The sequence below is a fragment of the Candidatus Pantoea communis genome (assembly GCF_011752685.1).
GTDB classification, from domain to species: Bacteria; Pseudomonadota; Gammaproteobacteria; order Enterobacterales; family Enterobacteriaceae; genus Pantoea; species Pantoea communis.
In genome coordinates this window covers 1-56,680 of the sequence record NZ_VWXC01000016.1, presented here as the reverse complement: position 1 = coordinate 56,680, position 56,680 = coordinate 1, and the positions used below count along the sequence as shown (strand labels likewise).

Sequence of the window (56,680 nt, the reverse complement as noted above, 5' to 3'; positions counted from 1 at the left end):
CGAAGCGATTCAGGAGCAGACCGACAAAACCCAGCACGCCAGCCGCATGGTCACCACCATGGATATCACGCTGTCGACGCTGAATGGTCTGCTGATTGTCAGCACTTCTGGCCTGGCATTGTGGCTGTGGAGCCAGTCGCTGATTAGCGTCGGTGCGATTGCGTTGGCCACCGGTCTGGTGATCCGCCTGGTGAACATGTCCGGCTGGATCATGTGGGTGGTGAACGGCATCTTTGAAAATATCGGCATGGTGCAGGATGGATTAAACACCATCGCGCAGCCGCTCAGCGTACAGGATGAGCCGCAGGCGAAAAACCTGCAGGTAACGCAGGGTCAGATCCGCTTTGAAGATGTGCGCTTTGATTACGGCGGCAGCCGCCAGGTGATCAATCGCCTCAACCTGAATATCAAACCGGGCGAAAAAATCGGCCTGATTGGGCCATCCGGCGCGGGTAAATCAACGCTGGTGAATCTGCTGCTGCGGCTGTATGACATCAACGGCGGGCGCATCCTGATTGACGATCACAACATCGCCGAAGTCACGCAGGAGAGCCTGCGCGGCCAGATCGGCATGATCACTCAAGACACGTCGCTGCTGCACCGTTCGATTCGAGAAAACCTGCTGTATGGGCGCCCAAACGCCACCGAAGACGAGCTGCAGGCGGCGATTATCCGCGCCCGCGCCGATGAGTTCATTCCGCTGCTGTCCGATCCACAGGGCCGCACCGGGCTGGATGCACATGTGGGTGAGCGCGGGGTGAAACTCTCCGGCGGCCAGCGCCAGCGTATCGCCATTGCCCGTGTGCTACTGAAAGATGCGCCGATTCTGATCATGGATGAGGCCACTTCCGCCCTCGATTCCGAAGTCGAAGCGGCGATTCAGGAGAGCCTGGAAACGCTGATGCAGGGCAAAACGGTGATTGCCATCGCGCACCGCCTTTCCACTATCGCCAAAATGGACCGACTGGTGGTGCTGGATAAAGGTGAGATTGTTGAGATGGGCAACCACCGCGAACTGCTGGCGCACAACGGGCTTTACGCGCGCCTGTGGCAGCATCAGACCGGTGGCTTTGTCGGCGAAGATTAATCGCCGCGTCGATATGGCAGGGCTTCGCGCGCTTCAATGGCATAGGCGCGGATCCCTGCCCGCTCCTGCACTAAATACTCTTCTACGGCTTCGCGCAATCCCGGATGACACAGGTAGTGCCATGAGTGGGTGATCTGCGGTTCGAAGCCGCGCACCAGTTTGTGCTCGCCTTGCGCTCCCGCATCAAAACGCTGTAATCCCTCGGCAATCGCAAAATCCATGCCCTGATAGAAGCAGGTTTCAAAGTGCAGGCGATCGAACTCCGCCAGGCAGCCCCAGTAACGCCCGTACAGCGAGTTGCCATCCACCAGATAGAAAGCCATGGCCGCCGGATGCCCCTGCAGCGTGGCGATCACCACGCGAATCGATCGCGGCATGCGTTCGGCCAGCAGGCTGAAGAACTGCCGCGTGAGATAAGGACGCTGCCCGCGCACCGCATAGGTGTTGGCGTAGCAGGTGTAGACGAAATCCCACTGATCTTCGCTGAGTTCGTCACCACGATACCAATTGAACTCAAAGCCACTGCTCGCCACCTGTTCGCGCTCTTTACGCAGCTGTTTGCGTTTGCGTGACATCAGCGTGTCGAGGAAATCCTGAAAATCGCGGTAGCCTTTGTTGTGCCAGTGATACTGGATGCCGAGACGCGCCAGCCAGTCGGGCTGCTGCTCCATCACATCGTTGGCAAACGGCGTGGTGAAATTGATATGTGCGCCGCTCAGGCCGTTTTGCAGCAGTTCATCGGGCAACGCTGCGAGCAGCTGGCTGATGGCGGCTTGCTCGCCCAATAAACGCGCACCCGTAACCGGGCTGAACGGAATCGCCCCCAGCCACTTTGGATAGTATGGAATGCCGGCGCGGTGACAGGCATCAGCCCACGCGTGATCAAAGACGTATTCACCTTGCGAATTGCGTTTGCGATAGCCCGGCAGCGCGGCGCTCAGCACGCCCTTTTCACGCCACAACAGGTGATCCGGCTGCCAGCCGTTTTCCGGCCGCACGCTGCCGCTCTCTTCCAGCGTGAGCAGAAAGGCATGGCGTAAAAACGGTTGATCGTCAGGTAACAGCGCATCCCATTCGAGGGCGGAAATCTCCGCCAGCGACGACAGGTGAAGCAAAGACATGCATGGCTCCCGGCCAGCTTAAGGCGAACAGCTAGTTCAACAGGTTTTGTCGCAGGGGAAAAGAGGGGGCGCACTGAATGTGCATCGACCATCTATTGGCATGAATCACGCCGGAGGGGTTTGGATTGGAAAGGACGCTTCCACCGCTTAAGGAAGCGACTCTGTTAGCCGATGAGTTTCAGGTCGTTTTTACGATGTTGCTTCTGGTCGTCATAATAATTTTCGTGTGTACCGAGGCTCAGAAGATAGATTTCCAGTCTCTGATCGACCCAGCTGTAACCCAACAGATATTGCTGCTTGCTCAGGTAAAACTTGTGCACCCAGAGATAGCTCAGGTCGCCCTTTTTGCGTTCACCGATCTCTGGGTTAGCAATAATGCGGTCAATCTCTTGATCAACACCCTCCTGATCCTGTTCCGTCAGGCGGTTAAAAGCCTTCTCAAAACGGCGGGTCTGATAAATCTCAACTTCCTGTCCGGTCTTTTCTGCGCACATATTTTTTGACCTTGCCGTTATCCATTTCTGCTTTAGCCAGTAAGATTTCGTTGATGAAGGAGAACGTCAGATCGGGGTTATCCTCTGCGATGCGACCAATCTTCGCCCAATGCTCAATCTGCTTAGGCACGCTGCGGCTCATGGCTTCTGCATGTGTTTTCACATCTTCAACAAAATCATCGTCTAAGCGGACGCTGGTTGCCATATTTAAACCTCTTATTGTCGTCACCCGATACGTTGTTGTGAGAGTGGTTCCATTGATACGTCATTGCCAGACGTACAACAGAGGTGATTGTGCGACATATTGTCGCATTTGGCAATCAGTGATAGCAGCACGATTTACCGTGCCTCGACAACGAATGTGTATACTCACCTTTTTCGCTGTTCAGGAACCGCCATGGATCGTCTCGATTGTGACCGCATGTTTGTCGCGGTGCTGGAAGTAGGCAGCTTTGCCGGGGCGGCCGAGCGACTGGGCACCAGCAGCGGGCAGGCCTCCAAGCTGGTTTCCCGGCTGGAGCAGGAACTCGGCGTGCAGTTGTTCAAGCGCAGCACGCGTGCACTCTCAGCCACTGAAGTGGGTCGCGCCTATTATGAGCGGGTGAAAACCCTGCTGGATGCTTTCGACACGCTGGATGCCACGGTACGCGAAAATGCCACCACGCCAACGGGCCGCTTAAAAATCAGTGCACCTGGTACCTTTGGTACGGCGGTGCTCGCCAGCGTATTGGTCGCATTTGCGCGTCACTATCCGGTGATTGAACTGGACGTTAACTTCTCCGATCGTGCAGTGAACATTGTCGATGAAGGCTTCGATATGGCGATTCGCATTGGCAAATTAGATGACAGTAGCCTGATTGCACGTCGTTTGGGCGATGTGCCGATTCGCGTAGCGGCTTCGCCGGGCTATCTGCTGCAACAAGGCACGCCGCAGCACTGGCGCGATCTGGCTGCACATCAGTGTATCAGCGACACCAATTTCCGCGATCCCTGGCACTGGCCGTTTGTGACGCCCTGTGGCGACAGCGTTTCCATGCCGATTCGCGGCCGCCTGTGTTTCTCCAATACCGAAGCCTGTTTACAAGCAGCAATCGCCGGATTGGGTATCGCACGTTTACCGGGTTTTATTGCCGCACCAGCGCTACAACGCGGCGAGATCGTCTCGCTACTGGATAACTTCGCCACGCCGCCGATGGGCCTGTTTGCACTCTATCCACCCGCCCGCCATCTGGCGCAGAAAACCCGCTTACTGATTGATTTCCTAGCCGATCATTTCCAGCAACATCCTCCCGGCTGATTCCTTCCAATCTGGAAGCAATGAAAGCCATTTTGCCCGGATTATCACCCAACCAGCAACGCGGTATGCTCACTCCATCACCAGAGAGGAGTCGAGCATATGTTGGTTAACGGTAAGTGGAGCGCAGAGTGGCACCCGGTTCAAGCCACCGATAAACAGGGCGGATTTGTCCGCCAGACGTCCAGTTTTCGCCACTGGATCACCGCAGACGGCTCCAGCGAATTTGCCGCCGAGCCGGACCGCTATCATCTGTATGTGGCACTGATCTGCCCATGGGCTTCACGCACGCTGGTGGCGCGCAGCCTGAAAGGGCTGGAAAACGTCATCAGCGTCTCGGTGGTCGAGCCGCAGCTGGGTGCGCAGGGCTGGCACTTCGGTGACTATCCGGGTGCTGATCGGGACTGGCTCAACAAAGCCGAATACATCCATGAGTTATATACCCGCGCCGATGCTGACTTTACCGGCCGCGCCACGGTGCCGGTACTGTGGGATAAAAAGACACAGACCATAGTGAACAACGAATCTGCTGACATCCTGCGTATGCTGAACAGCGGGTTTGGCGATCTGGCAAACAACAGCCTCGATCTGTATCCAGAAGATCTGCGCGCTGAGATCGACGCGATCAACGCATCGATCTATCCACGTCTCAACAACGGCGTGTATCGTACCGGCTTTGCCACCACGCAGGTGAGCTATCAGCAGGCCTTTAACGATGTGTTCAGCCAACTGGACGAACTGGAACTGCGTCTGAAAGATGGCCGTACTTTCCTGCTGGGCGAGCGCCTGACCGAGGCCGATATTCGGTTGTTCGTGACGCTGGTGCGTTTTGACGTTGCTTATCATGGTCTGTTCAAATGTAACCTGCGCCGCCTGCGCGACTATCCGCTGCTCGATCGCTATCTGAAGAGTATGCTGGCGGTTTCGGGTGTGCGTCAGACAGTGAACATCGACCATATCAAGCAGGGCTACTATTCGATTAAGGCGCTGAACCCGAACGGGATTGTGCCAGTAGGCCCGGATATGGCGGATTACGGACTTTAAGGAGCAGGATGATGGCAAAAGCGTTGGTGATTTTTTTACATGGTGTGGGCAGTAATGGCGACGATCTGGCAGGACTCGGCCAGCATTGGGCCAGCCTGCTGCCGGATGTGGCTTTTGCCTCGCCGAATGCGCCCTATCCGTTTGAACATGCAATGGGCTATCAGTGGTTTAGCCTGACGGGCATTACCCCAGAAAATCGTCCGGCGCGGGTGCGTGAAGCCCGCGCAGCGTTTGATGAGACACTGCAACAGTTGATGGCGCAACACGGCTTGGCGGATGCGTGGGATAAAGTGATTCTGGTAGGCTTTTCTCAGGGCTCGATCATGGCGCTGGATGCACTGGCACAGGGCCGTCATCCGCTGGCGGGCGTGGTGGCGTTTTCCGGACGATTGTCGTTTGACGGTGCATTAACCCCGGCTTCGCACACGCCTGCTTTGCTGATTCACGGTAAAGCGGATGGTGTGATTCCGTATAGCGAGAGTGAGTCAGCAGCACAGCGCCTGCAAGCGGCAGGCGTGACGGTGGAAGCGCGCTTTGAAGCCGCCACCGGTCATACCATTTCTTCACAGGGTGCGATGCAAGCGGCCGCCTTTATCGCCCAGTGCTTGCAGGATTAAGGCCAGTAGCGATTTAACGCTTTCCAGGCTTGTTGCGCAGCCACTTCGGGTGGCTGCGCTTTTAATCCATCGTTAAACACTTCAATGCCGACCGGGCCACGATAGCTGGCGCTTTTCAGCTTATCGACAAAGCGTTCCACTTCGATAATGCCGTCGCCGGGCAACAACCGCTGATGGCGCGCATAATCACTTAGCGCGCCCTTCTCTTGCGGCGGCATCTCCGCCATATCGCACAGTTGCACTTCATAGATACGATCGGCAGGAATGCCATCGAGCTGTGAGGCGTCCCCACCCAAGGCACAGATGTGGAACAGATCGACCACCAGTCCGATATTCGGCTGGTCCAGACGCTGCAATCGTTCCCACGCCAGCGGCAGCGTATTATCAACGCTGCACCACGCCATGGGTTCGTACATGATGCGCATGTTATAGCGCGCGGCTTCCGAGGCCATCCAACGCAGATCTTCATCGATGCGCTCCGCCACGCAATCTTCACGCGTGGTGGCTGGTGCCTGAATGGTGTTGCAACCGATAGACTGCGCAATCTGGATAAACTGCCGCAGCTCTTCACGCTTTTGCAGACGTTCACGATCCGGCGCACCGGTAAAATCACGCAGCACCTGCAAATTGGTAAAGCCAAGATTTAACTGTTGAGCCAGCTGCGCTGTGGCAGCCTCAACATCATCCCGCCAGATTTCGACCTGATCGAAACCGGCGGCACGGGCCGCGCGCAGTTTCTGTTCAGGTTCACCGTTTAACAACACCAGGTTAAGGAATTTGGGGTTACTTCGCATCAACGGGCTCCCTAATCGTCCGGATAAATCGGTGACAGGTTCTGCTTGTCACGCAAACAGAACACCGACCAGTATCTACCTCTTAGGAGTTATTTCAAGCCCGTGATGCGCAGGGCTTTTATCCCAGCAGATTCACCACTGCAAAGCCGGCGAAGGTCATCAGCAGTGAACCAATCACATGCACCATCACGCTCGACATCGCCCAGAGGTATTTACCGGTTTGCAGCAAGCCGACAATTTCCGCTGAAAAGGTAGAGAAGGTGGTTAAACCGCCGCATAAGCCAGTGACAATCAGCAGTTTCCAGAAAGGGTCAATATGCGGATTGCGGACAAAAAACGCCAACGCTGCACCGATGATAAAACCACCGACCAGATTCACCATTAAAGTGCCCGGTGGCAGATTGGGAAATAGCGCGTTGAACCGCAGAGAAATAAGCCAGCGCAGTGAACAGCCCACGGCACCACCGAGCATCACAGCCAGTAACGACTTCAACATACTTTTGGAGCTCCTGAAATGAGTTACGCGCAGGGCCGCGGCAGGACAGAAAACACCTGACACACCGCCGTCTCCCGCGCAGGGATACGAGTGTTGTCAGGCGTCATCAGCCGTCTGTTTCCAGAACGGCGGTTGGGGAAGGTGGCACGCCATCACCTTAGCGGCATGATAATACGCTGGCGTAGCGGGGGTGACAATATCGGTCAACGATTGGCTTACCTTTGCACACGATTATGTTTTAACGTGGAGAACAACATAAGAGAGGAGATCCCGATGCGTACCCTGATTTTTGATACTGATATTGGCGTGGATGATGCCTTTGCGCTGACGTATGCGGCGCGGACGCAGCGGTTGCTGGGGATTACCACGGTGTTTGGCAATGTGGCGGTCGGGCAGGCGGTGAAAAATGCCCGGCTGTTCTGCGAGAAGATGGGGATTGAGGTACCGGTATATCGCGGTTGCTCCCGTCCGTTAGCATTAGCCCCTTCTGCGCCCGCTACGCTGCACGGCCTGGATGGATTAGGGGATGCGTTCGAGAACTCACACAGCGAAGCAGCCCCCAGCGCAGTGCAGTTCATTATTGATAGCGTGCGCGCACAGCCGCATACCATCACGATTGTAGCGATTGGCCCGCTGACCAATATCGCCAGCGCCATCAACCAGGCGCCGGATATCATTCCATTGGTGAAAGAGCTGGTAATAATGGGCGGCGCATTTGGCACCGACGGCCATTCCGGCAACGTCTCGCCGTTTGCCGAATTCAATATCTGGAAAGATCCGCATGCCGCCGATCAAGTGCTGGCCTCGGCGCTGCCGGTGGTGGTATTACCGCTGGATGTGACGCACAAGGTGCTGATTACGGGCGATGAAGTGCGGCAGTTAAATCAGCCTGTACTCAGCGCGATATGCCGTCCGTATCTGGCGTACAGTCTGCAAAAGGAAGGGTTTGATGGCATGGCGCTGCATGACACGCTCACGCTCTCCTGGCTCGCGTTACCACAGGCGTTTGAAGTCACCGAAGCGCCTGTACGCGTGATAACGGAAGGCATCAGCCGTGGTCAGACAGTGAGACGTCTCAGCGCCCTCGCCTCACGTGAAGACCCGTTTGCCGGATTACGCACACAGCGCTTGTGCCTCGGCGTGGATGCCGAAGCGGTCAGGGAACACTTTTTTGCCGCACTGCGGGCATGAGATCGGTGGTCGCTATCAAGGGCGTAATGCTTGCCAGTTAAGCGCCGGGTGATAACGCAGTCTTTTAAAAGGACACTATGGTTGAGGCCAGAGCGCGCCTCTTCCCCTGAACAGCCCCAGCACGCTCTTCAGCTTCAGTGCATACTGTTAAAAACGGCACGATGGCTGAGGCCAGAGCGCCTCTGCTGCTGCAAGGGCTATCCGCAGCGCTGAGGCTTTTACGTTGGGCCAGGAGCCAGGCGCAGGGATGCGACTGGCAGTTCGGGTTGGCCAGGACGGCCTTACCCGAACGGTCCATAGGCACGACGTGGAAGCCGAAGGCACCGCGTCAGCGGCACGAGGACGGTCCGGCAGCAGCAGAGGTGCTCAGGCCCGCATGCGCGCGCAGTGATACGCGAGTACGGCCCGGCAGCAGCAGAGGCGCTCAGGCCCGCATTCGCGCGCAGTGATACGCACCGACTACCTCGAAAAATGAATCACACCTTTAATCAGCTCACGATTGTTGATCACCTCTGACTCAAAGGTCTCCGCCAAAGTAGAAAAGTCATAATGACGATTCAGCATGATATCGGCACGAAGCTGACCCGAAGCCATCAACTCGCCGACTTTTGCGAAATCTTCGTGTGTGGCATTGCGACTGCCCATCAAGGTGGTTTCGCGTTTATGGAACTCGATATCCGGGATCACCAAATCCCCTTTGTGCAGGCCGACAAACACGATGGTGCCGCCATGACGAATCAGCTTCACCGCACCGTTCATCGCCGCCGGGTTGCCGGTCGCGTCAATCACCTTCGCCGCCAGACGTCCACCAAACTCTGCACGTAGCGTGGTGTCGAAATCTTCTGCCATCGGGTTGAGAGTCGCGAGCCCCAGCTTTTCTGCGACATGCGCACGTCGCGGTTCACTGGTATCGGCCACCACCACCTGCGCGCCTGCGGCCGCCGCAATCGCGGCTACACCTAAACCAATCGGTCCGGCACCGACCACCAGCACCTGCTCATCCGCTGCCACCGCCGCACGACGTACCGCATGCGCACTGATCGCAAAAGGCTCGATCAGTGCCGCCGCTTCCGGCGCCACATCATCAACAGCTAACAGGTTGCTGGCGGGTACGCTGAGGAACTCGCAGAAGCCACCATCCTGATGTACGCCAATTACCGAAATATTCTCGCAGCAGTTAGTTTTACCACTCAGACAGGCATCGCACTGCTGGCAGGAAACATAGGGAATCAGCGCCACGCGCTGCCCTACTTTGAAATCCGTTACCCGACAGCCCAGCTCCACCACTTCGCCACACAGCTCATGGCCCAGAACGCGTGGATAGCTAAAGAACGGCTGATTGCCCGCCCAGGCATGAATATCGGTGCCGCAAATCCCGGCGGCAATCGGTTTAATCACAACCTCCTGTTCGGCCGGAGTCGGTTTCTCACGCTGCTGCCACACCATATTGCGCGGCTCGGCAACCACCAGGGTTTTCATTGTTGTCATGGGCTTCTCCTGTGCTGATGTCGCAGTTTTGGCGAAAATCAGCCACCCGCGCCGTTTGCACATGCTGAAGTGTGAGGCAGCGCCCTTTTTTTGGGCTTTGTGTGGTTTTTAATAAATAAAAAACCGGAGAAGCGCATGAGCCGAAGCCTGAATTTACGCCAGAACGTGATCAATCAAATGCTGGAAGGCATCGCTAAACGCCACATCCGCTCTCCGCTGCCACCGCAAGCCGCGCTGGCGGAAATGTTCAATATCAGCCGCACCACCGTGCGCCATACCCTGCAGCATCTGCATGAGCGCGGCGTACTGGATAAAGTTGAAGAAACTTACGTTATCGTGCGCGATCCCAGCGAAGAGGATGGTTTTAGCGCGTTAACGCCGCCGATCGATCAACAAGCGCGTCTGTTTGAACAGGCGTTTTTTAATCTGATTAACCAGCGACAGCTGATGCCCGGCGACAGTTTTAGTGAGTTGCAGCTGGCACAACAGGTCAAGGCCAGTCCGGTTGTGGTGCGCGAGTTCCTGCTGCGGTTTATGCGTTACGACCTGCTGGAACCGGTAAAGCGGGGTCACTGGCGCATGAAAAAGTTTGATCAGCCCTACGCTGAAAATCTGTTCGAACTGCGTGAAATGCTGGAAACACATGCACTTACCCGCTTTCTCAACCTCCCCTCCAGTGATGAGCGCTGGATTCAGGCGCGCGACCTGCTGGATCGCCACCGTGCCATGCGCGACACCATCGCCAGTAACTATCGCCACTTTGCCGCGCTGGATAAAGAGATGCATACGCTGATTCTGTCAGCGGCTAATAATCCGTTCTTCAATCAGTCACTGGAGATCATCTCCATGATTTTTCATTCGCATTATCAATGGGATGAAACAGATTTAAAACAGCGTAACATCGTGGCACTGGAGGAACATATGGCGATTCTGACTGCGCTAATCAGCCGCCGGGACGTCGAAGCTTTGTGCGCGTTGCATAACCATCTTGGCACGGCGATGTCATCGATGATCCGCTGCATTCGCCAGTACAATTAAAAACCGATTAAAAACCACAATTCTTAAGCGCCCGCACGAATCTGAAACATCCTCGCAACATCCCAACCGGTTTACTTCTAGTCTCCAAAGCAATCTGTTGTGGCAGCACCGTTTCGCTGCCGCAGGACCCCAACCCTCGATAACGATAAGACCCCATACCTGGGAGGTTGCAATGGAAAATACATCTGCACGTGGCCGTGACGCCGCGCCAACATCCGCCGTCGATGGACAAGACTTTGTCCCGGCACGCGGCGATGTGGTGCGCTCACCGCGCATTAAGAAGATTCAGGTTACCGCCATGTTGCTGCTGCTGTTTGCGGCCATTATCAACTATCTCGATCGCAGTTCACTGTCGGTGGCCAACATGACCATTCGCGGCGAGCTGGGCTTATCGGCCACCGAGATCGGCGTGTTGCTGTCTGCGTTCTCGCTGGCTTACGGCTTAGCGCAGCTGCCATGTGGTGCACTGCTGGATCGCAAAGGACCGCGCATCATGCTGGCGCTTGGCATGTTTGTCTGGTCACTGTTCCAGGCCGCTGCCGGTCTGGTGCATAACTTCACGCAGTTTGTGCTGGTGCGTATCGGGTTGGGGATTGGTGAAGCGCCGATGAACCCGTGCGGCGTTAAAGTAATTAACGACTGGTTCAACATCAAAGATCGCGGCATGCCGATGGGGATGTTTAACGCCGCGTCGATGATTGGCCTGTCGATTGCGCCACCGATTCTGGCAGCGATGATGCTGGTAATGGGCTGGCGCGGCATGTTCGTCACCATCGGCGTGCTGGGTATGTTCCTCGCCATTGGCTGGTATGTGATGTACCGCAACCGCGACAACAGCCAGCTGAGCGGTGAAGAGATTCACTATCTGCAAGCGGGCAGCGTGGCATCACGCAAAGAGCCGCTGAGCTTTGCCGAGTGGCGCGGTTTGTTCAAGCAGCGCACCATGTGGGGCATGATGATTGGCTTCAGCGGCATCAACTACACCGCGTGGCTCTACATTGCCTGGCTGCCGGGTTATCTGCAATCGACCTATCATCTGGATCTGAAAAGCACCGGGTTGCTGGCGGCGATTCCATTCCTGTTTGGCGCAGCGGGCATGTTGCTGAACGGCTATGTGGTAGATGCCTTGGTGCGTCGTGGAATGGATGCAGTGAAAGTGCGTAAGGTATCGATTGTCAGCGGCATGCTGCTGTCTGCAGCCTTCACCACTTTCGTCACCCGTGCAACAGACACCACCAGTGCAGTGACGCTGATTGGCATGGCGCTGTTCTGCATTCACTTTGCCGGGACATCTTGCTGGGGCTTGATTCACGCTAACGTTACCGCACGTATGACGGCATCGGTGGGCAGCATCCAGAACTTCGCCAGCTTTGTGTTTGCCTCGTTTGCGCCGGTGATCACCGGTTGGGTGCTGGATACCACCAAGTCGTTTAGCCTGGCGCTGATGATTTGTGCAGGCGTCACCGTGGTGGGTGCGCTGGCTTATCTACTGCTGGTGCGTAAACCGATTACGGATGGAGTGTAAGTCGTCAATAGCGCGATAAATCGCATCGCTACGGCAGGGTGCATATCTTTGTAGCGCGATGAATCGCGCCGCTACGGCAGAGCTCATGTTTTTTGTAGCGGCGCAATTTATTGCGCAATCAGTTCGCAGCCGGTTCGTAGCCAGCTCGCCGTCATTTACAGGGTAAAAAACCGCGTTTCACACTGCCGCGCGATTTCCCACAGCTTATTGCGAATCACCTGTTTCAACTGCAAGGTGGATTGCGATAGTGGCTGATCGCGGCGGCTGATCAGCATCACTTCAAACGGCAGCGGTTGTGCCACCGGCAGCAGTTTTAGCTGGTCGGCATAGCGGCAGGCGGTAAACAGATCCACCACGCCCACACCGCCGCCTGCCAGCACCATATCAGCAATCACCGAATAGGTTTTGATCGACAACGACACCGCCGGGTCCAGCCCTTTGTCACGCAACGCACGGTGCAGCACGCGCCCAAGTGGGTCTTGGTTCTGCATCATCAACAGGTTGTTGGCACACAACCACTCCAGCGTGGCGGGTTCGTTATGAGTGTGATGCTGCGGCAGTAGCGCCACCATCGACGATTGAAACAGCGGTTCCGCCAGCAGATCGGCATCGACCTGCTGACCAAACACCAGCGCGAAATCGAGCTGGTTATCCATGATCATCTGACACAGCGTGCTGAAGTGTTCGGTCACTAACTCCACACTCACCGACGCAGCCTGCTGTCGCCAGTTGACCAGTGCGGGCGCTAATACCATCTGACCAAAAGCGTGTGCAGCTCCCACACGCACCGTTTGCCCCTCGCCGCGCCGCAACTGCTCGGTAAGTTGGGTGATGGAGTGTAAACGCCGGTAGAGATCTTCCACTTCGGGCAGTAAACGCCGACCTTCGGCCGTGACCACCATCCCCTGCGCACGCCGTTCAAACAGGGCAAATCCCAACTGCTGCTCGGCGTGCGTTAAGACGCGGCTGACATTTGGCTGCGACACATTGAGCAATCGCGCCGCCGCACTGATGCTGCCGGTCTGCACTATCGCCTGAAAAACCTCAATGTGTCGCAATCGCATAATTACTCGCCCCAGGTCGCTTCAAGCACGCGCAGCCAATTGCCGTGGCAAATTTTTTCCAACAGTTCGCGCGAATAACCACGTGCCGCCAGCGCGTTCACCACCAGTGGGAAACCGGCCACATCTTTCATGTCGCCTGGCATGGTGGCACCATCCAGATCCGAGCCAAAGCCCACGCCATCTTCCCCTACTTTTTCCAGCAGGTATTCCACGTGCTGCACGATGGCATCCACAGTGGTAGACGCATGACGATCGCCATCTTCACGCAGGAACGGCACGGCGAAATTCACGCCGACAAAGCCGTGGGTTTCCTTGATGGCCGCCAGTTGGCGATCGGTGAGATTGCGCGACTGGGCGCTAATCACATGAGCATTGGAGTGGCTGGCCACCAGCGGTGCATCGCTGATCTCGGCCGTATGCCAGAAGCCCTTCTCATCCATGTGCGACAGGTCAACCATGATGCGGCGCTGATTACAGTCACGCACCAGCTGTTTACCCGCTGCGGTTAAGCCGTTGCCGACATCCGGCGATGACGGATACAGGAACGGTACACCCTCACCAAATTGATTCGGGCGGCTCCACAGTGGCCCCAGCGTACGAAGACCGCTGGCATACAGGATATCCAGTAGCTCGCCGTTGGTATCCAGCGCTTCCGCCCCTTCCACGTGCATCACCACCGCCAGCATGCCCCTGGCCATGCAGTCGCGAATATCGCGCACGCTGCGGCAAATTTTCACTTGGCCCTCTGAGGCCTGTTCGATGCGCAGCAGCAACGCCAGCATCGAAAAAGTGGCATCACGCGCAGCGCCAATAATTTCCTGAGGAAAATCTGAGAGGTCTGGCGCACTTCTTGCAATCAGAGGGTGAGACGGCACCCAGGTGGCAAATATCCCACCTACCATATTTCCTTGACGGATACGCGGCAGGTCCATCTGACCGCGTCCAGTGCCCTGCAGGAAGGCCTGCACCGCGTTGGGTTGATGGTGTTGCCAGAGTTTATTGAGCACATCGTTATGACCGTCAAAGACCGGAATGTTGATGATTTCAGACATGTTGTGTCGGTTCCATATTCGGGAGAAAGCGCAAGTTCTGCCTGCTGGCGGGGCAAATTGCACCAAAAAGAGGCAAGGCTTCACGCATGAAACAAATGACTTAATCCCATTATTAATCCTCTCGCACAGCGGGAAAGTCAAGACAAAAAACAGCAAAATAACTAAATTTAATTTTAATAATCAATAACTTGGAGTTGTCATGGTAACCAGAAGACGTTTTCTCGCAGGATGCGCCGCCGTCCCTGCTTTTTCCTATCTGAGTCTCAACACCGCCTTCGCTGATACGCCACCGAGTATGTTCGTGATGGCGATGCAGCTGGACAACATTACCAGCCTTGACCCCCATGAAAGCTTTGAAGCCACCGGCGGCCAGATTTGCGGCAACATGTATCAGCGCCTGGTCACGCCGGACCCGCAGAAAGCCGATAAAGTGATTGGCCAGCTGGCGAAGAGCTGGGATGTGAGCAGCGATAACAGCACCTACACCTTCCATCTCGATCCGGCAGCCAAATTCGCCGATGGCACAGCGCTCACCGCAGAAGATGTCGCCTATTCGATTGAACGTATCGTCAAGCTGGATAAAAGCCCGGCCTTTATCATCAACCAGTTCGGCTTCACTAAAGACAATGTGACGCAGATGGTCACGGCGAAAGATGCGCATACCGTGGAGATGAAACTCGGTGCACCAGCGGCTGAAACCTTCCTGCTGTATTGCCTCTCCGCCACCGTTGGCAGCATCGTGTCGAAGAAGGCCTGTGAAGCCAACCAACAGAACAACGACTTCGGTAATGCGTGGCTGAAACAGCACAGCGCCGGTTCGGGTGCCTTCACCCTGCGTACCTGGAAAGCCAGTGAAACGGTGATCCTGGAACTGAGCCCGCTGTATGCCGACAAGAGCAAAATTAAGCGCGTGATCCTGAAGCACATCACCGACCCGGCCGCTCAGGCGCTGATGGTGAAGAAAGGCGACGTGGATGCGGCCTACGATCTCACTACCGAGCAGTTGTTGCAGGTGAAGAACGACAGCAACGTGTCGCTGATGAATCAGTCGCTGTCAGCCATCATGCTGATGTCGTGCAACACCAACAATGAATACCTGAAAAAGCCGCAGGTGTGGCAAGCTCTGAAGTGGGCGCTGGATTACGACAGCATCCAGAAAAACATCCTGTCGATGAGCTTTATTACCCATCAAAGCTTCCTGCCGAGCGGCTTCCCGGCAGCGCTTGACGACACGCCGTTCCACAAAGATGTGGCGAAAGCTAAGTCGCTGCTGGCGGAAGCGGGTTATCCCGATGGATTTGAGATCACCCTCGATCACTACTCAATGCAGCCGTATCCCGATATCGCTCAGGCGATCCAGACCCAGTTGGGCGCGATTGGCATCAAAGTGTCATTGATTGCCGCCGAAAACCGCCAGGTGTTGACCAAGATGCGTGCGCGTCAGCATCAGTTGGCACTGACCGTGTGGGGCGCGGACTATTTCGATCCGAACTCCAACACCGAAGCCTTCTGCGTGAATACCGACAACAGCGAAAATGCCCGCAGCCGCACGCTGGCATGGCGCTGCAGCTGGTCAGATGAAGAGTTCAACAAACTGACTGAACAGGCACTGCACGAGCCGGATCCGGCGAAACGTATTGCACTCTATCAGCAGATTCAGCAGCTGGGCCGCGAGAAAAGTCCGTTCATCTACATGATGCAGAAAACCAAGAATGTCGCCTGCGGCAAAAACATCTCAGATGTGCACATGACGGTACTGGAGCAGTGGCCATACGATCAGGTGAAAAAAGCCTGATGCCTTTACTGAAGAAAATCGTCAGCACCCTGGGTAGCCTGGTGCTGACGCTGTTTGGTCTTTCTGTACTGACCTTCTTTATCGGCCGGGTGATGCCTACCGATCCGGTGCTGGCGGCGGTGGGCGATAACGCACCGCAGTCCGTGGTGGATCGCGTGCGCCTGGAAATGGGGCTGGATCAGCCCCTCTACATTCAGTTCGGCCACTATCTCAACCAATTACTCCATGGCGATTTGGGTAAATCGATTCTCACCTCAAATCCGGTGACCACCGATATTGCGCGCTTCTTCCCGGCGACCATGGAACTGGCGACTGCCGCGATTATTATCGCCGCGCTGGTCGGTATTCCGCTGGGTGTCTGGGCCGCCGTGCGCCAAAGCACTTGGGTCGATCAGACCATTCGCGTGGTGTGCCTCGCTGGGCACTCACTACCGGTGTTTGTGCTGGCGCTGCTGAGCCTGCTGGTGTTCTACGCCGTGCTCGGCATTGCGCCCGGCCCAGGGCGGCAGGACATCATCTGGCAGGATATGGTGCCGCAGATCACCGGCTTTCTTACCATCGACTCATTGCTCGCCGGTGAAACGGATGCCTTCTGGGATGCGCTGGCACACATGGCGCAGCCGGTCTTGATCCTTGCCTACTTCAGCATGGCCTACATCACACGTATGACGCGCACCTTTATGCTCAATGCCTTGAGCGGTGAATTTGTGATCACTGCGCGTGCGAAAGGGCTGTCATCGCGCCGGGTGATCTGGCGGCATGCCTTTCCGACCGTGGCAGTGCAGCTGGTGACGGTGCTGGCGCTGACCTACGCCGGATTGCTGGAGGGCGCGGTGGTCACCGAAAACGTCTTCTCATGGCCCGGCCTCGGCCAGTATCTCACCACCTCGCTGATGAACGCCGACATGAACCCGGTAGTGGGTGCCACGCTGCTGGTCGGCACCGTATACGTGCTGCTCAATCTGCTGGCTGACCTTCTTTATCGACTTTGGGACCCACGCGTAAAATGATCTTCTTCTCTCGTGACTGGCTGCTGGACGATACGCCAGCCAATCGCCGTCAGGCGGTGTGGGGCCGACGCTATCGTTTGTGGCTCAGCCTGCGCAGCAACCCGCTGGCAATGGCAGGATTAGCGGTCATCGCCGTCATGCTGTTGCTGGCGCTGTTTGCCCCGTGGCTGACGCCGTTTGACCCTGGCACACAGCATCTGGAAAACCGTCTGGCGGCTCCTTCTGTCGCACACTGGCTCGGCACTGATGAACTCGGCCGCGATGTCTGGACGCGCATTATCTATGGCGGACGCACCACGCTTGGCATGGTGATCGCCGTGGTACTGCTCACCGCCCCGCTCGGCCTGCTGATTGGCTGTATCGCGGGCTATGCCGGTGGGATTGTGGATAAGACGCTGATGCGTATCACCGACATCTTCCTCGCCTTCCCGCGTTTGATTCTGGCGCTGGCGTTTGTGGCCGCGCTGAAACCCGGCGTGGAGAGCGCGATTCTGGCGATTGCCTTAACCGCCTGGCCGCCGTACGCGCGTCTGGCGCGTGCCGAAACCATGCAGTTCCGCCACAGCGATTTTATCGCCGCCAGCCGACTTACTGGCGCATCGCCATTACGTATTATCCTGCGCCACATCATGCCACTGTGCGTGCCGAGCCTGATTGTGCGCGTCACGCTGGATATGAGTTCCATCATCATCACCGCCGCCAGCCTTGGCTTCCTGGGGATGGGCGCGCAGCCGCCCTCGCCCGAATGGGGCACCATGATTGCCACCGCGCGCCGCTTCCTGTTCAGCGAATGGTGGGTGCCGCTGATGCCGTGTATCGCCATTTTCCTGACCTCACTGGCGTTTAACTTTCTCGGCGACGGTCTGCGCGACGTGCTGGATCCTAAGGAGCGCTAAATGCTGGTGGAAATTGAAAACCTGCGTATTGCCTTTCGCAGTCGCACAGAAACCTTTGAAGCGGTGCGCGGCGTCAGTTTTAGCGTTGGCCGCGAGAAGTTCGCCATTGTTGGCGAAAGCGGATCGGGCAAGTCGCTGACCGCACGCTGTTTGATGCAATTACTGCCGGGCAATGCGGAGGTGACCGCCGACGTATTGCGTTTTGACGGTATCGATCTGCGCGGCGCCAGTGAAAAAGTGCTGCGTCAGATTCGCGGCAAACGCGTGGGCTTCATCCTGCAGGACCCAAAATATTCACTCAATCCAGTGATGACCATTGGCCAGCAGATCGCCGAAGCCTGGCGCGAGCACAAAGGCGGCAGCCGTAAAGCGGCAATGCTGGCGGCGATTGATCTGCTGGAGCAGGTGAAAATTCGTGATGCTGCCGCCGTGGCTAAACGCTATCCGCATGAAGTTTCCGGCGGGATGGGCCAGCGCGTGATGATTGCCATGATGCTGGCACCGGATCCGGAACTGCTGATCGCCGATGAGCCCACCAGCGCGCTGGATGCCACGGTACAGGCAGAGATCCTCAAGCTGATTGACGATCTGGTTTCCGCGCGCGGGATGGGGTTGATCCTGATCAGCCACGATCTGCCTTTGGTGTCGCACTTTTGCGATCGCGTGGCGGTGATGTACGCCGGGCGCATTGTCGAATTGCTGGACGCCGGGCAGTTACAGCAGGCTCAGCATCCGTATACGCGCGGCTTACTGGCCTGTTTGCCTTCGTTAAAACATCCGCGCGAGCGTTTACCGGTATTACAGCGCGATGCGGCGTGGCGGGAATAGCGCAATGCCCCTCAACGCGGTTGTCCAACTCTACGCCCGCTGGATGCGTACCGTTCAACGAACGCACAGAATTTACAGGCAGCTTCATGATTGAAATTGATAACCTGCGCATCGCCTTTGGTGCGCATCAGGTAGTGAAAGGCGTCAGCTTCGCGGTCGCCAACGGCGAAAGCTTTGGCATGGTCGGCGAAAGTGGTTCGGGCAAATCCACCATTCTGCGCGCCCTCGCCGGACTCAATGCCGATTGGCAAGGCAGCATGAAATTTGGCGGCATGGAACTGGGCGCTAAACGCAGCCGCGCGTTCTATCGCCAGGTGCAGATGGTGTTTCAGGATCCGTTTGGTTCGCTGCATCCGCGTCAAACCATCGACCGCATCCTGCATGAGCCGCTGCTGGTGCATCAGCTCGATCGCGCGGAACAGCGCATCAGCCAGGCGCTGAGCGAGGTCGGCTTACCGGCCGCTGTGCGTTTCCGTTATCCGCATCAGCTTTCGGGCGGTCAGCGTCAGCGCGTGGCGATTGCCCGCGCGTTGATTGCCGAGCCAGAAGTGCTGCTGCTGGATGAGCCCACGTCGGCGCTGGATGTGTCGGTGCAGGCGGAAATCCTGAATTTACTCAGCGATCTACGCACTGAGCGCAAACTCACCTACATTATGGTGACGCATAACCTCGCGGTGGTGACCCATCTATGCCAGCGCATTGGGGTGATGCAGCACGGTGAGATGGTGGAGCAATTGAGCGCGGAGGATTTACGCGCGCGCCGCATCCAGCATCCGCATACCGCTCAACTGTTTGATCTCAGCATGACGCTGGAGGAACCGGCATGACCGCGAACGGGCAACAGTCTGCTGATATCGCACCACTTTTCGATCTCAGCATGACGCTGGAGGAACCAGTATGACCGCGAACTGGCAACAGGCCGCCGAGGTGGCGCAGCAGATAACACAAGGCTGGCAGCAGCCCGGCGCACCGGGTGGTGCGATAGTCCTGTTTGATGCCCATCATATTCACTCAACACACTGCGCCGGTCTGGCCGATCTGGCGCAACAGACCCCCTTCGGCGCCGACAGCGTGGTGCGTTTTGCCTCGATAACCAAGCATCTGTTTGCCGCGCTGGTCACCGGGCCGGGCCGTCGCTACCTGCAACTCAACGATAAGCTGGTGCAGCATCTGCCGCAGCTTACAGGCGCCAACGGCCAGATCACCGTCGGCCAGGCGCTGGACATGAGCAGCGGCTTGCCCGACGTGCGTGAAACCCTGTCGCTGCTCGGCTTGTCGGTGTACAACGCCACCAGCGCTGCTGATCTGCTGGATTTTGTCGCACAGGAAGGCGATCTCAGCTATCCGCCCGGCAGCGAGATTTCATACACCAATACCGGCTACCGCCTGGTGGAAGAGGCGCTGAAAGCCAAAGGTGTGCTGTTCAACGATCTGCTGCAGCAATATATCTGCGAGCCGCTGGATATCAGTTTGGTCGCGCCGGAAACCTGGTTCGATATCGTGCCGGGACTGGTGCCGGGTTACTGGCAAAACGGCGCGCAGTGGCAGCTCTCCAGCGCTGGATTACACCTTTCCGCCTCGGGCAGCGTGACCGGCAGCGTCAATCATCTGACGCGCTGGCTGCAAAGTCTGCTGGCGGACAGCGGACCCGGCGCGGGCGTGCTGCAACGCCTGAGCGCGCCACGCCATCTCAATGACGGCCGTACCAGCGGCTACGGGCTGGGTATCACCAGTTCCACGCTGGGCAGCCAGACGCTGTTCGGTCACGGCGGTTCGCATGCGGGTTATAAAAGCTATTTCCTGCTGCATCCGGAGCTGAAGCTGGGCGTGGCGATTGTTGCCAACCGCGAAGATGTGGCGACCTCAGAAAGTGCACTGCGGGTGATGGCAGCGCTGCTGAATCGCACGCTGCCGGAAAAAGGGCACGACCTGACGCCGGGCTTATACGTGGCAGAAAACGCCGCCGACTGGCTGGAGATTCAGGGTGTGACCGCGACCTGGCTGGGTGCCGGTGAAACGCTGTGGCGCGCCGATCCTCATGGCGATGCAGTGTCGCTTTCCAGCACCTTCCCGATCAAACTGCGCCATGAAGGTGCAGCGATTGTCGGTGAGATTGGTCATGCGCCGCGCCGTTTTGTTCCAGTACAGGCGGACAGCGCCAGCCTTGAGCATCTGCAAGGCCGCTGGTTCGCACATGCCTGGCGCAGCGAAATGGTGATTGAGGGCGATCGCCTGGTAATGGGCATCGGTCCGGCAGCGATTCATGCCAGCTTGCAATCGCTGGGCAACGATCGCGTGCTCGCCACCGCGCAGGATGGACCCTGGGAAAAACGCTTTGTGATAGCGCGCGAAGGTGACTCGCTGCGGCTGCTGCTCAATCGCAGCCGCGTGGTGAGATTTACGCGCTAAGCGGTCGTCTGGTCAATTCAACACATCAGTCAAAGCTGCCATTTTTATAAATGGCAGCCTCTTTTCTTTAAACCACTGTGTGGCGCAGACGACCAATCTTTTCGATCTCGACTTCAATCACATCGCCGGGGAACATAAACAGCGGTGGCGTGCGTTTTTTTCCAACGCCGCCCGGTGAACCGGTGATGATCACATCGCCTGCTGACAGCGGGCTAAACGCTGAAATGTATTCGATGATTTTCGCCACCGGATGCACCATGCTGGCGGTGGTGTCGTTCTGCACTTCACGCTGATTCAGCCAGGTTTTGATCGCCAACTGCTGCGGATCGGGGATCTCATCTGAGGTGGTCATCCATGGACCAAAACCGCCAGTCTGCTGCCAGTTTTTTCCGGCGGTAAACCAGGTGAACTGCATGTCACGTACGGTGGCATCCATAAAGCAGCTGTAACCGGCAACGTGTTGCAGCGCATCGGCCGCTTTAACCTGATAGGCCGGCTTACCGATGATGACGGCCAGTTCGCCTTCGTAATCAAATTCCTGGGTGGTGGCCGGTTTCAACAGCGGCTGCTCATGCCCCGCCAGGGAATCCGCGAAACGGACGAACAGCGTCGGCGCTTCGATAGTCTCGGCAAACTCTTTACGCTTGTCCGCGTAGTTCATGCCGACACAGAACACTTTTCCAGGATTTTCCACTACCGGAAGAAAGCGAATTGCGCTGAACGGGTGATCAGCCGGCAGTGAGCTAAAGGCTTCCAGGTCGCTGACTGCGCCGCGTTGTAACAAAGATTTCAGGTCCGGGCACTCCGCGCCGAGGCGCGAACCGACGTCAATCACGCCTTCTTCCCGCACGATTCCGTAACTTTTTCTTTCCTGGTCAATAAGATAAAAACTGCAGAGCTGCATGACTGCCTCGTTGTTATATATAAATTGCGCGCAGGTTACCAAAAGCCAGCAGGAAATGCGGTACGACCTGCCAATAATGTGCCTAAGCGTTGATACGTGATTGCTGATCTATTGATTGCCATCCATGGCAACCCTGCAAACATCCGTTAGGCGCGCAGTCCTGGCAACCTTGCGAGCATCAGTTTGGTGCGCTGTCATGACAACCCTGCGAGCATCTGTAGGGTGCGCCTTCATGCGCACCAACATTACGACTGCGTACTCGCCAGATAGGAGAATGCACTTAGCAGGCTGATCAATGTGCCCATCTGCTCGGCGCGATAACCCACGGTCACCGCATCAATGCGCGTTACACCGGGAATCAGACTGAACAAATCCGCCAGCACCGGTTTGCTGGCTTGTAACTGCATCTCATAAGGTGCGGTCAAACGCGTGGTACTGACCTGGCGCGCACGCTGTACCGCCGCGGTGGCGGCGGCACGAATGGCGTTTTGTGCGGCTTGCGGGCTAATGGACTCCGCGCAGGTGTGGGAAATCGCGCGTTTCACACAGACGTAATCCACTGACGGATAGTGTTCGGTGATCCAGCCTTGCAGTTGATCATCCCCGCTCACCAGCCAGAGCGGTGTGCCCTGTTCGGCGGCGGCGGCAGCGTAGATGTCGCTTTCGCCCATCACTTTGCCGTTGATATGGATGCGCCAAAAAGCACGGCCGTTAATGGTGTGTGCCAGCACGCCGGGTTCGCCCGCCGCGCTGTGATAGCCGATAAAGAACAGGCCATCGAAGGGCTGCTGCTCAATGCCTTCCACCATCGACAAGCCACGCGGCTTGCCTTGCACCATGCGCGCACGCGGATCGATGTTTTCTGCGCGCAGGTTGGTCATTTGTGCATGGCTGTCGGCCACCACCACTTCGGTGGCTCCGCCGGCAAACGCGCCGTCGATAGCGGCGTTGACCTCCTGCTCCATCAGTCCACGTGCCAGCTGGTATTCCGCATGGCCGGGGGAGCACTGTTCCGGACGCATCACGCCCGCGATACCTTCAATGTCAGCAGAGATGAATATTTTCATAAGTCAGGCAAATTCCGTGCGGGTTGGAACACGGTCGCCATAAATGGCGACCCTACAGGGAACAGTGCGTCACAGGCCGCTTTTAAGCTGACCTCAGACGCTGCTGTAAGAGGCGCCAAATGGCGACACTACGGTTAACTTAACGTCAGAGGCGGCATTCAAGCTGAACACAGGCGCTGCTGTGAGAGGCGCCAAAAAAATGGCGGCCCTACGGTTTGGCCAATTCATCCAGCACCTGCGTCAGTGACGGGCGATGATGGCCGCGAAAACCGGTGACCGCTTCGGCGCTTAATAGCGCATCCAGCACCGCGTGTTCAGTGGCATCAGCGGCGGCGGCAAGCAGCGGTTCCAGTGCCGCATCTTCCGGCGGGTTTGGCTGCGTTTGCGTGGAGAAGGCCACGGCAATATCGCCTGATCCATGTCCCCAATAACTGCCTAAACGGCCTAATCCGGCACCGGCGCGTTTAGCGATACGCTTAAGCTGGCGCGCATCCAGCGGCGCATCGGTGGCCATGATAATGATGATGGAGCCGGCATCGCGCTGCGGTGCCAATTCTGGCAGCAGCGGCCCAATCATGTCACCAAGTCGCACACCATCCAGCGTTAACGCATTCAGTGCCCCAAAGTTAGCCAGCACCAGCACGCCCAACGTCGCATTCAGTGACGGAATTGAACGCGATGCGCTGCCAATCCCGCCTTTCAAACTGAAGCAGCTCATGCCACGTCCGGCACCGACGCTGCCACGGGCGAAATCGGCCTGCGCCGAATCGAGCGCATTCTGCGCCATGGCTTCGGTAACGGCCAGCGCCTGAATGTCATTCAGCCAGCCGTCGTTGCACTCCAGCGCCAGCGGATTGACGGTCGGCAAACTGCGACCCAACTCCGGGTTACGGCTGATGGCGTCACGCACCAGTGTGGTAAACAGCGTGCCGACTGCCAGTGTGTTGCTGAGCAAGATCGGCGTTTGCAGCACGCCCAACTCTTCGATTTGCACCAACCCGACGGGCTTGGCAAAGCCATTAAAGACCGCCGCGCCGCAGGGTAACGGCTTGAGAAACAGGTTATCGCCCGGCGGCACAATCGCCGTCACACCGGTTTGTCTCTCACCGTCTGCCAGCGTGTGATGACCGACGCGCACGCCGGGCACATCGCTGATGCGATTGGTGGCACCACAAGCACTGCGTGGTTGCCCGAGCTGGCGTTCAGTGCGCCAGCGTTGCAGCAGCAGATCGCGCTGCAGTTGTTGAAAATCCATGTTTAGCTCTTCAGTTTGGGATCGAGCGTATCGCGCAGCGCATCACCCAGCAGGTTAAACGCCAGCACAGTAATGAAAATTGCCAGGCCGGGGAACACGCTGACGTGCCATAAACCGCCCATCATCATGCTGCGGCTCATCGCCAGGATATTCCCCCACTCTGGCACATCCGGTTCCGGGCCCAGGCCAATAAAGCTGAGGCCCGCTGCCGTTAGAATACTGGTGCCGATACGCATGGTGAAATAGACAATCACATTGGAGAGCGTGCCGGGCAGAATGTGGCGCAGCAGGATCACGCGATCGGGCGCACCGGCGCAGCGCACCGCTTCGACATACGCAGCCTGTTTGAGCGACAGCGTCGAGGCGCGCACGATGCGGGCAAAGACCGGCACGCTGAACACCGCCACGGCGATAATCACGTTATTCAGTCCCGGACCGAGAATCGCCACCACTGCAATCGCCAGCAGCATGCCGGGAAAGGCAAACAGCACGTCGGAACCGCGCATGATCAGCATGTCAATCCAGCGACCGTAATAGCCCGCCAGCAAGCCGAGCAGCACGCCCACCACCATGCCCAGCGTCACCGACAGCACGCCGACGTAAAGCGAGATGCGTGCACCGTAGATGATGCGGCTCAACAGGTCGCGTCCCAGATCATCAGTACCCATCCAGTGTGCCGCTGAAGGAGGTGATGATAAGGCCATCCAGTCCGGTGCCATCGGGTCCCATGGTGCCAGCCAGGGCGCGAAGATCGCCACAATCACCAGCAGCAGTACAAAGCCGCCGGAGACCAGCGCCAGCGGATTACGCACAAAGGCGTGCAGGAAATCGCGCCACGGCGAGCGGATGGTTTGTGGTGTTGCGGCAGAGAGAGATTCTGTACTCATCACGACTCCTGTCGCAGGCGAATGGCTGGATTGACCACGGCGTACAGCAGATCCACCAGCAGGTTAATCACAATAAATTCAAACACGAACAACATCACCAGCGCCTGAATCACCGGCTGATCTTGCGCTTTGATCGACTCGATCAACAGCCAGCCTAATCCCGGCCAGTTGAAGACGCTCTCCACCACGATCGATCCGCCCAGTAGAAAACCGAACTGCAAGCCGAGCATGGTGATCACCGGGATCAGGGCATTACGCATCACGTGCTTCCACGTCACCAGCCGATTGCGCAGCCCTTTGGCTTTGGCGGTGCGCACGTAATCTTCCTGCGCTACTTCGAGGAAGGCGGAACGAGTGAAGCGTGCCATCACGGCGGCCACCGAGGAACCCAACGTAATGGCGGGTAGAATAATGTCGCTGGCTTTGTTGAAGCCACTCACTGAGAACAGGCCAAACGGCATAGCGACGAACTGGATCAGCAGCAGGCCAAGCCAGAAGGTCGGCATCGAGATGCCACCGACGGCGACGCTCATCAATGTCCAGTCCTGCCATTTACCACGCTTCAGCGCCGCCAGCACACCGAGGAACAGACCGAGAATCACTGACCAGGCGAAGCCCGCCAACGCCAGCCACAGGGTTGGCATAAAGCCTTGCTTGATCACCTGCAGCACCGGCTGTTGCGTGCGGTAAGTGACGCCGAGATCGCCACGCAGCAGCCCACCGATCCAGTTAACGTATTGCTGCGGCAGCGGATCGTTGAGTCCAAGATGCTGGCGCGCGGCTTCGACCGCTTCAATCGGCGCGTCTGGACCGGCGTAAATGCGCGCCGGATCGCCGGGTAGCAGCTTAATAAAGCCGAACACCAGCAGCGAGACCACCAGCAGGACAGGGATCATCTCCAGCAGCCGACGAATGATGTATGCGAACATGCGCTTCCTTTAAATTGGGGACGCCCTCTCCCGTTTGCAGGAGAGGGTTAGGGTGAGGGATTAACGCCCTGCCTTACTTAAATGCCGCCTGGGTGTAGAGGAAGTTGCCATCTGCCAGCATCGATACGCCGGTCAGGTTGCTGCGCTTGCCTACCAGGTTATCTGGCGTGCCGAGGAAGGCGACGGGCGCATCTTTCCACAGCATTTTCTGGGCTTCCGCATAGGCTTCACCGCGCTTAGCCGGATCGGCGGTGGCTAACCCACCAGCAATGGCTTTATCCACTTCCGGATTGCTGAAGTACGAAACGTTATACGAGGTCGGTACCCAGGATTCGGTGGCATACAGCGGGCGCAGCGCCCAGTCCGCATCACCGGTCGAGGTTGACCAGCCGCCGTAATAGAGGTCGAATTCGGCTGCTTTAGGATCCTTAACGCCCCACAGTTTGGCGTTGCGCGTACCGGAATCCATTGGCGTCACTGTGGCGCGAATGCCCACCGTTGCCAGCTGGGCTTTCAGCACCTGCGCCGCGCGCACGCTGGCGGTGGTGTTGGTGGTCCACAGTTTCAGATCCAGACCGTTCGGATAGCCGGCAGCTTTCAACAAGGCTTTGGCTTCATCCGGGGCGTAGTGATAATTCGGTTCGCTCTGTTTCTGGTAGAACTGCACCCCTTCCGGCATCGCGGACGAAGCGGGTTTACCCATGCCAGCAAACGCCACTTTCAGCCACAGATTGCGGTCGATGGCGTAGTTGATCGCCTGACGCACGCGCACATCCGCCAATGGTTTGTGCTGGGTGTTGATCGCCATGTAGTAGAGATAAATACTCGGATCGCGTTGGATCGCTAATTTGCTGTCGCTCTGTACAGTCGCGATCAGATCCGACGGCAGCGGCCAGATCGCATCCACCTGTCCTGATTTCAATGCGGCAACGCGCGTGGCATCTTCCGGACTTGGCGAGAAGGTCACTTTATCCACCTTCGGCCAGCCTTTCTGCCAGTAGCCATCGTACTTCACCAGTGAAACGGCCTTGCCCGGTTGCCAGTCAACAAACTTGAACGGACCGGTGCCAACTGGATGCAGGCGCAGCTGCGCTTCCTCTGGGTATTGTTTGAGGATCGCCGGGCTCCACATCACTGCTGACGGGTGTGCCAGGGTGTTGATGAAAGCACCAAAGGATTGGTTAAGGTCAATTTTCACCTGATCCGGCGCCAGCACCGTGACGTTGGCAATCATCTTATACAGGCTGTTGCGCTTCAGGCCTTTGGTCTGATCGGCGAGGCGATCGAGGTTGGCCTTGACCGCTTCAGCATCAAACGGCGTGCCGTCCTGGAAAGTGACGCCTTTACGCAGCGTCAGGGTAAATTCGGTGGCGTTGTCGTTATTGGTATAACCGGTCGCCAGCCAGGGTTGCAGCTTCATCTGCGCATCGAACTGGAACAGGCGTTCAAAGATACCGCTCTGCACCGAATAGCTGACGTTATCCGAGGTATCGTGTGGATCGAGACCGGTGATATCGGCATACATCGAAATACGCAGATCCTGCGCCTGCGCGGCGGCAGCCAGCGCGAGGGTCAAGCCAAAAGCCAGTGACGAACGGCGAAAAAGGGTTTTCATGAAATCTCCTGGTATTGAGCGTTAGCGCGATGCAATGTCGTCAGCGACCCAGTGTTGCGGTGCAACCTGGCGATAACGGGGTTTGGTGACCGTTTCGCCCAACTTGCGCAGCGGCGAAGGAATTTCGCTATCTTCGAAAGTACGGGTCTGACGGTTCTGTGGATCGGCCACCGGCACCGAGGCCAGCAGACGTTGGGTATAGGGATGTTGCGGCTGATTGAACACCGACTGGCGCGGGCCAAGCTCGACAATCTGGCCGAGATACATCACCGCCACGCGGTTAGCGATACGCTCCACCACCGCCATGTCATGTGAGATGAAAATCCACGCGACGCCAGTCTGCTTTTGCAGGTCCATCATCAGGTTCACCACCTGCGCCTGGATCGAGACATCCAGTGCCGAGACGGCCTCATCGGCGATGATGACTTTCGGTTTCAAGGCCATGGCGCGGGCAATCGCAATACGCTGGCGCTGGCCGCCGGAAAACTCATGGGGATAACGCGTGGCATGTTCGGGCAACAGACCAACGCTTTTCAGCAAGGCCTCAACCTGCGGCGTGGCTTCTTCCAGCGATTTCACCAGACCGTGCAACAGCAGCGGCTCGGCAATGGTGAAGCCCACGGTCAGACGCGGGTTTAAAGAGGCGTAGGGATCCTGAAATACCATCTGGATTTCGCGGCGCAGCGGTTGAAACTCCGCCTCTTTCAGATTAGCGATTTCATTGCCCTGGAAATGAATGCTGTCAGACTGACTCTTGATCAGGCGCATCAGCGCGCGGCCGGTAGTGGATTTGCCGCAGCCGCTCTCACCCACAATCGCCAGGGTTTCACCCGGCCACAGGCTGAAGTCGATCTGCTCCACCGCATGCACTTGATGGGTCAGGGCTGAAAAGATGCCACTGCGAATCGGGTAATAGACTTTTAAACCGCGCACATCCAGCAATGGCGTTTCGTCATAACGGGCGGTGCGCTGCTCACCGCTATCGGCGGGCTGAGTGGCGCCCAACAGTGGAAAACGCTGCGGCCAGGATTGTTCACGCATGTCGCCCAGTTTCGGCACAGCAGCAAGCAGCGCTTTGGTATAAGGATGCTGTGGCGCGTTGAAGATGTCCGCGACCGTACCCTGTTCCACGACTTCGCCGCGCAGCATCACCACCACGCGGTCGGCAATTTCCGCCACCACGCCCATGTCATGGGTGATAAACAGCACTGCCATCTGCTTCTCGCGTTGCAGGTCGCGCAGGATGTGCAGAATGCGCGCCTGCACGGTGACGTCCAGCGCGGTAGTGGGTTCGTCGGCAATCAGCAGCTGTGGATCGCACGCCAGCGCCTGCGCAATCATCACGCGCTGGCGCATGCCGCCCGACAGCGAGTGCGGGTAGCTTTTCATCACGCGATCGACATCGGCGATGCGCACCTGGCGCAGCAGTGCCCGCGCACGCGCATCCGCAGCGGCTTTGTCGCACATCTGATGATCACGCAGTGCTTCCGTCAACTGATCGCCCACCCGCAGTACCGGGTTGAGCGAGGTCATCGGCTCCTGAAAAATCATCGCCATTTCGCGCCCGCGCAAGGTGCGGCGTTGGGTTTCATCCAGCGTTTCCAGCGTGTGGGCTTTACCCTGACGATCGCGGAACTGCATGCTGCCGCGATCGATACGGCCTGAAGCGGCCAGCAGGCCCATCACCGCCAGCGAAGTGACCGATTTGCCCGAGCCGCTTTCACCGACAACGGCGACGACTTCACCGGGATAAATGGCAAAACTGATGCCTTTCAGTGCCTGATTTACGCCGCTGCGGCCGCGAAACGAGACGCTAAGATCCTGTATCGCGAGTACCGGCGCGGGACCGGCAACGCTGGCGGCGTTGGGAGTAAGTAAAGTGTCCGTCATCGTTGCCTCTTGCGGTTACAGCCAGATTCGGCCTTGAGCGTAGGAAAGGAAGGGTGAGCTATCGGCGGCCAGCCAGATGGGGCCATCGAGATCCACGTGTTCTGCAGCAATCGCCACCGGCAGCGCAGCTTCCATTGCGAGTGAGGAGCCCAGCATGCAGCCGACCATCAGACGCATATCCAGCTTTTGCGCTTCTTCGACCATCGCTAAGGCTTCGGTCAGGCCGCCGCACTTATCCAGCTTGATGTTGATCATCTCGTAGCGATTACGCAGCTCGGCGATGTCTTCACGCGTGTGGCAACTCTCATCGGCGCACACCGGGATCGGGTGGTTAAACCGTTGCAGATCCTGGTCTTGTCCGGCAGGCAGCGGCTGTTCAACCATGGCGATGTTGTACGCTTGCAGCGCGATAAGCAGGCTTTGCAGATCGACGCCCGACCAGGCTTCGTTGGCGTCAATGATCAAGGTGGCACGTGGCGCAGCCTTTCTGATGGCCGCCACTTTCTCTAAAATCTCGTCACGATTCAGTTTGATTTTCAGCAGGATGGCACCACGCGATACCGCGTCAGCGGCGGCAGCTGCCATGTTTTCGATGGAGTCGAGGCTTAAGGTCTCCGCCGTGATCACCGAAGGCGGTGCAGTGCGTTCGCACTGCTGCCACAGTGTCTGCTTCGCCAGCGCGGCATCAAGGCGCCACAGCGCACAGTCCAGCGCATTACGCGCTGAACCGGCAGATAAACGGCTTTGCAGATCGATTCGGCTTAAGCCCGCTTCGACATCCTTACGCATCGCTTCCAGCTGCGCCTCGACGCTATCTGGTGTTTCATCGTAACGCGGTGTCGGCGTGCACTCGCCACGACCAATAAAGCCGTTCTGCTCCAGCGTGACGCGAATGACAGTGACGGCGGTACGCGTGCCACGCGAAATAGCGAAAGGACGCGCCAGCGGCAGCTCCAGCACTTCAATCTGCATGCGCCGCATCTTAGCCACGCTCCTGCAGCAGGGCGGCGATATCCGCGATACCAAAACGCACCGGATCGGTGGCCGGCACGCCGAATTCAGCGCTAACTTCCGCACAATAGGCGCGAGCTTCTTCTTCGCTGTAGTTGGAGGTGTTGATGGCAAAACCGGCCAGTTGCACATTATCGCTGGTGACATCGGCCGCGCGCAGGTTGGCCTCCACGCAATCTTTCAAACTCACCATCGGCTGATGCGGTAAATGACGCATGTGCGGACGGCCCATTTCGTGACACATCACCAGCCAGTGCGGCTGCGCACCGTGAATCAGACCCATGCTGACGCCCGCATAAGAAGGATGGAACAGCGAGCCCTGACCTTCAACGATATCCCAGTGGTCGGCATCATTGGCGGGTGACAGGGCTTCTACAGCACCGGCGATGAAATCGGCAATCACCGCATCAATCGCGATGCCTTCACCAGCAACCAGAATGCCGGTTTGTCCGGTGGCGCGGAAATCCGCCTTCATGCCGCGTTCACGCATTGCCGCTTCCAGCGCCAGCGAGGTGTACATCTTGCCGACTGAGCAGTCCGTACCGACAGTAAGTACACGCTTACCTGTACGCTTTTTACCGCTGCCAACATTCAGTTTTGGACGCATATGGCGCAGGTCAAACAGCTCAACGCCAAACTCCTGGGCTAACGCCACCAGCTCTGGCTCATCCACCAGGCGATGGTGCAAGCCGCTCGCCACGTTCATGCCTGCTTTGATCGCACCTTTAACGGTATCGAGCCAGTGCTCCGGCAGATAACCACCGGCATTGGCGGTGCCCAGTACCAGCGTTTTTGCGCCACGTTCTTTTGCCGTGGCGATATCGAGTACGTCCAGACCTAAGCTGACAGTACAGCCCGGCAGTTTAATTTCGCCGACGCACTGCTCAGGGCGCCAGACGTGAATGCCGCGCGCCGTTTTAGCGGCCAGTGGATCGGTGACATCGCCAAGGAACAATAAATAGGGTTGAGGGATCAGCATGATGTTTCTCGTTTCAGACGGGTTAGAGGGTCTGAATCAACTATTCCATGCGGGTTAAGAGGTGACGAATGCTTGTTTGGTAGCGGGGTATAACATCAGGCTATAGCCAGATCCAAAACTGATGGTTAAGGGTACTAAGCCATTGATAGAGAGAAAATTCGAGGCGTTATTGAGCGGGGGAGATAAGAAAATCATTGATAACCACAGGTCGATCCCTGACCGCGATTATCGAGGGTATAAATGCGATTAATGCAGTGCGCCTGGTGGGACGTGCTTGAAAGTCTCAACATATGCACGAAACACGTAGCGGAAAAAACGTTTCATTGGATACCTGGCTCAAAAATTGTTGAAGAAATACGCGAAAAGTATAACTAACGCGCGTTTTTCACGCAATTATTTTTGAGCCAGATCACAAAATGAGGGGTTTGGCAGATGCCTGAATTAGCCGAAGAGGTTGAGATGTTGATTAAGGATGGTGCAGCCGATGCTGATCAGTACCAGTCCACCCAGCACTTCCGCCCATTTACCCATCACCGGACCGATAAAGCGACCCACCATCACGCCAGTCGTGGCCATGATGGTGGTAGCGGCACCAATGGTCAGCGCGGTAAGCACAATATTCACCTGCAGGAATGCCAGGCCGACGCCCACCGCCAGCGCATCAAGACTGGTAGCCACCGCGGTCAATGCTAAGACCATAAAGCCATGACGCTGTGGTGCTTCGCAGGGTTCATCCGCCGTCTGACGGAAACCTTCCATCATCATGCGGCCGCCAAGAACGGTTAACAGGGCAAAGGCCACCCAGTGATCCCATGCCATGATGTAGCGACTGGCCGCCAGGCCAATCGCCCAGCCAATCAGCGGCGTCAGCATTTCAATCACACCAAAGATCAGGCCGGTGCGCAGCGCTTCTTTGAAGTTCGGGCGATGCAGCGACGCGCCTTTGCCCAGTGCTGCGGCGAAAGCGTCCATCGACATACCAAAGGCCAGAATCAGAGTTGCGATAAATGTCATGGGTTTTCAATCAATGCCGCGAAAAATGCCTTCAAGCGAGCGATTTTCCGCATCTATTGTTCAGTAATGAAAAAGTGCGCGCAGTCTAGCACGCAAAATCACCAAAAAAAAGACAGTAAAATCATGGATTTAAGTATAGCAAAGGCTATAACTCTTAACTTGCGCTATTTATGACGCTAAGTGGATGGAATAGAAGAATTTTCTTAGGGTGACCCGGCACAGGGATTGCACGCCAGCACGCTTTTATGCGCTAATGCCCGCGCTAATTGATAGGAAACCTGCGATGAAAAACCCGTTTGAAACGCTGATTATCCCTGGCGGAATCCTGCTGCTGGGCTTTCTCTCCGCGCTGCTATTGCCCGCGCCGCAATTCGGCCTGGAATTATCCAGACGGATTCAGGAGATGCTGCATTTGCAGGACCTGAATCAGCTCTACACTATCGTGTTTTGCCTGTGGTTCCTGCTGCTGGGCGCGATTGAATTTTTTGTCATCCGCTTTGCATGGCGTCGCCTCGCTAAGCAGTGATCCCCACCGCCGCGTAATGCTTTTTTCCTCTGACCACTGTCTGACGCGGCGAAAAATTAATACTCACAGAAATGTAACATTAGTTTTACACGATCTGGCGAAATATCACGCAACATAAAAACCGCATAAAAAATCAATCCACTACAAATTGATATTAATCATACACTTAAAGTGTGATGCCGCTCACTCTCCGAACATTACCCTGTGCATTCCTCTCACAATATCGCAACAACTGCATTACCATAACCCTCTGATTAAGGGATAAAAATCCCTTATGACAACGGGGTCGAGCTGATTAATTCTTATGCTGAATCATTTCGGCCTTTAAAAAATAAACAAACGTTTAATTCCGATACGAGAATGTTATATTCAAATGCATATGCATAACGTGCAGTTAACCGTTATCGTCCCCTGACTTAAACCTGAGTCTTAACCTTTGAGAAATAGCGCGACGCGCTCGAAAGAAGCGTGGCTGTTTCGCCTGCGAACCTGTTGAACTTCAGGTCAACAGAGAGAGGAGATGTCGCCTCATGAGTACTACTGCGGTAAACCTGGCGCTCGCCGCCGCTGGTATGGATAGCGCAAACCTTCAGGAACGAAAGGATGTCGACGTACTGCTGATCGGCGCAGGCGTGATGAGTGCCACCCTTGGCGCATGGCTGCAGGATCTGGAGCCGGACTGGTCGATTGAGATGGTGGAACGCCTCGACGATGTCGCGGTGGAATCCTCCAATGGCTGGAATAATGCCGGGACCGGTCACGCTGCGTTGGCCGAGCTGAACTATACGCCGCAGAAGGCGGATGGCAGCATCGACATTGCAAAAGCGGTGGCGATCAACGAATCGTTCCAGATTTCTCGTCAGTTCTGGGCGTACCACGTTCAGAAAGGCAACCTGCGCAATCCAAAAAGCTTTATCCACAGTACGCCGCACATGAGCTTCGTCTGGGGCGACGATAACGTTGAGTTCCTGCGCAAACGTTTCCAGGCGCTGCAAAAAAGTACCCTGTTCCGTGGCATGAACTATTCAGAAGATCGCGACCAGATCACCCAGTGGATTCCGCTGGTGATGAATGGCCGTGACAGCAAACAGAAAGTGGCGGCCACCTGGACCGAAATGGGCACCGACGTCAACTTCGGTGAAGTGACGCGTCAACTGATTGCCTCTTTACAGAAGAAAGCCAATTTCCGCCTGCGTCTGCGTCAGGAAGTGCGTGATATCAAGCGCCTGAGCGATGGCCGCTGGCAAGTGACGCTACACAATCTGGCCAGCGGTGAAAATCGCCTGCTGACCACGCGCCAGCTGTTTATCGGTGCGGGCGGTGCGGCGTTGCCACTGCTGCAAAAATCCGGCATCCCGGAAGTGAAAGGCTACGCCGGTTTCCCGGTGGGCGGTTCCTTCCTCGTGACCGAGAATCCAGAAGTGGTGCAGCAGCACATGGCGAAAGTGTACGGTAAAGCCAGCGTGGGCGCGCCGCCGATGTCGGTACCGCACGTGGATACGCGTGTGCTGGATGGCAAGCAGGTGCTGCTGTTTGGCCCATTCGCCACCTTCTCGACCAAATTCCTGAAACAGGGCTCGCTGCTGGATATGTTCGGCGCGATGAACGGCAGCAACCTGTTGCCGATGATGCAGGTCGGCCTGAAGAGTTTTGACCTGGTGAAATATCTGGTCGATCAGGTGCTGCAAAGCGATGACGATCGAATGGAAGCGCTGCGTGCTTATGTGCCGCAGGCGAAACAGGAAGACTGGCGTTTAGTCACTGCTGGCCAGCGCGTGCAGATCATCAAGAACGATGAGAAAGAGGGCGGCGTACTGCGTTTAGGCACGGAAGTCGTGACCTCTGAAGATGGTTCGATTTCAGCCCTGCTCGGCGCTTCGCCGGGGGCATCTACTGCAGCGCCGATTATGCTGGAGCTGATGGCGAAAGCCTTCCCAGAGCAGATGCGTTCACCTGAGTGGCAGACCAAAATCCGCGCGGTGATCCCAACCTGGGGCCGTAAGATGAACGGTGACGTAGCGCTGACCGAGAAGATTCTGGCGGAAACCAGCCGCGTACTGCAACTCGACTACGCACCGATCGTTACGCCAGACGCGGCGAACGACGAAGCCCGCGAGACGGCGCACGTGGTGGGGAAGTAACCAGGCAATCCTGATTGCCGTGAATAATGATAAGGCCGCGCAAGCGGCCTTTTTTATGGGTGCACTTCATTTCAGCTCAGCAGCACTGCGTCGTACAGCATCCAGGCCGTGGTGGCCACCAGCGACATTGCCATCAAACTGTTAAACGCCTGACGTTTCCACGCCACCTGCAGATGACTGCGCAGACGATCCCCCATCGCGGCCCAGATCAGGATGCAAGGTAAGTTCAATGCGGCAAATCCTAGCAATACTGTGATGACGCCGTTGCTGTTGGCGTACATCAGCGCCACGTTAGTCACCATCAGCCAGGCTTTGGGATTCACCGCCTGAAAACAGATGCCGCCCACTAGCGTCATCGGGCGCGGACGCTCACGCGCTTCTGGCGCTGCGGCACGAAAGATTTTCCATGACAGCCAGAGTAAGTAACTGCATCCCACCACCGTGAGTGGTAAACGAATGGATGCCATCCAGTGCAGCAATACATCCAACGCCATGCTTGCCAACAGCATCTGTATCGCACAGCCCACCAGAATGCCAAACAGCATCGGCAAGGTGCGCTTGAAACCAAAATTGACGCCCGATGTGGCGAGCAGCAGGTTGTTCGGGCCGGGGGTGATCGACATCACCGTGACGTAGCTGAAGAATGAAGGGTCGAGCATGATGCGCTTCCTGATGGTCCAAAATTAACATCATGCTAATGCGTACCGGGTGATGGAAACAGAGACACAAAACCACTATTGTAATGGATACAGTTAACATTAATTTAAATTGTACCCATCGCACGCGGAGGCTTTTGTGTCCCTTCCCCTTTCATCCGGTCAAACGCTGTATCAGCAGCTGGCAGATAGCTTTGCCGAGTCGATTCATCAGGGCACGCTGAAACCGGGAAAACGGCTGCCCGCCATCCGCCGCGTGGCACAATCGCATCAGGTTAGCGTCAATACGGTGCTTAATGCCTGGCAAATCCTTGAAGATCGCGGCCTGATTGAAGCGCGTCCGCAATCGGGCTATTACGTGCGTGGCGTGATGCCAGCCGTGACGCGTCCGGTCAAACCGCTGCCCGCGAAAATCAACGACCCCAGCACGCAGAAGCTGGAACTGATTGAGCAGGTGTTTGCCGCGCAGAATAATGCCGATTACACAAATATCTCTTTGGCCTGTCCGCAGGATGGCACCTTTTATCCGGCAGCGCGCTTAGGCCGAATTACCTCGGGCATTTTACGGCACAATCCCGACATCGTCGGGCGCTATGCGCTCCCGCCGGGTAGTGAGCGCTTACTGGAGGAGATTGCACGTCGCAGTCTGCACACCGGTATCAATCTGACCGCGCAAGAGATCACCCTCACCCACGGCTGCATGGAAGCGTTACAGCTGGCGCTGCGGGCGGTGACCAAGCCTGGCGACTGCATTGGGCTGGAATCTCCCACTTACTTCTTCCTGTTCCCCCTGCTGGCGTCACTGGGACTGAAAGCGCTGGAAATCCCCACCGATCCTCAGCAAGGACTGTCGCTGGATGCGCTGGAGATGCTGCTGCAGGAGAAGCGTATTCAGGCGCTGATCGCCATGCCCGGCGCGCAGAATCCTCTTGGCTATGTGATGCCACTGGAAAATAAGAAGCGGCTGGCAAAGTTAGTGAATACTTACCATATTCCAATGCTGGAAGATGGGCTGTATGACGAGCTGCAGTTTGACTGGCCACTCTCGCCGCCGGTGAAAGCCTTTGATAGCGAGGGCTGGGTGATTTACTGCACCAGCTTTACCAAAACCGTGGCGCCGGATTTCCGCGTGGGCTGGACCGCGGCCGGTCGTTTCCATCAGACCATCGCCCGTTTGAAAGCGGTCTCTTCGATGTCTGAATCGCGGTTGCTGTGTGAAACCCTCGCCGAATTCCTCGCCAGCGGCGGATACGATCATCATCTGCGCTCGCTGCGCCGCCGCTATGCCGCCAATCTCGATGCGGCGCGCGGCATCATGGCGCGCCATTTTCCGCAGGGGACACGCGCCACCCTGCCCAAAGGAGGTTTTGTGTTTTGGGTGGAGTTGCCAGGGAAAGTGGATACCGTGGAGATGTTCCATCGGTTATTGCAGGAGCAGATTTGCGTGACGCCGGGAGCGCTCTACTCGCTGAGCGACCGTTATAAACACGCGCTGCGCCTCTCCTGCTGTTACCCGTTTGATGAACGTTATACGTGGGCGCTGAAACGCACCGGCGCGCTAGCCTGCGAAATCACAGGCCTGGCACCGGGACAGGATCAGGGTTTGCCGTTGCGGCCCCAGGTGGTGTAGCCCTCACGCTCGGTCAGACGCTCGTAATAGAGTTGTACGGCGGGAAATTCAGGGTGCTCCAGCGGGGTTTCAAACCAGCGATTGACTGCAAGCCCCACAGGAATGTCTGCCAGCGAGAAATTGCGTCCTGCGACGTAGCGCCCGGTTTTTTGCAGATGCTGGTCAAGAATATTCATGGTGTGCGTCCAGCCTTTAATCGCGGCGGCCAGCAAACGCGGATCCTGATGGGCGGGCGAGTTGCGCACCAGTGACATAAACGCATAGCGCCAGGAAGTATTGAGTTCGGTGGCTTGCCAGTCCATCCACTGATCCACCGGTGCACGCGCTCGTGGGTTTTCAGGATAGAGCCAGTCGCCGCCATTGCTGTTGGCGAGATAGCGCAGAATGGCGTTGGATTCCCACATCACGAAGTCATCTTCGATGATCACCGGCACCATGGCATTCGGGTTTAGCGCCATGAATTCCGCCGAGTGCAGCGATTGCGGGTCTTCACCCCAGGGTTCGAGCTCATACGCGAGATCCAGTTCTGAACACAACCACAGAACTTTGCGCACGTTGATTGAAGAAGTACGACCAAGAACTTTTAACATAGCGGACTCCGATTCCAGAATTCTTAACCTATTCATAGTCCTGTTGACTGACATTAGCAATCTGCAGGATGTAAATCAGGATGTCAGAGTGCCTCAACCAGCAAGGAGTGAAAATGAAAGTCGCGTTTAAGCAGGTGGATGTGTTTACCTCATCAGCGTTTAAAGGTAATCCGCTGGCAGTGATCATGGATGCAGAGGGATTAAGTGACGCCCAGCTGGCTGCTATTGCCCGCTGGACCAATTTGTCGGAAACCACCTTTGTCCTGCCAACACAGGATACCGCAGCCGATTACCGGGTGCGTATTTTTACCACCGAAGGGGAATTGCCGTTTGCCGGGCATCCGACGTTGGGCACAGCTCACGCCTTGCTGGAAGCGGGCTGGCAAGTGAAAACGCCGGGCAAGATTGTGCAAGAGTGCGGCGTCGGCCTGGTGGATGTGCGCATTAGCGAGGATGGCGCGCTGGCCTTCGCGGCCCCCAACGTCACGCTGACGCCATTTGATGACGCGTTGATGAGCAGCGCATTGAACAGCGAGGCCTTTGACACCCACCAAACGCCGACCATTGTCGATATGGGCATTCGCTGGCTGCTGATTCCGATGAACAGCGCGCAGGCGGTGCTGGATGTGCAGGCCAGCGCGGCGGATCTGCTGCGCTTGCAAAAGCATGCCGACGTCAATGGGACTGCGCTGTTTGGCCCGCTGCCAGAGGATTGCGGCGAGCAATACGAAGTGCGCGCGCTGCTGGTTGAGAACGGCAGCCTGACCGAAGATCCGGTAACCGGGAGCGCCAACGCCTGTCTGGCACGTTACTTTGCGGCGCAGGGGAAAACTGAGGATTATCGCGCACGTCAGGGCAGCGCCATTCAGCGTGAAGGACGGATTCAGGTGAGTTTTAGTGGTGAGAGCATCTGGATTGGCGGCCAGACGGTGACCGTGATTGACGGGACGATTGAGATCTAAAATACGCGCAATAAATTGCGCCGCTACGGCCATCCAAAGGATGGCGTAGCGCCGCGATTTATCGTGCATGAACGCTGCGTCACTCCGCGTGCATGATTACAACGCTTGCCCACCTGAAGCTTCAATACGCTGCGCGGTGATCCAGCCGGTTTCTTCGCTCAGGATGGCACTGATCGCGTCACCAATATCATCCGGTTGACCCACACGGCCCAGCGATGTCACCGAGGCAATGTGATCGTTGAGATCTTTGGTATCGCGCACGCGTCCACCGCCGAAGTCAGTTTCAATCGCACCCGGTGCCAGAATATTGACGCGAATGCGGCGCTCACCCAGCTCTTTGGCCTGATAGCGCGTCAGCACTTCCATCGCCCCTTTCACCGAGGCATAGGTGCCTGATCCCGGCAACGTCATGCGCGTTAATCCGCTGGAGATGTTCAGGATGCGACCACCATCAACGATCAACGGCAGCAGCTTCTGCGTCAGGAAGTAAGGCCCTTTGAAATGCACATTGATCAGCGCATCAAATTCTTCTTCCGTGGTTTCTGCAAACAGCTTGTAGTGACCGTGACCGGCGTTGTTCACTAAATAATCAAAGTTGTCGCGCTGCCAGGTTTTTTGCAGTGTCTCTTTCACCTGCGCCACGAAGCTGTCGAAGGTGCTGCTGTCGCCGACATCCAGCTGTAACGCCACCGCACGTGCGCCCAATGCTTCAATCTCTTTCACCACGGCCTGCGCTTCTTCCGCATGACCACGATAGGTAAAAAGGATATCCACGCCTTTGGCCGCCAGTTTCAGCGCACCATTCTTGCCCAAACCGCGGTTACCGCCGGTAATCAATGCAATTTTATGACTCATGTTTCGCTCCAGATGGAAAATTGAACACGGGATAAGGATATTCGCTATAAATTGATCTATAAACGCAGAGGAATACGCAGCACTGTTTCACTAACAACAACAATCGGTGAACAACATGGATAAAATTCACGCAATGCAGGTTTTTGTGCGGGTGGCAGAAATGGGCAGTTTTACCCGTGCAGCTGAAAGTCTTGGACTACCGAAAGGCAGCGTATCGCGCCAGTTACAGGCGCTGGAAAATCAAATGGGCACACGTCTGCTGCATCGCACCACGCGACGTGTGCATCTCACCCAGGATGGGCTGGTGTATTACGATCGCTGTCTCGATTTGTTATCGATGCTCGATGACATGGACAGCCTGTTCCAGCACGATCCCGCCACCCTGAGCGGCAAGTTGCGCGTCGATATGTCGGTAGCCATGGCCACCGGATTTATCCTGCCGCGTTTGCCTGAGTTTCTGCAGCATTATCCCGGCATCGAAATTGAGCTTAGCAGCAGCGATCGCCAGGTGGATGTGATTCGTGAAGGTTTTGACTGCGTGATCCGCGTGGGCGAGCTGAAAGATTCGGGTCTGATTGCGCGAAAAATCGGATCACATGCCTTGATTAACTGCGCCAGTCCCGACTACCTTTCCCGCTTCGGCATGCCAGTGCGCCTCGAAGATCTTGCACAGCACGCGATGGTGCATTACACCCAGCAGCTGGGGCAGCCCTCTTTGGGGTTTGAATACTTTGATGGTAAGCAGTGCCACTATGTTCAGACCGGCGGCGTGGTGACGGTGAACAGCACCGAAACCTATCGTGCCGCCTGCATTGCCGGGCTGGGCATTATTCAGGTGCCGGCGATTGGCGTGCAGCCACTGCTGGAATCAGGCCAGTTAGTGGAAGTGCTGCATCACTTCCCCGCCAAGCCGATGCCGATTTCGTTGCTTTACCCACATCGCCGCAACGTAGCACGTCGCGTGCGGGTGTTTATGGAGTGGCTGAGTCAGGTGTTGCAGGAGTATGTGACATAAAGGGCTATAATTTTAATTTCGTAGTGAACAGGATGATTATCGTCTATGACAGACAAACCTAACCAAGAACCCACGGCTGAAAAGAAGCCGCTGATAGATATCAAGACCGGTAACAAAACCGTGGATGGCTCAATCCAGAACGTGTCGCGCTTTGCGGCCTGGTTCCAGGCCATTCCGGCGGTGGCGCATTTTATGCGCGCGCTGGATCGGTTTAACGATCGCCTCGGCAGCCAGTTTGGCGCAGCGATCACTTACTTCTCCTTCCTATCTCTGATACCGATTTTGATGGTCTCCTTTGCGGCAGTCGGTTTTGTGCTGGCGTCGAATCAGGATTTACTCACCGAGTTGATCAACAAAATCGTTAACAGCATCAGCGATCCTACGCTGGCCACTACGCTAAAGAACACCGTGAACACCGCGATTCAGCAGCGCGCGACGGTCGGGTTAACCGGTTTGCTGCTGGCGCTCTACTCTGGCATTAACTGGATGGGCAATTTGCGCGAGGCGGTGCGCGCGCAATCGCGTGATGTTTGGGAGCGTAAGCCGGACGATCAAGAGAAGTTATGGAAGAAATATGCGCGTGATTTGGTGTCGTTGCTGGGTCTGATGCTGGCGCTGGTGATTACCCTGTCGCTGACCTCCATTGCCGGTGCCGCGCAGAATGCCATCGTCAACGCGTTGGGATTGGAGGATATCGAGTGGCTGCGCCCGGCAATGACCATCATTGCGCTGTCGATTTCCATCTTTGCCAACTATCTGTTGTTCCTGTGGATTTTCTGGATTCTGCCGCGCCATAAGCCGCGCAAAAAAGCACTATTTCGCGGCACGCTGCTGGCGGCGATTGGTTTTGAAGTGATTAAGTTTGTGATGACGCTGACGCTGCCAAAGCTGGCCACTTCGCCCTCTGGGGCAGCCTTTGGTTCAGTGCTGGGATTAATGGCGTTCTTTTACTTCTTTGCCCGTCTGACACTGTTCTGCGCCGCGTGGATAGCCACCGCAAAATACAAGGATGATAAAGAGATGCCGCAGCCGCATCAGGGCAATTAACATCGCAAAATTGTTACATTTGCCGCAACAGCTAAAAATGTTTCCTGCTGGCTATTATTCCAGCAAAAACCAGCAGGAAACGCTAAAGGGTCACTTTAATTTGGCCCTTTTGCAGAGATTCCCGCCAAAAAAGTGACACTTCCCGTTCCCATCACCCGCCGATTGCCGCAACTCAGAAATTATCCACTTTTTCGCCGAAAATGCCTGTTCTGGCGCGGGTTTTCATCATTGAATGCCGCAAAACAGGTGCGTAAGATTCTCTGTCTACATTTACAATTAAGAAACAGTCATGCAAGCCTCCATCACAGAAACACTCGACAAAAAACACGACGACACGCCCGTAAACTCACGCGGAAAAGTGGTCGTGGCATCGCTTGTCGGCACCGCGATCGAATTCTTCGATTTCTATATTTATGCCACTGCGGCCGTCATCGTCTTTCCGCACATTTTCTTCCCGCAGGGTGATGCCACCGTGGCAACGCTACAGTCGCTGGCTACGTTTGCTATCGCCTTCGTCGCGCGCCCGATTGGTTCTGCGCTATTCGGTCACTTTGGCGACCGTGTAGGCCGTAAAGCCACCCTGGTGGCATCGCTGCTGACCATGGGCGTCTCTACCGTATTGATCGGTCTGCTGCCTGGATACCAAACCATTGGCGTTGCTGCCCCGCTGCTGCTGGCGCTGGCACGCTTTGGTCAGGGCCTGGGTCTTGGTGGTGAATGGGGCGGCGCCGCTCTGTTGGCAACCGAAAATGCGCCAGCGAAAAAACGTGCGCTCTATGGTTCCTTCCCGCAGCTTGGCGCGCCAATTGGCTTCTTCTTCGCCAACGGTACTTTCCTGTTGCTCTCCTGGCTGCTGACCGATGAGCAGTTCATGAACTGGGGCTGGCGTGTGCCGTTTATCCTTTCTGCTGTACTGGTACTGATTGGCCTGTATGTGCGCGTTTCGCTGCATGAAAGCCCGGTGTTTGCCAAAGTGCAGAAAGAGAACAAGCAGGTCAAAATGCCGATCGGTACGCTGCTGAGCAAGCATCTGACCGCTACGATTCTTGGCACCTTCATCATGCTGGCGACCTATACGCTGTTCTACATCATGACCGTGTACTCGATGAGTTACGGCACTGCACCGGCGCCAGCGGGCTTAGGCTTTTCCCGTAATAGCTTCCTGTGGATGCTGATGGTGGCGGTGATTGGCTTTGGTGTGATGGTACCGATTGCGGGCCTGCTGGCAGACCGCTATGGCCGTCGTCGCACCATGATCACCATTACTTTGTTGATCATCGCCTTCGCACTGATGTTCCCGATGCTGCTGGGTTCAGGCTCACAGATTCTGGTGATGGGCTTCCTGCTGCTGGGCCTGAGCATTATGGGCCTCACCTTTGGGCCGATGGGTGCGCTGCTGCCAGAGCTGTTCCCGACCGAAGTCCGTTATACCGGCGCGTCGTTCTCCTATAACCTGTCGTCAATTCTCGGTGCCTCGGTTGCGCCTTATATTGCAACATGGTTGAACGCTAACTACGGTTTGCAGGCGGTCGGTTTTTATCTGGCTTCCATGGCCGTGCTGACGCTGATTGCGCTGATTGCCTGTAAAGAGACGCGCCATCAGACGCTGTACGAAGCGGTGTGATGGTTGCAGATTGATATGATGAACCCGGCTCAGGCCGGGTTTTTTATTGGGTCGGAATTGAGATACGGGCGAATGACATGAGGGCACCGCGTTAGCGGCGCGAGGACGCCAGACCCTAAGCGGCCCCGGACTGCGTGATCGCCATGCGTTACGGCTCAATGGTGTTTTATCGTGTCTGAGTGTGAGAAACCTATCTGATCAGGCATAAAAAAACCCCGGCAAGCCGGGGTTCTTCTTGTGCTGAAAACGGTGTCGTGCGGGGATTAGCCAGCAACCGCGATACGTTTCATATCGGTCATGTAGCCACGCAGTTTACGGCCAACAGCTTCGATTGGGTGCTGACGTATGGCTTCGTTAACATCACGCAGCTGCGCGTTATCAACCTGAGTGCCTTCAATCGCTTTGCCCAAATCGCCCGGCTGCAGAGTGGTCATGAACTCTTTCAGCAGTGGAACTGCCGCGAAGGAGAACAGGTAGTTACCGTATTCTGCGGTATCAGAGATAACCACGTTCATTTCATACAGACGCTTACGTGCAATGGTGTTCGCAATCAGCGGCAGCTCGTGCAGTGATTCGTAGTAAGCAGACTCTTCAATGATGCCTGCATCGATCATGGTTTCGAAGGCCAGCTCAACGCCCGCTTTCACCATCGCAACCATCACAACGCCTTTGTCGTAGTACTCTTGCTCGTCGATTTTACCTTCGAACTGTGGTGCGTTCTCGAATGCAGTTGCACCGGTCTCTTCACGCCAGGTCAGCAGGTTTTTGTCGTCGTTCGCCCAGTCAGCCATCATACCTGAAGAGAATTCGCCCGAGATGATGTCATCCATGTGCTTCTGGAACAGCGGAGCCATGATGGTTTTCAGCTGCTCAGACAGTGCGTAAGCACGGATTTTCGCCGGGTTAGACAGTCGATCCATCATCAGGGTGATGCCACCGAATTTCAGTGACTCGGTGATAGTTTCCCAGCCGAATTGAATCAGTTTTTCGGTATAAGCCGCATCGTGACCTTCAGCCACCAGCTTATCGAAGCACAGCAGTGAACCGGCCTGCAGCATACCGCACAGGATAGTCTGCTCGCCCATCAGGTCAGATTTCACTTCTGCAACGAAGGAAGATTCCAGTACGCCAGCACGGTCGCCGCCGGTGGCAGCAGCCCAGGCTTTAGCAATCGCCAGGCCTTCGCCTTTTGGATCGTTTTCTGGGTGAACCGCGATCAGGGTTGGCACACCGAAACCACGCTTGTACTCTTCACGCACTTCAGTACCTGGGCACTTAGGTGCAACCATCACCACGGTGATGTCTTTACGGATGGTTTCACCCGATTCAACGATGTTGAAACCGTGTGAGTAGCCCAGCGCTGCGCCATCTTTCATCAGAGGCTGTACCGCTTTAACTACCGCTGAGTGCTGCTTGTCTGGCGTCAGGTTAACCACCAGATCCGCCTGTGGGATCAGCTCTTCGTAAGTACCCACTTTGAAACCGTTATCGGTCGCTTTGCGGAAAGAAGCACGCTTCTCAGCAATCGCTTCAGCACGCAGTGCATAAGCGATATCCAGACCGGAGTCACGCATGTTCAGACCCTGGTTCAGACCCTGAGCGCCACAGCCAACGATAACGACTTTCTTGCCTTTCAGGAAGCTAGCGCCATCCGCGAATTCATCGCGTGACATGAAACGACATTTGCCTAACTGCGCTAACTGGTTGCGCAGATTCAATGTGTTGAAGTAGTTAGCCATGGGTACTCCGGTTAGATGTTGTGTTTGCTTTTGTTCGGTAACGACACCGTATTCAGTGCCGCGAATGACCCCATCATATGACAGGAAATCTATTGCTTAAATTGATATATTAGCAAGGTCACATTGCAGAATTTGCAACAACACGTTGAGGTGAAACGCGCATGGATTTACGAGACCTGAAGCTCTTTCTTCATCTGGCCGAAAGCTGTCATTTTGGTCGCACCGCGCGTGCTATGCACGTCAGCCCTTCCACGCTCTCTCGCCAGATTCAGCGCCTTGAAGAAGATGTGGGTCACGCGCTGTTCCTGCGTGATAACCGCACCGTGACGCTCACTGAAGCCGGTGAACGCCTCAAGCAATTTGCTCAGCAAACCTTATTGCAATATCAACAACTGCGCCACGTGATGGATCTGAACGGCCCTTCACTGAGCGGCGAGCTGCGCCTGTTCTGCTCGGTGACCGCCGCTTACAGCCATCTGCCTCCAATTCTCGATCGCTTTCGTGCAGAACATCCACAGGTGGAAATCAAACTCACCACCGGTGACGCCGCCGATGCGATTGAGATGGTGCAGTCGGGCGAAGCGGATTTAGCGATTGCCGGTCGTCCTGAATCGCTGCCAGCCAGCATAGATTTTACGCCATTAGGCATTATTCCGCTGGTGCTGATCGCCCCGGCGCTGCCTTGTCCGGTGCGAGGCCAGGCAACGCAGGACAATCCCGACTGGTCACAGATCCCCTTTATCGTTCCAGAACAAGGGCCTGCACGGCGCGGTATTGATTTGTGGTTCCGTCGCCATCGCATTCCCAATCCACAAATTTACGCCACGGTTTCTGGCCATGAGGCGATTGTATCGATGGTAGCGCTGGGATGTGGCATCGCGCTGCTGCCGGATGTGGTGCTGGAGAACAGCCCGGAGCCGGTACGCAATCGCGTACTGACGCTGGAGAATGTGGAGTCGGTCGCGCCGCTGGAACTGGGCGTGTGCGTACAAAAAAAGCGGCTCGGGGAGCCGCTTATCAGTGCTTTCTGGAACCTGCTGTAGTTACTGCCCGGCGAGGAAGAAACGGAACGCCGGGTTGTTCGCTTCATCGTGCCATTCGTAGCCCAGCGCCGTGAGATGGGTTTCGAAATCCGGCTCTTGATCGTTGGCTTCGAAGGCCACCAGCACGCGACCAAAATCGGTACCGTGGCTGCGATAGTGGAACAACGAGATATTCCAGTGTGCGCCGAGCGTCTGCAGGAACTTCAGCAGCGCGCCCGGTGCTTCCGGGAACTCAAAGCTAAACAGGCGCTCGCGCAGCGGTTTCGATGGACGACCGCCGACCATGTAGCGCACGTGCAGCTTCGCCATCTCATCATCTGACAGATCCACCACCTGGTAGCCACCTTCGCTGAGCTGGCTAATGATCTCACTGCGCTCTTCCAGACCGCGCGTTAAGCGCACCCCAACGAAGATGCAGGCGTTATCGGCATCCGCATAGCGATAGTTGAACTCGGTGATGGAACGGCCACCCAACGTCTGACAGAAACGCAGGAAACTGCCCTGCTGTTCTGGAATCGTCACCGCCAGCAACGCTTCGCGCTGTTCACCAATTTCACAGCGTTCTGACACGTAGCGCAGACCGTGGAAGTTGACGTTGGCACCCGACAAGACATGCGCGAGACGCTCGCCTTTGATGTCGTGCTGTTGGATGTACTTCTTCATCCCTGCCAGTGCCAGCGCGCCCGAAGGTTCCGCCACCGCACGCACATCTTCGAACAGGTCTTTCACCGCCGCGCAGATGGCATCACTGTCCACGGTGATGATGTCGTCGAGATACTCTTTGCACAGACGGAAGGTTTCGCTGCCGATGCGCTTCACCGCCACACCTTCAGCAAACAAACCGACACGCGCCAGATCCACCGGCTCGCCAGCATCCAGTGCCGCTTTCAGGCAGGCCGAATCTTCCGACTCCACCGCGATCACTTTGATCTGCGGCATCAGCTGTTTGATCAGCACCGCCACACCCGCCGCCAGACCGCCACCGCCGACCGGCACAAATACGCGATCAATATGCGCATCTTGTTGCAGCAGTTCCATGGCCAGCGTGCCCTGCCCGGCAATGACTGCCGGGTGGTCAAACGGTGGCACAAAGGTGTAACCCTGCTGCTCGGCCAGCTCGATGGCTTTGGCTTTTGCCTCGTCGAAGTTAGCACCAAACAGATAAACCTCACCGCCAAATGCGCGCACTGCATCAACCTTGATGTCCGCCGTGGCCACCGGCATCACAATCAGTGATTTGATGCCAAGCCGACTCCCCGAAAGTGCCACACCCTGTGCGTGGTTACCGGCCGAAGCCGTAATCACGCCGCGTGCTTTTTGCTCTTCGGTCAGTCCGGCAATCATCGCATATGCCCCACGCAGCTTGAAGCTGTGCACTGCCTGGCGATCTTCACGCTTCACCAGAATGGTGTTGCCGAGACGCGATGAAATTTTTTCCATTTTCTGCAGCGGCGTAACCTGGGCAATTTCGTACACAGGCGCACGCAGCACTGCGCGCAAATACTCCGCGCCGTTAGGCGACGCGGGTAGCGGTTGAGACTCAGCCATCAGTTGTTAGCCTCCCAGCTTGGACTTATCGCGTACCGCGCCTTTATCAGCGCTGGTCGCGAGTGATGCATAAGCACGCAGCGCGAACGAAACCGCACGTTCGCGGTTGTGCGGGGTGTAGGCCGCTTCGCCACGCGCCAACTCTTTTTCACGACGAGCGTGGATTTCGTTGTCTGGCAGATCCAGATGGATACGACGGTTCGGGATATCCAGCTCGATCATGTCGCCATCCTGAATCAGCGCGATGGTGCCACCACTCGCCGCTTCTGGAGAGATGTGACCCACTGAAAGACCCGAAGAACCACCAGAGAAACGACCATCGGTGATCAGCGCACAGGCTTTACCCAGACCCATCGATTTCAGATAGGTGGTCGGATAGAGCATTTCCTGCATGCCCGGACCGCCTTTCGGCCCTTCGTAACGGATCACCACGCAATCGCCCGCCACAACTTTGCCGCCGAGGATCGCATCTACCGCGTCATCCTGGCTTTCGTAGACTTTGGCTGGACCTTTGAAGGTCAGCAGCTCAGCGTCAACGCTGGCGGTTTTAACGATACAACCATCTTCAGAGATGTTGCCGTACAGTACGGCCAGACCGCCATCCTGAGAGAAGGCGTGCTCACGAGTACGGATACAACCCTCTTTACGGTCATCATCGAGTGTGTCCCAACGGCAGTCTTGTGAGAAGGCTTGGGTGGTACGGATGCCGGCTGGGCCCGCGCGGAACATTTTCTTCACCGCTTCGTCTTGGGTCAGCATGATGTCGTACTGATCCAGGGTCTCACGCATGCTCTGCTGCAGAACGTTGCGCGCACTGGTATCAATCAGCCCGGCACGATCCAGCTCGCCCAGAATCGCGACAACGCCACCAGCACGGTGCACATCTTCCATGTGATATTTCGGCGTACTCGGTGCCACTTTGCACAGGTGCGGTACTTTGCGCGACAGGCGGTCGATATCTGACATGTTGAATTCGATTTCGCCTTCCTGCGCCGCTGCCAGCAGGTGCAGAACGGTGTTGGTGGAACCGCCCATGGCGATATCCAGCGTCATCGCATTCTCAAATGCCGCTTTGGTGGCGATGTTGCGTGGCAGTACGCGCTCATCATCCTGCTCGTAATACTTTTTGGTCAGGCTAACGATGCGCTTACCGGCGTTGAGGAACAGCTCTTTACGGTCGGCGTGGGTCGCCAACAGTGAACCGTTGCCTGGCTGTGCCAGACCCAGCGCTTCGGCCAGACAGTTCATGGAGTTCGCAGTGAACATCCCTGAACAAGAACCACAGGTTGGGCACGCAGAGCGTTCGATTTTATCGCTATCTTCATTGCTGACGTTCGGGTTAGCACCCTGAATCATCGCATCAACCAGGTCCAGCTTGATGATTTTGTCAGACAGTTTGGTCTTACCGGCTTCCATCGGACCGCCGGAGACAAAGATCACCGGGATGTTGAGGCGCAGTGACGCCATCAGCATGCCGGGGGTGATTTTGTCGCAGTTAGAGATACACACCATGGCATCGGCGCAGTGCGCGTTCACCATGTACTCCACGGAATCGGCGATCAGCTCGCGCGAAGGCAGTGAATACAGCATGCCGCCATGACCCATGGCGATACCGTCATCCACCGCGATGGTGTTGAACTCTTTGGCGACACCACCGGCGGCTTCGATTTGCTCAGCCACCAGCTTGCCCATATCGCGCAAGTGCACGTGGCCCGGCACGAATTGGGTGAATGAGTTAACCACGGCGATAATCGGTTTACCGAAATCGGCGTCGGTCATTCCTGTGGCGCGCCACAGGGCGCGTGCACCCGCCATGTTACGACCATGGGTGGTGGTGGCAGAACGGTACTTAGGCATGCTCTATTTACTCCAGTCTGAAATATGACGCGGGCGCAGCTGCACCCGCGTAACTGTCTTGTTATGGATTAACTTGATCCAACCAGCCGTACTTGTCTTCGGTTTCGCCAGTGAACAGGCCGAAGAATGCGCTCTGAATTTTGGTGGTCACTGGACCGCGTTTGCCCGCACCGACCTGAATGCCGTCAACGCTACGTACCGGGGTGATTTCTGCCGCAGTACCCGACATGAACACTTCATCAGCCAGATACAGAGATTCACGCGACAGCGTTTGCTCACGCACTTCGATACCCAGGTCGATCGCCAGCTTGATGATGGCGTCACGGGTGATGCCTGGCAGGGCTGAAGAAGTGAACGGCGGCGTGAACAGAATGCCATCTTTCACTTCGAATAAGTTTTCGCCAGCACCTTCTGAAATATAGCCGTTGGTGTCGAGAGCGATACCTTCCTGATAACCGTGGCGACGCGCTTCGCTGCCGACCAACAGTGAGGAGAGGTAGTTACCACCGGCTTTAGCCGCGGTTGGCAGGGTATTCGGTGCAACACGGTTCCATGAAGACACCATCGCATCGATACCGTTTTCCAGTGCTTCAGCACCCAGGTAAGCACCCCATGGGAAAGCAGCGATGATCACGTCGGTGGTGTAGCCATCTGGTGGGTTCACACCCAGGCCTACGTCGCCAACAAACGCCAATGGACGAATGTAAGCACTTTTCAGTTTGTTCACTCGAATCACTTCGCGGCACGCTTCCATCAGCTCATCAACAGAGGCGGCGATAGGAAAACGATAGATTTTGGCGGAGTCGTGCAGACGCTGCATGTGTTCACGGTGACGGAACACCACTGGGCCTTTGTGTGAGTCGTAGCAACGTACGCCTTCAAACACTGAAGTACCGTAGTGCAGTGCGTGAGACATGACGCTGACCTTGGCATCTTCCCACTTAACCATCTCCCCGTTGAACCAAATAAAGTCTGCTTTCTTCGTACTCATTGTTATTTCCTTTGGCGACTAAGCGCGGATTTGTTGTGATGTCTGTTGCTGGATCTCGACACAAGCGACATCCATAAGTTTGCTTAACTGCGAAGACAGTAAATCGACCGAACGCTGGCTGGCAACGGTCATCTCGATATTAATGTTCTCAGCGTTGATCGCAGATGCCATGTTCATCGAGCACACCTGGAAGCCACGGTGGCGGACAACACGCAAAATGCGCTCCAATATTTCAGGGCGGAAGCGGGCTTCGATAGACAATTGATGCTGATTCATGCGGTTTTCTCCATCATGTTTGCGTTGCTGGCACCCGGCGGTACCAATGGCCAGACGTTCTCATGCTCATCAATCGAAACATGCAGGAAGTAAGGACCTTCACTGTTCAGCAGAGCATCTATCGCGGCGTCGACCTGATCTTTACGGCTAATGTGCTGGCCTGGGATATCAAAGGCGCTGGCTAGCGTGAGGAAATCGGGGTTATCGGTAAGGATGGTTTCGCTGTAGCGACCATCAAAGAACAACTGCTGCCACTGGCGCACCATGCCCAAACGTTGGTTATCCAGTAGCAGGATTTTCACCGGCAACTTACCGCGCTTGATGGTGCCCAGTTCCTGGATATTCATCATGATTGAGCCATCACCTGACACGCAGATCACGGTGTCTTCCGGGCGAGCAACCTGCGCACCGATGGCGGCAGGCAGACCGAAGCCCATGGTGCCGAGGCCGCTGGAGGTGATGAAGTTTTCTGGCGCGGTGAAGCTCATATGCTGCGCAGCCCACATCTGATGCTGCCCAACATCGGTGGTCACCACGGCGCTGTCTGCTTTACGATCGGAGAGCTGTTTCAGCAGCAGCGGCGCGTAAATGGCCTCGCCTGGATGATCGTAACGCCAGTCAAACTCGGCTTTCATCGCTTTAACTTCGGTGCGCCAGCCCTCAATCTGCATCGGCATACTCAACGCAGGCAGCACCTGGTTCAAATCACCTTGCAACGAAACGTGCGCGCGACGCAATTTGTTCAACTCGGCCGGATCGATATCGATATGAATGACGTTCGCATGCGGGGCGAAGGTGTCTAACTTGCCGGTGACGCGGTCGTCGAAACGCGCGCCAACGGCAATCAGTAAATCGCAGGATTGCACGGCAAGGTTGGCAGCTTTGGTGCCGTGCATACCCAACATGCCAAGATAGAGATCGCTGCTGGCGTCTGCGCTTCCCAGGCCTTTCAACGTGGACACCGTTGGGATGCCGGTTGCTTCAGCCATGGCACGTAATGCAGGCACCGCTTGTGCCATGCCAACACCGCCGCCGATATACAGCATTGGCTTATGCGACTGCGCCATTAATGCGCGGGCTTCCGCGATATGCTCTGGCGAATGACTGATCGCCTCTTCAACCGGCAACAGGTGTGGGGTTAAATCGGCACTAGCAATTTGGATGTCTTTCGGGATATCCACCAGAACCGGACCGGGACGGCCAGACTGGGCGATGGCAAAGGCTTCGGCCATCACGGAAGGCAAATCTTCGAGGGATTCAACCAGGAAACTGTGCTTGGTGCAGGCTAATGACAGGCCGAGAACGTCGATTTCCTGGAAGGCATCGGTGCCGATGAACGCAGATGAAACCTGACCGGTGATCGCGACAACTGGGATGGAATCCATAAACGCATCGGCTAAACCGGTGATCAGGTTAGTGGCGCCGGGACCGGAAGTGGCGATACACACGCCAGTTTTACCGGTGGCACGGGCATAACCAATTGCCGCCATCACTGCACCTTGCTCATGACGACACAGTAGGTGTTCCACGCCGCCATCGTAGAGCGCATCGTACACTGGCATGATTGCGCCGCCAGGATAGCCAAACACTGTGTCGACACTCTGCGCGCGTAAAGCCTGAACTACCCACTGTGCACCTGTCATCGTTATTCTCCTGTATTCCTGGTGGAACAACAGAACTTTATGCTACTGCTCATAATCTGTTCCTCGCTGATTCGCTGATATTTAGCCAGGTCGAAAAAAAACCCCCGGACCTTTCGGTGCGGGGGTTTTTGGAATTCCGGGCTTGATTTTTAAGCCTTTCTTTCTCCAAGCGATGCCCCGCACGGTGGGATAATAATCACCACCACGCTAATCACGACTAGGCTAATCACTTGTAGAAGGGCTTTCATGTGTTGTCTGTTTTTTCGATTGTTCGAAGTAATACCTACAGAGTTACCATAGTTATCTACGCGTTGACAATTATTTTCATAATGTTTTTTTATGACGTAAGCAATGGGTGTGGGTTATCGCCTTGTAAGTTAAAGGTTATTTTAAGTTGTGAAAAATTTTCATTACGCACACTGCGAAACCTCTCTGTTAATTCTGCGATATCGACCTCAACTGCGGCGAAAACATTGTAAAAACCGCCGATTCACTGGAATCCGGCGCTGATGTTTTTTAATCGCATTCGCAATCTGAATTTACTCCTCGCATGATGAAGACAACAAGGAGTGGTTATGTCTTTATCAAAGGTTCTCACTCGCGCGGCGCTCGGCGTACAGGCGCCATTGGTAACGGTTGAGGTGCATATCAGCAAGGGGTTGCCCGCTTTAACGCTGGTTGGCTTGCCTGAAACCACGGTGAAGGAAGCGCGGGAACGGGTACGCAGTGCCATTATCAATAGCGGATTCACCTTCCCTGCTAAACGCGTCACCATCAATTTGGCTCCTGCCGATCTGCCAAAAGAAGGTGGGCGCTACGACCTTCCCATCGCCATTGCGATTCTCGCGGCCTCAGAGCAGCTTCCTGACGCGAAACTGGCGCACTATGAGTTCCTGGGGGAGTTAGCACTCAACGGCGCGCTCTGTGGCGTTCAGGCCTCTATTCCAGCAGCGATGGCCGCTTTGCAAGCCGGCAGGCAGATGGTGTTAGCTGAAGAGAATCAACAGGATGTCGGATTGATCCAACAAGGGGAAACGCTCGTCGGTAAACATCTGCTCGAGATCTGCGCTTTCCTGCATAACCAGTCGACACTCACCGTTGCGTATTCTCAACCTGAGGCGCTGCAACAGGAAAGCCAGGACCTCAGCGAAATCATCGGTCAGGAACAAGGACGTCGCGCCCTGGAGATCACTGCCGCTGGCGGGCATAACCTGTTACTGCTTGGACCGCCCGGCACAGGGAAAACCATGCTAGCGACCCGCCTGCCCGGCATTATGCCGCCCTTAGACGACCAGGAAGCACTGGAGTGCGCAGCGATTAATAGCCTGGTCAGCAGCCGAAACCTCCATCATCAGTGGCGCAGAAGGCCATTCAGAGCTCCTCATCACAGCGCTTCGCTGTATGCATTAGTGGGAGGAGGAGCAATCCCCCGGCCTGGTGAGATCTCTCTGGCGCACAATGGCGTCCTGTTTCTGGATGAACTCCCGGAGTTTGACCGCAAGGTACTGGATGCATTACGCGAGCCCATTGAATCCGGCGAGATTGCGATTTCCCGTACACGCGCCAAAGTCACTTATCCTGCGCGCTTTCAGTTAATTGGCGCCATGAACCCCAGCCCTACCGGGCATTATCAAGGCCGTCATAATCGATGCACGCCGCAACAGGTGCTGCGCTATTTGAGCCGGCTCTCAGGTCCGTTTCTTGATCGCTTTGATCTGTCTCTGGAAATCCCATTGCTACCCAGTGGAACCTTAAGTCAAAAACAGGAAGTCAGTGAGAGCAGCGAGACGGTACTTAAACGCGTCCTTGCTGCTCGTCGGAGGCAAATTGAGCGAGCAGGCAAAATAAACGCGCATTTATCTAATCCGGAGATTGCCCAGTGCTGTGTACTGAGACAGGACGATGCTATATGGCTGGAAGCTGTATTGAATTCGCTGGGTCTTTCTGTGCGCGCGTGGCAACGCATTTTGAAAGTCGCCAGGACGATTGCCGACTTGGCAGGGGAGGAGACGATTTCACGACAGCATTTGCAGGAGGCTGTGGGTTATCGCAGCATTGACCGGTTGCTAATCTTTCTGCACAACAGTCTGGAATAAAAAACGGGGCTTTAGAAGCCCCGCTATTTTTTAATCATCGCTATCGCTAAAGTCTTCCACAGTGTCCATCTGCGGCTTACCGCCAGACAATGTGTGGAAACGCTTAGGACGCTTAATACGTGCGGTATATTTCGACCAGACACGTTCAGCTTCCGTTTGCGGCTCACGCAGACCACGACATACTTCTAAAAACGAACGCTCTTCTTCAGTCGCTGGTTCACGCTTGGCGAGGTCCAGTTCATTGAAGGCGTAACCGTGGCGTTCCAGAAGCTGAGCTTCTTTAATGGTGAAATCACCATGACGTGAAAAACCACGAGGATAATGTTTGTTATCAAAGAAACGATTTGTTGTTGCGAAGCTATCCGCCATTTTACACGCTCCCGACTCTCTTATGGCCGTGCTATTTATGGCGCGGAGTATTAGATAGGCTTGACAGAGTGTAAAACAAAACATTTAAATCAGTACGACAAACATTTTTTGGGAGAATGCTGTGGATACGGAATTACTGAAAACTTTCCTCGAAGTGAGCAGAACACGCCATTTCGGGCGTGCTGCTGAAGCGCTTTACCTCACGCAATCTGCCGTTAGTTTTCGCATTCGTCAGCTGGAAAATCAGTTGGGAGTCAACCTTTTCACCCGTCATCGAAATAATATTCGGCTGACTTCTGCGGGTGAGCGTTTATTACCCTATGCAGAGAGCCTGATGAGTACCTGGCTGATGGCTAAAAAGGAAGTTTCACATACACAACAGCATCATGAGCTATCGATAGGTGCCAGCGCGTCGTTGTGGGAGGCTTATCTAACCCCTTGGTTAAAAACGCTTTATGAGAATCGTGAAAGTCTTCACCTTGAAGCACGTATCGCACAACGGCATTTGCTGGTAAAGCAATTACATGAGCGTCAGTTGGACCTTTTAATCACCACCGAAGCGCCCAAAATGGATGAATTAACCAGCCAACAGATTGGTCATATTTCACTCGCGCTCTTCCGCGCACGTAAGACTGAGAAACGTGAAAAATATGATTACATTAAACTGGAATGGGGTGCGGATTTTCATCAACATGAAAGTTATTTATCCAGTGATGATGTGCCAGTATTGACCACAACTTCAGCGCATGTGACACGTGAATTACTCCACACTACCGGCGCCTGCGCGTTTTTACCGGATTCATGGCACAGCATTTATAGTGATTTGATGGTTATTCCAGATACACCCGTTGCCGTTCGTCCACTCTATGCGGTGTGGCTGCAGAATAGCGATCAACAAGCACATATTCGTCAGCTGCTTAAATTTCCAGTATTGACGCAATAAAGCAGAAATTGAGAGGGGTTTGAGTGTCGCGCAGTGAAACTCAAACCCTTTTCACTGACGAATTTATGAGGTAAATGCCAAATTTTGGACAAAAAAAATCCTTTGCCGAAGCAAAGGATTGTTTTCTGGCAGGGGCGGAGGGACTCGAACCCCCAACACCCGGTTTTGGAGACCGGTGCTCTACCAATTGAACTACGCCCCTAAAAGGGTGGCGGAACGGACGGGGCTCGAACCCGCGACCCCCTGCGTGACAGGCAGGTATTCTAACCAACTGAACTACCGCTCCACCGATTCTGTACCAAAATCAGAAAACCGTTCTGACTTCGGGTGTTTCG

At 56.0% G+C, this 56,680-nt stretch carries 53 protein-coding genes, 2 tRNA genes and 1 riboswitch (1 of these 56 cut by a window edge); of the genes, 23 read left to right on the top strand and 32 right to left on the bottom strand.

From position 1 onward, the window contains the following. Positions 1-1,087 carry the 3' portion of an ABC transporter ATP-binding protein gene (locus tag F3J37_RS19640; protein WP_058960667.1) on the top strand. The gene continues 746 nt to the left of window position 1, outside the view, so only the last 1,087 of its 1,833 coding nucleotides appear in the window; its start codon lies off the left edge, out of view; it ends in the stop codon at positions 1,085-1,087. Here F3J37_RS19640 and F3J37_RS19635 read toward each other — a convergent pair. From F3J37_RS19635 to F3J37_RS19625, 3 genes are all read right to left on the bottom strand, one after another. Beyond that, positions 1,084-2,208: a GNAT family N-acetyltransferase gene (locus F3J37_RS19635; protein WP_058960668.1), complete on the bottom strand. Its 1,125-nt coding sequence runs from the start codon at positions 2,206-2,208 to the stop codon at positions 1,084-1,086. The genes F3J37_RS19640 and F3J37_RS19635 overlap by 4 nt on opposite strands. A gap of 164 nt (positions 2,209-2,372) precedes the next feature. Continuing rightward, positions 2,373-2,702 carry a type II toxin-antitoxin system RelE/ParE family toxin gene (locus F3J37_RS19630; RefSeq protein WP_058960669.1) on the bottom strand — a complete coding sequence of 110 codons (330 nt, stop codon included), beginning with the start codon at positions 2,700-2,702 and terminating at the stop codon, positions 2,373-2,375. Further along, positions 2,671-2,907 (bottom strand): ParD-like family protein, encoded by a 237-nt coding sequence (locus tag F3J37_RS19625; protein WP_034819879.1) that lies wholly within the window; start codon positions 2,905-2,907, stop codon positions 2,671-2,673. The genes F3J37_RS19630 and F3J37_RS19625 overlap by 32 nt, the downstream gene beginning before the upstream one ends. Before the next feature lie 192 nt (positions 2,908-3,099). Between F3J37_RS19625 and F3J37_RS19620 the strand changes: the two genes are divergently transcribed. The 3 genes from F3J37_RS19620 to F3J37_RS19610 all read left to right on the top strand — a co-directional run bounded on the left by F3J37_RS19620 (position 3,100) and on the right by F3J37_RS19610 (position 5,657). Further along, entirely contained in the window at positions 3,100-3,999 is a 900-nt protein-coding gene (locus tag F3J37_RS19620) for a LysR family transcriptional regulator (RefSeq protein WP_166935173.1), read from the top strand. 99 nt (positions 4,000-4,098) lie between these two features. Next, positions 4,099-5,040, top strand: coding sequence for a glutathione S-transferase family protein (locus tag F3J37_RS19615; protein WP_166935171.1), 942 nt, complete (start codon positions 4,099-4,101; stop codon positions 5,038-5,040). Between the two features lie 11 nt (positions 5,041-5,051). Further along, a complete protein-coding gene (locus tag F3J37_RS19610; RefSeq protein WP_166935169.1) occupies positions 5,052-5,657 on the top strand; it encodes an alpha/beta hydrolase in 606 nt (201 codons plus the stop codon). Here F3J37_RS19610 and F3J37_RS19605 read toward each other — a convergent pair. After that, positions 5,654-6,451 carry a sugar phosphate isomerase/epimerase family protein gene (locus F3J37_RS19605; RefSeq protein WP_166935167.1) on the bottom strand — a complete coding sequence of 266 codons (798 nt, stop codon included), beginning with the start codon at positions 6,449-6,451 and terminating at the stop codon, positions 5,654-5,656. The two genes, F3J37_RS19610 and F3J37_RS19605, sit on opposite strands and share 4 nt — an antisense overlap. Positions 6,452-6,569: 118 nt before the next feature. Further along, positions 6,570-6,947 carry a fluoride efflux transporter CrcB gene (crcB, locus tag F3J37_RS19600; RefSeq protein WP_034819910.1) on the bottom strand — a complete coding sequence of 126 codons (378 nt, stop codon included), beginning with the start codon at positions 6,945-6,947 and terminating at the stop codon, positions 6,570-6,572. A gap of 90 nt (positions 6,948-7,037) precedes the next feature. Next, positions 7,038-7,113: riboswitch (Fluoride riboswitch) on the bottom strand. Positions 7,114-7,220: 107 nt separating this feature from the next. On the opposite strand from crcB, the gene F3J37_RS19595 reads away from it, so the two are divergent. Beyond that, on the top strand, positions 7,221-8,138 hold the full coding sequence (locus tag F3J37_RS19595; RefSeq protein WP_166935165.1) for a nucleoside hydrolase: 918 nt from the start codon (positions 7,221-7,223) through the stop codon (positions 8,136-8,138). A 459-nt stretch (positions 8,139-8,597) separates the two neighbouring features. Here the strand turns inward: F3J37_RS19595 and F3J37_RS19590 are convergent, their stop codons facing one another. Then, positions 8,598-9,626 (bottom strand): zinc-binding alcohol dehydrogenase family protein, encoded by a 1,029-nt coding sequence (locus tag F3J37_RS19590; RefSeq protein ID WP_166935163.1) that lies wholly within the window; start codon positions 9,624-9,626, stop codon positions 8,598-8,600. Between the two features lie 135 nt (positions 9,627-9,761). Here F3J37_RS19590 and F3J37_RS19585 point away from each other — a divergent pair, with 135 nt between their 5' ends. After that, a complete protein-coding gene (locus F3J37_RS19585; protein WP_166935161.1) occupies positions 9,762-10,664 on the top strand; it encodes a GntR family transcriptional regulator in 903 nt (300 codons plus the stop codon). 172 nt (positions 10,665-10,836) lie between these two features. Beyond that, positions 10,837-12,189 carry an MFS transporter gene (locus F3J37_RS19580; RefSeq protein ID WP_166935159.1) on the top strand — a complete coding sequence of 451 codons (1,353 nt, stop codon included), beginning with the start codon at positions 10,837-10,839 and terminating at the stop codon, positions 12,187-12,189. 155 nt (positions 12,190-12,344) lie between these two features. Here the strand turns inward: F3J37_RS19580 and F3J37_RS19575 are convergent, their stop codons facing one another. Further along, on the bottom strand, positions 12,345-13,253 hold the full coding sequence (locus F3J37_RS19575) for a LysR family transcriptional regulator (RefSeq protein ID WP_166935157.1): 909 nt from the start codon (positions 13,251-13,253) through the stop codon (positions 12,345-12,347). Between the two features lie 2 nt (positions 13,254-13,255). Beyond that, positions 13,256-14,305, bottom strand: coding sequence for a dipeptidase (locus tag F3J37_RS19570; protein WP_166935155.1), 1,050 nt, complete (start codon positions 14,303-14,305; stop codon positions 13,256-13,258). 199 nt (positions 14,306-14,504) lie between these two features. Between F3J37_RS19570 and F3J37_RS19565 the strand changes: the two genes are divergently transcribed. From F3J37_RS19565 to F3J37_RS19540, 6 genes are all read left to right on the top strand, one after another. After that, positions 14,505-16,100: an ABC transporter substrate-binding protein gene (locus F3J37_RS19565; RefSeq protein WP_166935153.1), complete on the top strand. Its 1,596-nt coding sequence runs from the start codon at positions 14,505-14,507 to the stop codon at positions 16,098-16,100. After that, positions 16,100-17,110, top strand: a complete 1,011-nt coding sequence (locus tag F3J37_RS19560) for an ABC transporter permease (RefSeq protein WP_166935152.1) — start codon at positions 16,100-16,102, stop codon at positions 17,108-17,110. The genes F3J37_RS19565 and F3J37_RS19560 overlap by 1 nt, the downstream gene beginning before the upstream one ends. Further along, on the top strand, positions 17,107-18,006 hold the full coding sequence (locus F3J37_RS19555; RefSeq protein ID WP_034819942.1) for an ABC transporter permease: 900 nt from the start codon (positions 17,107-17,109) through the stop codon (positions 18,004-18,006). Before F3J37_RS19560 ends, F3J37_RS19555 begins: the two co-directional genes overlap by 4 nt. Beyond that, on the top strand, positions 18,007-18,834 hold the full coding sequence (locus tag F3J37_RS19550; RefSeq protein ID WP_034819944.1) for an ABC transporter ATP-binding protein: 828 nt from the start codon (positions 18,007-18,009) through the stop codon (positions 18,832-18,834). Positions 18,835-18,920: 86 nt separating this feature from the next. Then, positions 18,921-19,661 carry an ABC transporter ATP-binding protein gene (locus F3J37_RS19545; RefSeq protein WP_097119471.1) on the top strand — a complete coding sequence of 247 codons (741 nt, stop codon included), beginning with the start codon at positions 18,921-18,923 and terminating at the stop codon, positions 19,659-19,661. Positions 19,662-19,731: 70 nt separating this feature from the next. Then, positions 19,732-21,243, top strand: a complete 1,512-nt coding sequence (locus F3J37_RS19540) for a serine hydrolase domain-containing protein (RefSeq protein WP_166935151.1) — start codon at positions 19,732-19,734, stop codon at positions 21,241-21,243. Positions 21,244-21,310: 67 nt separating this feature from the next. On the opposite strand, the gene F3J37_RS19535 is transcribed toward F3J37_RS19540, so the two are convergent. The 11 genes from F3J37_RS19535 to mntP all read right to left on the bottom strand — a co-directional run bounded on the left by F3J37_RS19535 (position 21,311) and on the right by mntP (position 32,794). Continuing rightward, entirely contained in the window at positions 21,311-22,147 is an 837-nt protein-coding gene (locus F3J37_RS19535; RefSeq protein ID WP_166935150.1) for a fumarylacetoacetate hydrolase family protein, read from the bottom strand. Positions 22,148-22,392: 245 nt separating this feature from the next. After that, positions 22,393-23,214 carry a M55 family metallopeptidase gene (locus F3J37_RS19530; RefSeq protein WP_160869263.1) on the bottom strand — a complete coding sequence of 274 codons (822 nt, stop codon included), beginning with the start codon at positions 23,212-23,214 and terminating at the stop codon, positions 22,393-22,395. A 208-nt stretch (positions 23,215-23,422) separates the two neighbouring features. Continuing rightward, the gene (locus tag F3J37_RS19525; RefSeq protein ID WP_166935149.1) at positions 23,423-24,469 is read right to left on the bottom strand and encodes a DmpA family aminopeptidase; all 1,047 of its coding nucleotides are present in this window, start codon (positions 24,467-24,469) and stop codon (positions 23,423-23,425) included. Positions 24,470-24,471: 2 nt separating this feature from the next. Then, positions 24,472-25,356 (bottom strand): ABC transporter permease subunit, encoded by an 885-nt coding sequence (locus F3J37_RS19520; protein ID WP_034819962.1) that lies wholly within the window; start codon positions 25,354-25,356, stop codon positions 24,472-24,474. After that, positions 25,356-26,285: an ABC transporter permease gene (locus F3J37_RS19515; RefSeq protein WP_045814153.1), complete on the bottom strand. Its 930-nt coding sequence runs from the start codon at positions 26,283-26,285 to the stop codon at positions 25,356-25,358. Before F3J37_RS19515 ends, F3J37_RS19520 begins: the two co-directional genes overlap by 1 nt. Before the next feature lie 73 nt (positions 26,286-26,358). Next, entirely contained in the window at positions 26,359-27,900 is a 1,542-nt protein-coding gene (locus F3J37_RS19510; RefSeq protein ID WP_166935148.1) for a glutathione ABC transporter substrate-binding protein, read from the bottom strand. Positions 27,901-27,921: 21 nt separating this feature from the next. Then, positions 27,922-29,790 carry an ABC transporter ATP-binding protein gene (locus F3J37_RS19505; RefSeq protein ID WP_166935147.1) on the bottom strand — a complete coding sequence of 623 codons (1,869 nt, stop codon included), beginning with the start codon at positions 29,788-29,790 and terminating at the stop codon, positions 27,922-27,924. Between the two features lie 15 nt (positions 29,791-29,805). Then, positions 29,806-30,771: an N-acetyl-D-Glu racemase DgcA gene (dgcA, locus tag F3J37_RS19500; protein WP_166935146.1), complete on the bottom strand. Its 966-nt coding sequence runs from the start codon at positions 30,769-30,771 to the stop codon at positions 29,806-29,808. 1 nt (position 30,772) lies between these two features. Next, positions 30,773-31,780, bottom strand: a complete 1,008-nt coding sequence (gene dgcN / locus F3J37_RS19495) for an N-acetyltransferase DgcN (RefSeq protein ID WP_038644154.1) — start codon at positions 31,778-31,780, stop codon at positions 30,773-30,775. A 246-nt stretch (positions 31,781-32,026) separates the two neighbouring features. Next, on the bottom strand, positions 32,027-32,104 hold the full coding sequence (gene azuC / locus F3J37_RS28670; protein ID WP_502921534.1) for a stress response protein AzuC: 78 nt from the start codon (positions 32,102-32,104) through the stop codon (positions 32,027-32,029). A 117-nt stretch (positions 32,105-32,221) separates the two neighbouring features. Beyond that, positions 32,222-32,794: a manganese efflux pump MntP gene (gene mntP / locus F3J37_RS19490; protein WP_058960691.1), complete on the bottom strand. Its 573-nt coding sequence runs from the start codon at positions 32,792-32,794 to the stop codon at positions 32,222-32,224. A 283-nt stretch (positions 32,795-33,077) separates the two neighbouring features. Between mntP and F3J37_RS19485 the strand changes: the two genes are divergently transcribed. Beyond that, a complete protein-coding gene (locus F3J37_RS19485) occupies positions 33,078-33,320 on the top strand; it encodes a DUF1158 domain-containing protein (protein ID WP_034819984.1) in 243 nt (80 codons plus the stop codon). A gap of 530 nt (positions 33,321-33,850) precedes the next feature. Further along, a complete protein-coding gene (mqo, locus tag F3J37_RS19480; protein ID WP_097119452.1) occupies positions 33,851-35,461 on the top strand; it encodes a malate dehydrogenase (quinone) in 1,611 nt (536 codons plus the stop codon). A gap of 71 nt (positions 35,462-35,532) precedes the next feature. On the opposite strand, the gene F3J37_RS19475 is transcribed toward mqo, so the two are convergent. Further along, positions 35,533-36,120 (bottom strand): LysE family translocator, encoded by a 588-nt coding sequence (locus F3J37_RS19475; RefSeq protein WP_166935145.1) that lies wholly within the window; start codon positions 36,118-36,120, stop codon positions 35,533-35,535. A 136-nt stretch (positions 36,121-36,256) separates the two neighbouring features. Here F3J37_RS19475 and F3J37_RS19470 point away from each other — a divergent pair, with 136 nt between their 5' ends. Next, on the top strand, positions 36,257-37,747 hold the full coding sequence (locus F3J37_RS19470) for an aminotransferase-like domain-containing protein (RefSeq protein WP_166935143.1): 1,491 nt from the start codon (positions 36,257-36,259) through the stop codon (positions 37,745-37,747). Here the strand turns inward: F3J37_RS19470 and F3J37_RS19465 are convergent. After that, positions 37,714-38,337, bottom strand: a complete 624-nt coding sequence (locus tag F3J37_RS19465; protein ID WP_038644142.1) for a glutathione S-transferase family protein — start codon at positions 38,335-38,337, stop codon at positions 37,714-37,716. The two genes, F3J37_RS19470 and F3J37_RS19465, sit on opposite strands and share 34 nt — an antisense overlap. A 113-nt stretch (positions 38,338-38,450) precedes the next feature. Here F3J37_RS19465 and F3J37_RS19460 point away from each other — a divergent pair, with 113 nt between their 5' ends. Then, positions 38,451-39,299, top strand: coding sequence for a PhzF family phenazine biosynthesis protein (locus F3J37_RS19460; protein ID WP_166935141.1), 849 nt, complete (start codon positions 38,451-38,453; stop codon positions 39,297-39,299). Between the two features lie 96 nt (positions 39,300-39,395). On the opposite strand, the gene F3J37_RS19455 is transcribed toward F3J37_RS19460, so the two are convergent. Further along, complete coding sequence (locus F3J37_RS19455) at positions 39,396-40,154, bottom strand: SDR family NAD(P)-dependent oxidoreductase (RefSeq protein WP_166935139.1); 759 nt, start codon at positions 40,152-40,154, stop codon at positions 39,396-39,398. A 115-nt stretch (positions 40,155-40,269) separates the two neighbouring features. Here F3J37_RS19455 and F3J37_RS19450 point away from each other — a divergent pair, with 115 nt between their 5' ends. The 3 genes from F3J37_RS19450 (at position 40,270) to F3J37_RS19440 (ending at position 43,840) form a co-directional block, all read left to right on the top strand. After that, positions 40,270-41,169: a LysR family transcriptional regulator gene (locus tag F3J37_RS19450; RefSeq protein ID WP_045814179.1), complete on the top strand. Its 900-nt coding sequence runs from the start codon at positions 40,270-40,272 to the stop codon at positions 41,167-41,169. 45 nt (positions 41,170-41,214) lie between these two features. Beyond that, positions 41,215-42,216, top strand: coding sequence for an inner membrane protein YhjD (gene yhjD / locus F3J37_RS19445; protein WP_034819999.1), 1,002 nt, complete (start codon positions 41,215-41,217; stop codon positions 42,214-42,216). 289 nt (positions 42,217-42,505) lie between these two features. Further along, the gene (locus tag F3J37_RS19440; protein WP_034820002.1) at positions 42,506-43,840 is read left to right on the top strand and encodes an MFS transporter; all 1,335 of its coding nucleotides are present in this window, start codon (positions 42,506-42,508) and stop codon (positions 43,838-43,840) included. A 263-nt stretch (positions 43,841-44,103) separates the two neighbouring features. Here F3J37_RS19440 and ilvC read toward each other — a convergent pair whose 3' ends face one another. Further along, positions 44,104-45,579: a ketol-acid reductoisomerase gene (gene ilvC / locus F3J37_RS19435; RefSeq protein ID WP_166935137.1), complete on the bottom strand. Its 1,476-nt coding sequence runs from the start codon at positions 45,577-45,579 to the stop codon at positions 44,104-44,106. Positions 45,580-45,740: 161 nt separating this feature from the next. On the opposite strand from ilvC, the gene ilvY reads away from it, so the two are divergent. Further along, positions 45,741-46,622: an HTH-type transcriptional activator IlvY gene (gene ilvY / locus F3J37_RS19430; protein WP_160869936.1), complete on the top strand. Its 882-nt coding sequence runs from the start codon at positions 45,741-45,743 to the stop codon at positions 46,620-46,622. Here ilvY and ilvA read toward each other — a convergent pair whose 3' ends face one another. The 6 genes from ilvA to ilvL form a co-directional block, all read right to left on the bottom strand. Beyond that, the gene (gene ilvA / locus F3J37_RS19425) at positions 46,623-48,170 is read right to left on the bottom strand and encodes a threonine ammonia-lyase, biosynthetic (protein WP_097119459.1); all 1,548 of its coding nucleotides are present in this window, start codon (positions 48,168-48,170) and stop codon (positions 46,623-46,625) included. Between the two features lie 6 nt (positions 48,171-48,176). Further along, positions 48,177-50,027 (bottom strand): dihydroxy-acid dehydratase, encoded by a 1,851-nt coding sequence (gene ilvD, locus F3J37_RS19420; RefSeq protein ID WP_166935135.1) that lies wholly within the window; start codon positions 50,025-50,027, stop codon positions 48,177-48,179. A gap of 61 nt (positions 50,028-50,088) precedes the next feature. Then, positions 50,089-51,018: a branched-chain amino acid transaminase gene (locus F3J37_RS19415; RefSeq protein WP_034820022.1), complete on the bottom strand. Its 930-nt coding sequence runs from the start codon at positions 51,016-51,018 to the stop codon at positions 50,089-50,091. An 18-nt stretch (positions 51,019-51,036) separates the two neighbouring features. Next, complete coding sequence (ilvM, locus tag F3J37_RS19410; protein ID WP_034820026.1) at positions 51,037-51,294, bottom strand: acetolactate synthase 2 small subunit; 258 nt, start codon at positions 51,292-51,294, stop codon at positions 51,037-51,039. Further along, the gene (ilvG, locus tag F3J37_RS19405; protein WP_166935133.1) at positions 51,291-52,937 is read right to left on the bottom strand and encodes an acetolactate synthase 2 catalytic subunit; all 1,647 of its coding nucleotides are present in this window, start codon (positions 52,935-52,937) and stop codon (positions 51,291-51,293) included. The genes ilvM and ilvG overlap by 4 nt, the downstream gene beginning before the upstream one ends. A gap of 149 nt (positions 52,938-53,086) precedes the next feature. Next, complete coding sequence (gene ilvL, locus F3J37_RS19400) at positions 53,087-53,185, bottom strand: ilv operon leader peptide (protein WP_071531048.1); 99 nt, start codon at positions 53,183-53,185, stop codon at positions 53,087-53,089. A gap of 327 nt (positions 53,186-53,512) precedes the next feature. On the opposite strand from ilvL, the gene F3J37_RS19395 reads away from it, so the two are divergent. Beyond that, positions 53,513-55,033, top strand: a complete 1,521-nt coding sequence (locus F3J37_RS19395) for a YifB family Mg chelatase-like AAA ATPase (RefSeq protein ID WP_166935131.1) — start codon at positions 53,513-53,515, stop codon at positions 55,031-55,033. Between the two features lie 30 nt (positions 55,034-55,063). Here the strand turns inward: F3J37_RS19395 and F3J37_RS19390 are convergent, their stop codons facing one another. Next, positions 55,064-55,402 (bottom strand): MaoP family protein, encoded by a 339-nt coding sequence (locus F3J37_RS19390; protein ID WP_034820034.1) that lies wholly within the window; start codon positions 55,400-55,402, stop codon positions 55,064-55,066. Between the two features lie 121 nt (positions 55,403-55,523). Between F3J37_RS19390 and hdfR the strand changes: the two genes are divergently transcribed. Then, positions 55,524-56,345, top strand: a complete 822-nt coding sequence (gene hdfR, locus F3J37_RS19385) for an HTH-type transcriptional regulator HdfR (RefSeq protein WP_034820037.1) — start codon at positions 55,524-55,526, stop codon at positions 56,343-56,345. Positions 56,346-56,471: 126 nt separating this feature from the next. Here hdfR and F3J37_RS19380 read toward each other — a convergent pair. Both F3J37_RS19380 and F3J37_RS19375 read right to left on the bottom strand, forming a co-directional pair. After that, a tRNA-Trp gene (locus F3J37_RS19380) sits at positions 56,472-56,547 on the bottom strand. 7 nt (positions 56,548-56,554) lie between these two features. Next, positions 56,555-56,631 (bottom strand) — tRNA-Asp (locus tag F3J37_RS19375). Positions 56,632-56,680: the final 49 nt, after the last annotated feature.

What these genes read in the sequence shown, in the direction of transcription:
- F3J37_RS19635 (WP_058960668.1), bottom strand. Translation starts at nt 2,208, where the DNA reads ATGTCTTTGCTTCACCTGTCGTCGCTGGCGGAGATTTCCGCCCTCGAA.
- F3J37_RS19630 (WP_058960669.1), bottom strand. Translation starts at nt 2,702, where the DNA reads ATGTGCGCAGAAAAGACCGGACAGGAAGTTGAGATTTATCAGACCCGC.
- F3J37_RS19625 (WP_034819879.1), bottom strand. Translation starts at nt 2,907, where the DNA reads ATGGCAACCAGCGTCCGCTTAGACGATGATTTTGTTGAAGATGTGAAA.
- F3J37_RS19620 (WP_166935173.1), top strand. Translation starts at nt 3,100, where the DNA reads ATGGATCGTCTCGATTGTGACCGCATGTTTGTCGCGGTGCTGGAAGTA.
- F3J37_RS19615 (WP_166935171.1), top strand. Translation starts at nt 4,099, where the DNA reads ATGTTGGTTAACGGTAAGTGGAGCGCAGAGTGGCACCCGGTTCAAGCC.
- F3J37_RS19610 (WP_166935169.1), top strand. Translation starts at nt 5,052, where the DNA reads ATGGCAAAAGCGTTGGTGATTTTTTTACATGGTGTGGGCAGTAATGGC.
- F3J37_RS19605 (WP_166935167.1), bottom strand. Translation starts at nt 6,451, where the DNA reads ATGCGAAGTAACCCCAAATTCCTTAACCTGGTGTTGTTAAACGGTGAA.
- crcB (WP_034819910.1), bottom strand. Translation starts at nt 6,947, where the DNA reads ATGTTGAAGTCGTTACTGGCTGTGATGCTCGGTGGTGCCGTGGGCTGT.
- F3J37_RS19595 (WP_166935165.1), top strand. Translation starts at nt 7,221, where the DNA reads ATGCGTACCCTGATTTTTGATACTGATATTGGCGTGGATGATGCCTTT.
- F3J37_RS19590 (WP_166935163.1), bottom strand. Translation starts at nt 9,626, where the DNA reads ATGACAACAATGAAAACCCTGGTGGTTGCCGAGCCGCGCAATATGGTG.
- F3J37_RS19585 (WP_166935161.1), top strand. Translation starts at nt 9,762, where the DNA reads ATGAGCCGAAGCCTGAATTTACGCCAGAACGTGATCAATCAAATGCTG.
- F3J37_RS19580 (WP_166935159.1), top strand. Translation starts at nt 10,837, where the DNA reads ATGGAAAATACATCTGCACGTGGCCGTGACGCCGCGCCAACATCCGCC.
- F3J37_RS19575 (WP_166935157.1), bottom strand. Translation starts at nt 13,253, where the DNA reads ATGCGATTGCGACACATTGAGGTTTTTCAGGCGATAGTGCAGACCGGC.
- F3J37_RS19570 (WP_166935155.1), bottom strand. Translation starts at nt 14,305, where the DNA reads ATGTCTGAAATCATCAACATTCCGGTCTTTGACGGTCATAACGATGTG.
- F3J37_RS19565 (WP_166935153.1), top strand. Translation starts at nt 14,505, where the DNA reads ATGGTAACCAGAAGACGTTTTCTCGCAGGATGCGCCGCCGTCCCTGCT.
- F3J37_RS19560 (WP_166935152.1), top strand. Translation starts at nt 16,100, where the DNA reads ATGCCTTTACTGAAGAAAATCGTCAGCACCCTGGGTAGCCTGGTGCTG.
- F3J37_RS19555 (WP_034819942.1), top strand. Translation starts at nt 17,107, where the DNA reads ATGATCTTCTTCTCTCGTGACTGGCTGCTGGACGATACGCCAGCCAAT.
- F3J37_RS19550 (WP_034819944.1), top strand. Translation starts at nt 18,007, where the DNA reads ATGCTGGTGGAAATTGAAAACCTGCGTATTGCCTTTCGCAGTCGCACA.
- F3J37_RS19545 (WP_097119471.1), top strand. Translation starts at nt 18,921, where the DNA reads ATGATTGAAATTGATAACCTGCGCATCGCCTTTGGTGCGCATCAGGTA.
- F3J37_RS19540 (WP_166935151.1), top strand. Translation starts at nt 19,732, where the DNA reads ATGACCGCGAACTGGCAACAGGCCGCCGAGGTGGCGCAGCAGATAACA.
- F3J37_RS19535 (WP_166935150.1), bottom strand. Translation starts at nt 22,147, where the DNA reads ATGCAGCTCTGCAGTTTTTATCTTATTGACCAGGAAAGAAAAAGTTAC.
- F3J37_RS19530 (WP_160869263.1), bottom strand. Translation starts at nt 23,214, where the DNA reads ATGAAAATATTCATCTCTGCTGACATTGAAGGTATCGCGGGCGTGATG.
- F3J37_RS19525 (WP_166935149.1), bottom strand. Translation starts at nt 24,469, where the DNA reads ATGGATTTTCAACAACTGCAGCGCGATCTGCTGCTGCAACGCTGGCGC.
- F3J37_RS19520 (WP_034819962.1), bottom strand. Translation starts at nt 25,356, where the DNA reads ATGAGTACAGAATCTCTCTCTGCCGCAACACCACAAACCATCCGCTCG.
- F3J37_RS19515 (WP_045814153.1), bottom strand. Translation starts at nt 26,285, where the DNA reads ATGTTCGCATACATCATTCGTCGGCTGCTGGAGATGATCCCTGTCCTG.
- F3J37_RS19510 (WP_166935148.1), bottom strand. Translation starts at nt 27,900, where the DNA reads ATGAAAACCCTTTTTCGCCGTTCGTCACTGGCTTTTGGCTTGACCCTC.
- F3J37_RS19505 (WP_166935147.1), bottom strand. Translation starts at nt 29,790, where the DNA reads ATGACGGACACTTTACTTACTCCCAACGCCGCCAGCGTTGCCGGTCCC.
- dgcA (WP_166935146.1), bottom strand. Translation starts at nt 30,771, where the DNA reads ATGCGGCGCATGCAGATTGAAGTGCTGGAGCTGCCGCTGGCGCGTCCT.
- dgcN (WP_038644154.1), bottom strand. Translation starts at nt 31,780, where the DNA reads ATGCTGATCCCTCAACCCTATTTATTGTTCCTTGGCGATGTCACCGAT.
- azuC (WP_502921534.1), bottom strand. Translation starts at nt 32,104, where the DNA reads ATGAAACGTTTTTTCCGCTACGTGTTTCGTGCATATGTTGAGACTTTC.
- mntP (WP_058960691.1), bottom strand. Translation starts at nt 32,794, where the DNA reads ATGACATTTATCGCAACTCTGATTCTGGCCTTTGGTATGTCGATGGAC.
- F3J37_RS19485 (WP_034819984.1), top strand. Translation starts at nt 33,078, where the DNA reads ATGAAAAACCCGTTTGAAACGCTGATTATCCCTGGCGGAATCCTGCTG.
- mqo (WP_097119452.1), top strand. Translation starts at nt 33,851, where the DNA reads ATGAGTACTACTGCGGTAAACCTGGCGCTCGCCGCCGCTGGTATGGAT.
- F3J37_RS19475 (WP_166935145.1), bottom strand. Translation starts at nt 36,120, where the DNA reads ATGCTCGACCCTTCATTCTTCAGCTACGTCACGGTGATGTCGATCACC.
- F3J37_RS19465 (WP_038644142.1), bottom strand. Translation starts at nt 38,337, where the DNA reads ATGTTAAAAGTTCTTGGTCGTACTTCTTCAATCAACGTGCGCAAAGTT.
- F3J37_RS19460 (WP_166935141.1), top strand. Translation starts at nt 38,451, where the DNA reads ATGAAAGTCGCGTTTAAGCAGGTGGATGTGTTTACCTCATCAGCGTTT.
- F3J37_RS19455 (WP_166935139.1), bottom strand. Translation starts at nt 40,154, where the DNA reads ATGAGTCATAAAATTGCATTGATTACCGGCGGTAACCGCGGTTTGGGC.
- F3J37_RS19450 (WP_045814179.1), top strand. Translation starts at nt 40,270, where the DNA reads ATGGATAAAATTCACGCAATGCAGGTTTTTGTGCGGGTGGCAGAAATG.
- yhjD (WP_034819999.1), top strand. Translation starts at nt 41,215, where the DNA reads ATGACAGACAAACCTAACCAAGAACCCACGGCTGAAAAGAAGCCGCTG.
- F3J37_RS19440 (WP_034820002.1), top strand. Translation starts at nt 42,506, where the DNA reads ATGCAAGCCTCCATCACAGAAACACTCGACAAAAAACACGACGACACG.
- ilvC (WP_166935137.1), bottom strand. Translation starts at nt 45,579, where the DNA reads ATGGCTAACTACTTCAACACATTGAATCTGCGCAACCAGTTAGCGCAG.
- ilvY (WP_160869936.1), top strand. Translation starts at nt 45,741, where the DNA reads ATGGATTTACGAGACCTGAAGCTCTTTCTTCATCTGGCCGAAAGCTGT.
- ilvA (WP_097119459.1), bottom strand. Translation starts at nt 48,170, where the DNA reads ATGGCTGAGTCTCAACCGCTACCCGCGTCGCCTAACGGCGCGGAGTAT.
- ilvD (WP_166935135.1), bottom strand. Translation starts at nt 50,027, where the DNA reads ATGCCTAAGTACCGTTCTGCCACCACCACCCATGGTCGTAACATGGCG.
- F3J37_RS19415 (WP_034820022.1), bottom strand. Translation starts at nt 51,018, where the DNA reads ATGAGTACGAAGAAAGCAGACTTTATTTGGTTCAACGGGGAGATGGTT.
- ilvM (WP_034820026.1), bottom strand. Translation starts at nt 51,294, where the DNA reads ATGAATCAGCATCAATTGTCTATCGAAGCCCGCTTCCGCCCTGAAATA.
- ilvG (WP_166935133.1), bottom strand. Translation starts at nt 52,937, where the DNA reads ATGACAGGTGCACAGTGGGTAGTTCAGGCTTTACGCGCGCAGAGTGTC.
- ilvL (WP_071531048.1), bottom strand. Translation starts at nt 53,185, where the DNA reads ATGAAAGCCCTTCTACAAGTGATTAGCCTAGTCGTGATTAGCGTGGTG.
- F3J37_RS19395 (WP_166935131.1), top strand. Translation starts at nt 53,513, where the DNA reads ATGTCTTTATCAAAGGTTCTCACTCGCGCGGCGCTCGGCGTACAGGCG.
- F3J37_RS19390 (WP_034820034.1), bottom strand. Translation starts at nt 55,402, where the DNA reads ATGGCGGATAGCTTCGCAACAACAAATCGTTTCTTTGATAACAAACAT.